The organism is Parafrankia irregularis (assembly GCF_001536285.1).
Taxonomy (GTDB): Bacteria; Actinomycetota; Actinomycetes; order Frankiales; family Frankiaceae; genus Parafrankia; species Parafrankia irregularis.
Map to the genome: position 1 here is coordinate 1 of NZ_FAOZ01000044.1, position 52,997 is coordinate 52,997.

Sequence of the window (52,997 nt, forward strand, 5' to 3'; positions counted from 1 at the left end):
AGACCTGGCATCGGAGATCAATCCGGTGACCAGGGGCTGGATCAACTACTTCGGGGCGTTCCGACGGTCCGCATTGTATCCAGTCCTCTACTCCATCGACCGCTACCTGGTCCGATGGCTGCAACGCAAGTACAGACGGTTCAGGGGACGTCCGGGACGGGCCTGGAGGACACTGCTGGCGATCAAACGCCGCAGACCCACCCTCTTCGCCCACTGGACGCTCTCCACGGCCAGCGGATAGCACGAGCCGGATGACGCGAGAGTGTCACGTCCGGATCTGTGGGGGCCGGCGGGTGAAACCCCCGCCGGCTACCCGGCGTCGGAACAACCAAAATCCTTCACTTTTGCGACTCGCCAAACCGTGCTGCCGGGCTCTCGGGCTCTCGGAGGTCCGGCGACGTTCGTGGAGCGCGAACCCCCTACCCATCGGCCAGCGATCTTGACTGGCGCCAGTCTGCGAAGGCTCTGTTTCGATCGAATCTGGTCGTTTCGTTCGGTAAGACGCAGAAGATGGCCGGCGGTTGGGGCGGGTCGAGGGGGCAGGGCGCGCAACGTGGGGTAGGAACGTCCTATGTTGAAGATCCTCTTTGTGGTGACCGGCTCCGACCGGTGGACGCTGGCCGACGGGACGGCGCACCGCACCGGCTTCTGGGCCGAGGAGGCTCTGATCCCCTACGAGGAGTTCAGGTCCGCCGGCCACGAGATCACCGTGGCGACACCTGGCGGCGTGGTCCCGCCCGTCGATCCCGCCAGTCTCACGCCGGATGCCGCCGGTGGCCCGGAGACGGCGGCGAAGCTGGAGAAGGCGCTGGGTGAGGCCGCCGAGTTCCGCGCCCCGGTGGCGCTCGCCGATGTGCGTCTCGACGAGTACGACGCCGTGTACGTCCCCGGTGGCCACGGGCCGATGGAGGACCTGGCGGTCGACGCCGACTCCGGTCGCATCCTGGCCCAGGCACTGCAACGTGGCCTGCCGGTGGGCGTGGTGTGCCATGGCCCGGCCGCGTTGCTGGCTGCGGTCGGGCCAGATGGTGCCAACGCGTACGCCGGCTATCGCATCACCGGGTTCACCAACGCGGAGGAGCGGTTGGCGGGCTTCGCCGAGAAGGCCCGCTGGCTGCTTCAGGACCGCCTGACCGCGGCGGGCCTGAAGGTCGAGGTGGGCGAGCCCTGGGCACCGCATGTCGAGGTCGACCGCAACGTCGTCACCGGCCAGAACCCGGCATCGTCGGCCCCGGTGGCTGCCGAACTGCTCAAACTGCTTGGCTGAGCCCAGCCCAACCGGGAGGAACCCGATGTCAAAGCCGCCGCTGCCGCCCGAGGCCGTCGAGCTGCTGCGCCGACCGAACCCGTGCGTGATGGCGACGCTGCGTGCGGACGGCACGCCGGTCTCCACCCCCACCTGGTACGTGTGGGACGACGGCCGGGTACTGATCAGCCTGGACGAAGGCCGGGTGCGCCTGCAACACCTGCGCCGTGACCCTCGTGTCACCCTTACCGCCCTCGCCACCGACGACTGGTACACGCATGTGACGCTGATCGGCCGCGTCAACGCGATGCAGGATGACGAGGGCCTGGTCGACATCGACCGCATCTCCCGCCACTACACCGGCAAGCCCTATCCGGACCGGGTCCGCGCCCGCGTCAGCGCCTGGATCGAGATCGAGCGCTGGCACGGCTGGGGGGCGATGAGGGACAGCGACCAGGCATCCACCTGAGCCCTGATCCTTGAGCCTGACGGCTGAGGGCAGAGATCCGAGGCCCGCGAGATCCGGGGCCTGCGGTCTGGGGCCGGAGAACCGGCGTCGGCCGGCTCGATGGCCCGCTGGCCGGGCACGGGACGTCCGTCCGGCCAGCGGGCGACCCCCTCGCTCCGGGCGCGGGGCTGGTTCGGCGGGTGGTGGGTCAGGTCCGGCAGGATGCTCCGGCGCAGGTGGCGAGGGCGTCCAGGCGGGCGTCCAGCTGTGCGACGAGGGCCGCGTTCGTGGCCCTGCCCTGCGGTGTGGCCAGCAGGTTCGTGAGCTCGTACGGGTCGGCGTGCAGGTCGTAGAGCTCGCGCTGGTGGACGCCCGGATTGCGGTCGGCGTCGTACCAGCGGACGTACAGGTGGTCCTCGGTCCGGATCGCGCTCCACGGGGGAATGTCGAGGAACACTCCGGTCACGTTCTCGACCGCTTCCTGGGCGACTCCGTCCTGCCCGTCGACACCCGGGCCGGCGTACTGCCCGAGCAGGTCGGTGCGCCAGGAGGTCGGGGTCTGCCCGCGCAGCAGCGGTGCCAGCGACTGGCCGTCGACGTCCGCGGGAATCGGCACGCCGGCCAGGTCGAGGAAGGTGGGCGCCAGGTCGATCTGGGCGACCATGTGGCCGTCGGTGCCTTTCTCGACGCCGGGCCCCGCGGCGACCAGCGGAACCCGCAGTGACTCCTCGTAGGGGGCCATCTTCTGGGTCAGCCGGTGGGAGCCGAGGTTGTAGCCGTTGTCGGAGGTGAAGATCAGGTAGGTGTTGTCCAGCTCGCCGGTGTCCCGCAGGGTCTCGACGATGCCGGCGACCATCTCGTCGAGCGCGTACAGGGAGCCCATTCGGTCCTGGTAGTCCGCGTCGTTGGTCGCGGCCACCCGGGCGGAGCGCAGCTGGGCGCTCTCCTGCAGCCACCATGGCTTGTCGGAGACGTCGGCCTCGTTGAAGTTCGGTGTCCGTGGGGCGGTGTCGTCGGCGTACGGATTGTCCGCGTGCCGCGGGGCGGGGGGCAGCGGCAGGTGCGGAGCGGTCGAGGCCGCATACCAGAAGAACGGGGTGTCGTCGGCGGCCGCGCGACGGATGAAGTCGGTGGATTTCGCGGCGACGACGTCGGTGGAGTAGTTCGCCGGGTCCTCGGTCCCTCCGTACTGCACGAGGGTGCCGTTCTCGTTCAGGGTGTAGTTGTAGCCGGTGTAGAAGTTGTTGTCGACGCTGCCGTACCACTCGGACCAGCCGGGTGGAATGTGGTCGGGGGCGTCCTCGATTCCGTTCATGTACTTGCCGGCGAGGCCCGTGCGGTAGCCGGCGTCGCTGAGGTACTTCGCGAAGGTGTGCTCTTCGTTGCCGTTCGCGGCGAAGGTGGCCCAGCCGCCGCTGTCACCGGCGTTCGTGAGGACTCCGGTGTTGTGGCCGTACTTGCCGGTCAGGATCGTGCCGCGGGCCGGGCAGCAGATCGGGGTCGGGGCGAAACTGTCGGTGAAGGTCAGCCCGGAGTCCCGGATCAGGGCCGCGGTGTGCGGCATCGCGTCCCAGTACGGCGACGTCGTCTGGTCGAGGTCGTCGGCGAGGATGAGGACGAAGTTCGGCCGCTCGGTCGTGCTCGCCGCATTGACCGCGGAGAGCGTGCCGCCCGCGGCCTGCGCGCCGGCCACGGCGTCCGACGAACGAGCTGCTAATCCGGTGGCCGCCGTCACCGTCAGGCCGATCAGGCCGACCAGCCCGGCGGCCCCGAGGCGAGCCCGCCGGCCGAAGCTCCGGTGCCGCGCCATCAGCGGGCTCCCGCCGCTCGGTGGTGCGGCGCTGCGCTCGTCGGCCCGTGATCACTGAGTGGAGTGTGTCTCCGCATGCGATCACGGCACCATTCGTTCGTCTGCGTGAGACGCGAGCAGAATGTGGAAACCCTGAGAACGGGCTCGTCCTGCGCCTGCGATCAGGTGGACCGTTCGGTCAGGCGGACACGAGACGGTCGGTCAGACGGACACGAGACGGACACGAGACGGACCTGAGATGGGCACCGGGCATCCGCGCGGTGTCGAGGCCAGGCAGCTCCGCCTGGTGACGCCTGGCCTCGTTCCGCGGCGTCTGGCCGGTGCTCAGCCGAAGCTGGTTGGCGTCGGCTCGGACCAGGACCGGTCCTTGTTCTGCCAACAGACGAAGGGCTTTTCAGTGGTGCCGCCGAAGATCTGGAACTTTCCGTTCCGTATCTCGACGAACGCGTAGCATTCCTGCCGGTAGCCGTGGGTGGCGGGATCGTCCTGGGTCGGCCATTCATGTTGCCGCGACCAGTCGATGGGGTTGACCAGGCCGCCGGCGTCGTAGTCGGTCATCCTGTTCGTCGCCGCCACGACGGACTTCCGGTCGAAATTCGGCCCGGCGGCGAGCAGCCCCTGGTAGGCGAGGTCGGCGTTGATCCATCCGTTCATGCCGGCCTCGGTGGGCTGGTGTCCGCCCCGGCTGGTCCACCGGAGGTACTCGGCAATTCCACCGCTCCTGGAGGTGGCCTCGAAGGGGCGGAAGAGAACGGTGACGACATCACCCTCGAACAGGTCGCCCGCCGCGGCCACGAAGGCGTGGTCATAGGTGTTCAGGTGGTACATCGGGACGTCGGCCAGACCCTGGCGCTCCATCTCCTGGGCCAGTGTCTTCATGCCGTTGAGGTCGAAGCACCCGATGACCATGTCCACCCCTGCGGCGCGCATCGCCGACACCTCCGGCCCGACCCCGTTGGGCAGGCCGTACGTCATGTTGTCGTTGGAGTAGACGATCTGCTGCCCGGTCTCCCCGGAATAGAGGCTGATGGTGTCCGTGATAGTGCCGACGCATTTCTTCGGCGCACCGGGGACGTTGTAGCCGAGCGCGGCGATCCTGGTCGCCTTCTTCTTCTCCGCGACGTACGCGAAGCTCCTGATCGTGCAGTCCAGGCAGGTCGGCGCGATGTTGCCGAAGATCGAGTCCTTACCGTTCATCGCCTCCGACTGGATGGCCCAGACGTACTGCGGGATCCCGGCCTTGTAGAGATCGTCCCAGCCGGTCGGGAGCTGGGCGGCGCCGAACGTGGCGAACGTGTCGTTCGCGGAGATTATCTGCAGGGCGCCTTCCTTGTTCTTGCCCAGCTGGTCGTCGACCCGGGTGGTGACGACCAGCTTCCGGCCGTGCGCCCCGCCCGCGCTGTTCCGGAACGAGAAGTAGTCCTCGATGCCCTGGGTGAAGCACTCCATGATGCAGGTTCCGATGGGGTTGTTGGAACCGGTGGCGAGAACGGCGAAGCGGATCTCGCTGGAGGTCACTCCGGGAACGGTGCCGGGCGGGGCGGGGGGAGGGCCGGTCTGGCCGTCGGTGTCGCCGCCGGAGTTCGTGCACGCGGCGGCCAGGCAGATCGCGGCCAACGGGACGGCTAATCGGCGGGCAAGTGCGAGGATCGAGTTCATAGCGCCTCCTGAGGTTTTCCCGGCGACCGGGAGTATCTGGATGCGGGGCCACCGTCCGGTACCGGATGGTGACCGGTGAGCGGGGGTTCGTGCGGACTCTTCGAGATGTCTGGCGCGCACAGAAGGAAGGCTGGGTAAATGATGTGCCCTGGGCCGTGGTGGGGTCGGCGAAAAACACCATCGAAGGACGCCGGAGCGCAGCGGAAACGGCGCCCAGGAGTGCCGCCCGGCGAGACTCGGCCTGGTCGCCGGTGTGCTGGTTGGTGAATGATCGGAACGTCAGTGAAAGACAGGATAGCCGATCGGCTATCCAGTGCAAGAAGGGTGTTGCTGTACCGGCCGTAAAGTGCCATCCGAACGCTTTCTTAAGTTGAATCCCTTGCGCGTCGGCCGGTTTTTGGCTAGCGCTGGAAACACGAGGTCAGTGGATTGTCCGCCGTCCGCCGATGTGACGTCCCTGCGATGCCGCCCCCACCTGCCACGGTGGCGGCGCCCGGTTCGGGTGACACTCGATCGCAGCCCGGTATCCTGCGGGTATGTCCACCCCCGGGCCGTCGGAGGGCAGTCGCACTCCGGCTGCGGGCTGGAGCGCCGCCCAGACCCGGGTCCTGACCGCGGCCCTGGAGCTCTTCGCGACCCACGGCGTGAGCGGGACGTCGCTGCAGATGATCGCGGGCGCCATCGGTGTGACCAAGGCGGCCGTGTACCACCAGTTCAGGACGAAGGAGGAGATCGTCCTGGCGGTGGCCGAGCTGGGGCTCGCTGAGCTGGTGGAGGCGGTGGAGGCCGCCGAGGCCGAGTCGCGCCGCGACCGCGCCCGGGACGTCCTGCTCGCCAAGGTTGTCGACACCGCGGTCCGGCGGCGCCGGGAGACCAGCGTGCTCCGCAGTGATCCGGTGATGGTTCGCTTCCTCGGGTCTCATCCGCCGTTCCAGCATCTGATCGAGCGGATCTACCGGTTGTTGATCGGTGAAGCGGCGCCCGAGCGGGAGACACGGGTGCGTGTGGCGATGCTCTCCGCCGCGCTCGGTGGCGGCGTCTCCCATCCGCTTGTGGCGGGCATCGACGACGAGACGCTGACCGCCCTTCTCCTGCAGGTGACCCGCGGCATCCTCGGGGTCGAGGCGGCTGACGCGGCTGACGCGGCTGCTGCCGAGGCGGCTGACGACGTCGACGGTCAGGAGACATCCGCCACGCTCTACTAGTTCGAAGCTCGAACCACTTGCTACGGTCGTGGGGTGGGTTCTGACATTCCCGTCGACAGTGTCCGTACGGTCACCCGGCTGTCGAGGGTCCTTGAACGCTCCCTGGACGGACTGAGCCTCGCCCAGTACCGCGTGCTCGCCCAGATCGCGGCAGGGGACGAGCGGGCGTCCCGCATTGCGCACCGGCTGGCGCTCGGCAAGCCGGCGGTGAGCGCGGCGGTCGAGTCGTTGCGCCAGCGCGGCCTGCTCAGTCGCGGCAGCGTCGACGAGGACCGGCGGGCCGTCGCGCTGGCTCTGACCGACGAGGGCAGGGCCGTGTTCGACGCGGCCGAGCGGGCGATGGCCACGCGTCTGCAGGAGATCATCGCGCGCACCGCCGACCCGGACGGGGCGGTGGCGGTGCTTCGCCAGCTGGGCGCCGCGGTGGAGGAGCTCATGAGCGAACGCGCGGCGGGTAACCGGTCAGAGCGGTCGGGGTGCTCGGAGCGGGCGGTGCGGTCAGAGCGGTCGGGGTGCTCGGAACGGGCAGAGCGGCCCAGGCGGAGCGAGTGACGATGACCCCTGCCAGGGATGTGCCGGGCACTCACCCGCCCGGGGCAGATGCGGCCGCCGCCCCCGGCTGGCTGCGTGGCCTGTGGGGCTTCCTGCTGCTGCATCGCCGCGATCTCGCCCTGGCCTGGGCGGCGGCGCTGCTGGGAAGTGCCTGCCAGGCCGTCGTCCCGCTGATCGCACGGCACATCGTCGACGACGTGATCGTGGCGCGGACGTCCCCGCTGTGGCCTTGGCTGTTGCTTCTGCTCGCCGCGGCGGCGGGCGCGTTCGGCTTCGCCTATGTTCGTCGCTACCGGGGTGGTCGGGTCGCCCTCGGCGTGCAGTTCGACCTGCGCAACGCGATGCACGACCACCTGCAGACCCTGGACCAGGACAATCTCTCCCGGCTCCCCACGGGCCAGCTGGTGGCCCGCGCGAACTCGGACTCGGCACTGGTGCAGGGGCTGCTCAGCCTGCTGCCGATCATGATGGGCAACGTGCTCATGCTGATCGCGACGCTGATCATCATGATCTTCCTCTCGCCGCCGCTCGCGCTCATCAGTCTCGCCGTCGTCCCGACCCTGTTCGCTCTGTCCTACCGGCTGCGCTCCCGCGTGTTCCCCGCCACCTGGGATGCCCAGCAGCGCGAGGGCGGCGTCGCGCAGATCGTCGACGAGGACGTCAACGGGGTCCGGGTGGTCAAGGCGTTCGGCCAGGAGCGCCGCGAGCTGGACCGGATCGTCGACGCGGCCGGTGATCTGTACGGCTCGCGGATGCGCGCGGTGCGGCTGCGGGCCCGTTACCAGCCGCTGCTGGAGGCCGTCCCGGCATTCGCTCAGGTCGCGATCCTCGCGGTCGGCGGCTGGATGGCGCTGAACGGGCACCTGACCATCGGCACCTTCCTGGCGTTCTCGACGTACGTCGGCCAGTTCGCCGCCCCGGCGCGCCAGCTCGCGGGCGTGCTCACCGTCGGCCAGCAGGCCAGGGCCGGCGTCGAGCGGATCTTCCAGCTGCTGCGCCTCACCCCGACCATCGCCGACGCCCCGGACGCGGTCGATCTCGGCCCGCTGCGCGGCGAGATCGCCTTCGAGGGGGTCGAGTTCGCCTACCGGGCGGACGTGCCGATCCTGCGTGGTTTCGATCTCCGGATCGCCGCGGGGGAGCGGGTCGCGATCATCGGGGCCAGCGGCAGCGGCAAGTCGACGGTGGCGGCGCTGCTGAGCCGCTTCCACGACCCCGACGCCGGCCGGGTGACGGTCGACGGCCACGACCTGCGGTCGGTGCGGCTGCGGTCGCTGCGCTCTCAGGTCGGGGTCGCGTTCGAGGAGAGCTTCCTGTTCTCGGCGTCGGTACGGGAGAACATCGCCTTCGGACGTCCCGACGCGAGCGAGGCCGAGGTGGAGGCGGCGGCCCGGGCCGCGGCCGCGCACGACTTCATCGTCGGCCTGCCCCGCGGCTATGACACGGTCGTCGGTGAGCGGGGGCTGTCGTTGTCCGGCGGCCAGCGCCAGCGGATCGCGCTGGCCCGCGCGCTGCTCACCGACCCCCGGGTGCTGGTGCTCGACGACGCGACCAGCGCTGTCGACGCGCACACCGAGGAGCGCATCCACGACGCGTTGCGCGAGTTGCTGCCCGGCCGCACCACGATCCTCATCGCGCACCGTGTCTCGACGTTGCATCTGGCCGACCGGATCGTGGTGATCGACGGTGGCCGGGTGGTCGAGTCGGGCACCCATGACGAGTTGCAGGAACGCAGCGGCACCTACCGTGCTCTGCTGGCCGGGCTCGACGCCGAGCTGGCCGATGAGCTCGGCGACCGCGTCGAGGTCCTCGCCACTCTCCTGGACGAGAACGGGACCGAGAGCGTCGGCGAGTACGGGACCGCGAGCGCCGGTGAGACCGAGACCGAGACCGAGAACGCGAGCGCCGGCGCGGGCGCGGGCGCGGCGCGGGTCGGTGGCCGCCCGCGCCCGCGCCGACCGGCCGCCGCGGGGGTGGCCGTGGGGGCGCCCAGCCTCGGCGCCGGCCTCGGCGGCGGCGGCGGATGGCGGATGAACCTGACGCCGACGCCGGAGCTGCTGGCCCGGGTGGCCGCGCTGCCACCGGTGCGCGACGTCGCCACCGTCGACCTTGCGGTGGAGAGCCAGCCCGACCCGGAGTTCAGCCTGCTCCGGCTGCTGCGCAGGTTCCGCCGCCCGCTGCTGGTCGGCCTGCTGCTGGTGATCGGGGACGCCGCCGCCGGCCTCGCCGGGCCGGTGCTGGTCAAGACCGGTGTCGACAGCGGTGTCGCGGAAGGCTCGTCCGCCGTGCTGTGGGCCGCGTCGGCGGTCTTCCTGCTGGTGACGCTGGCGGACCTGCTGGACCAGATCGCCGAGACGTTCGTCACCGGCCGGGCGGCCGAACGCATCATGCTGTCGCTGCGGATCCGCATCTTCGCCCAGCTGCAGCGGCTCTCCCTCGACTACTACGAGCGTGAGATGTCCGGCCGGGTCATGACGAGGATGACCACGGACGTCGACCAGTTCGAGTCGCTGATCGAGAACGGCCTGCTGGCCGCGCTGGTCTCGGTGGTGACCTTCGGGGGCGTCGGGGCGGCACTGCTGAGCATCGACCTGGAGCTCGGCGGGCTGACGCTGCTCGTCATCGTCCCGCTGGCCGCGGCGACCGTGGTCTTCCGCCGCCGGGCGGCGGCGCTCTACGACGTCGCCCGGGAACGGATCGCGATAGTCAACGCGGATTTCCAGGAGAGCCTCTCCGGTATCCGCGAGGCACAGTCGTTCGTGCACGAGACCGCGACCATCGAGCGTTTCCACGGGCTGGGCCGCGACTACCTGCGGGCTCGGCTGGGAGCGCAGCGGCTGGTCGCGATCTACTTCCCGTTCGTCCAGTTCCTGTCGTCGCTCGCGGATGCGATCGTGCTGGGGGTCGGGTCCGCGCTGATCGCGAACGGGCAGCTCAGCGTCGGCGCGCTGATCGCCTTCATCCTCTACATCGACATGTTCTTCTCGCCGATCCAGCAGCTGTCCCAGGTCTTCGACGCCTGGCAGCAGACCCGGGTGTCGGTGGCGCGCATCGCCGAGCTCATGCGGCTGCGGACACTCACCCCCGAACCGCGCCACCCGGTGGACCCGCCGGGACGTCCGCGCGGCGAGCTGACCCTGGATGGACTGCGCTTCGCCTACCCGGCGCCACCCACGGCGAAGACCGACGCGACGTCGACGGCGCCGAAGATGTCGTCGGCGGCGCTGACGTCGGCAAAGGCGTCAGCGCGGGCGCGAAAGGCCGAGCGGAAGGCCGCGCGGCTGGCGGTGGGCCCCGCCGACCCGCGGTTCGCACGGCTGGAGACCGCCGCACCCACCCGGCCGCCCGAGGCGCTGCGCGGGGTGGACCTGCGGGTCGCCCCCGGTGAGACGGTGGCGTTGGTCGGGGAGACCGGCGCCGGGAAGTCGACCGTCCTCAAGCTGATCGCCCGCTTCTACGACCCCGACGAGGGCGCGGTACGGCTCGACGGGCTCGACCTGCGGGCCCTCGACCTCGGCACGTTCCGCCGCTGGCTCGGGTACGTGCCCCAGGAGGCGTTCCTGTTCAGCGGGTCCATCCGCGACAACATCGCCTACGGACGTCCCGAGGCGAGCGACGCCGAGGTGGAGGCGGCGGCGCGTGCGGTCGGCGCGCACGAGCTCATCGTCACCCTGCCCGGCGGCTACGACCACGAGGTGGCCGAGCGGGGCCGCTCGCTGTCGTCCGGGCAGCGTCAGCTCCTCGCGCTCGCGCGGGCCGAGTTGGTCGACCCGGTGCTGCTCCTGCTGGACGAGGCCACCTCGAACCTGGACCTGGCCACCGAGCACCGGGTCACGACCGCCATGCAGCGCGTCGCGCGCAGCCGCACCACGATCGTCATCGCGCACCGCCTGCAGACAGCCCGCACCGCCGACCGGATCGTCGTGCTCGACCGCGGCGCCGTCGCCGAGATCGGCTCCCACGACGAGCTGCTCGAGGCCGACGGCCGCTACGCCTCGATGTGGCGCGCCTTCGAGCTCGTCGGCTCGGCCGCGCCTTGACCGGGCGACGCGGCACCACCTCGACCAATCGGCGCGGCACGGCCTCGAGCGGGCGGCGTGGCCCGGGACGTGCCGTTCGTGGCCTGCTGGCGGACCTCACCCCGCTGCGGACCTACCCGGCCTTCCGCCGGCTGTGGGTGGGCGAGTCCGTCTCGACGATCGGCACCCAGATCACCGCGACGGCCGTGGCGGTGCAGGTCTACGACCTCACCCGGTCGTCGTTCCTGGTCGGGGTGGTCAGCCTGGTCGCTCTGCTGCCGCTGGTCGGCCTCGGGCTGATCGGCGGTGCCATCGCGGACAGCGTCGACCGGCGCCGCCTCGCCCTGGTGACGTCCACCGGGCTGGCGGCCGTCTCCGGCGGGCTGGTGCTGTTCTCGCTGTTCGAACACGGCGCCGGCGGTGACGGTGGCGCCGGCGGTGGCGGTGGTGTCGCAGCTGGTCTCGGTATGGTCTGGCCGCTGCTCCTGCTGGTCGCGGTCCAGTCCGCGTTCGCGGCGGTGGACGGGCCGGCGCGGCGCGCGATGACGCCGAACCTGGTGGGGCTGGGCGATCTGCCGGCAGCCACCGCGCTGACCCAGATCGGCTTCACGACCGCGATGACCGTCGGTCCACTGATCGCGGGAACCAGCGTCGCGCTCGGCGGCTACCCCCTCGCCTACGCCCTCGACCTGGCCAGCTTCAGTACCGCCCTGTACGGCCTGTTTCGGCTGCCGCCGATGCCCCCCGCGCCGGCGCTTGCCGCGTCCGCCCCGGCAGCTGCCGCCGGTGCACCGGGCGCGGGTGCAGCTTCCGCGGGCCCAGCCGCGTCCGAGGCCGCATCCGCGTCCGAACTGCCGGCGGGAGGCCGGCGGGTGGCCAGTGTCGGTGAGGGACTGCGGTTCCTGCGCGGCCAACCGGTGGTGATGATGACGTTCGTCGTCGACATCATCGCCATGGTCTTCGGGATGCCGCGCGCGCTGTTCCCGGAGCTGGCCAGCACCCAGTTCGGCGGCGGGAGCGCCACCGCGGGCCTGCTGTACTCCTCCGTCGCCGCCGGGTCGCTGCTCGGCGCCGCGCTCTCCGGCCCGCTCGGGCGGGTCCGCCGCCAGGGGCTGGCGGTGGTGGTGGCGATCGTGGTCTGGGGCGGGGCGATCGCCGTGTTCGGGCTCGTCCACAATGTCGTCGCCGCGGTCGGGCTGCTGGCGGTCGCCGGCATGGCCGACCTGGTCAGCGCCGTGTTCCGCAACGCGATCCTCAACGTCGCCACCCCGGACGCAATGCGCGGGCGGCTACAGGGTGTCTTCCTCGTCGTCGTCAGCGGTGGCCCCCGCATCGGCGACCTGGAGGCGGGCACCGCCGCCGCGCTGGTCTCCCCGACGTTCTCCGTCGTCAGCGGGGGCCTGGCCTGCATCGGCGGTGTGCTCCTGGCTACCGCCGCGGTGCCGGCGCTGGCGCGTTACGACGCGACAGCGGCGATCGCCGCCGCCCAGCACGAGGCCGCCGTACCCAGCCCACGGGCACGCGACGACGACGCCCCGGCGGCGGAGACGAACCGCGCCTGACGCGGGAGCGCGTGGACAATCCTCTGGGCTCTGGGAGGCCGATGCCGCTGGGCAAGACCTGAGGATTGTGGTCGCGGGGGAGCCTGCAGGAAAATCCCGAGAAGCGGCGGATCCAGGGCCGCCGACATTGTCCTGCCGGTCCGTGTCCGCACGCCGCAAGGTCGCGCGGCAGGGATCCCGCGCCCGCCACGCAGAGCCGCCAGTTCACAATAAGATCCGCAAAATTCGCGCCGGGTCACTTGGCAATCGGCAAGAATGAAGGATTTTGGTCGTCGGAACGACCAAAATCCTTCATTCTTGGGCCTCGTCAAACCGGGTCATCGCCCGCATGGTCGGCGCCGACCTCGTATGAGCTGTGGCTCTGGGGTGGGTGGGTGGGTTCGGAGGGCGCCCTTGGTGCGGTGCAATATGCGGGAAGCTGATGACGACGCCCGGGAATCGTTGGCATCGCCGGGGGCAGGAGATGCCGGCATCGAGCCCCGGGCGCCGTCCGTTATGGAGCCGGTCCGCTCAAGGTGCGGACTGGCCGAAAACGCCATTGGAATCAGAAATGAATGCCCGAACGGTCGGAAGGCGGCCACGGCGGTGGCACCTACGAGGGCCGCCATCCCGGAACGTCCTGCGTAAACCGCCGCGCGACTCGCTCCTCCTCGTGGCGAGGCCGGTAGCCGTCCAGCCAGGAGTCCGATTGACCCCGGGCAAATTCTGCCGCCTTTGATACGAATTGTCGTTGGTGTGGGGGTACGAAATCGTGCGTGCCGTACTGGACCGCTGCTCCAGCTGAGGAGCTCCGTTGTGGCAGTCTCCGGCCACGACGGAGCTCCGGATCGATCAGGAGGCGGACTTGGCGCCCTCGGTCTCGGCCTCGGACGTGGACGCGAGCACGGACGCGAGCACGGGCTCGGTCTCAGCCGTGGACGTGGCTTCGGCCTCGGGCGAGGGCTCAGACGCGGACGTGACCTCGGACGTGACCTCGACCTCGGGCGTGGCCTCAGCTTCGGGCGTGGCCTCGGCCTCGGGTACAGACGTGGCCTCGACCTCCGACACGGGCTCGACTTCGGACGTGGCCTCGACCTTGGGCGTGGCCTCGGCTTCGGGTGCGGGCTCGACCTCAGCCTCGGGGGTCGCCTCGACCTCGGGTGCGGGCCCAGCCTCGGATGTGGCCTCGGGTTCCGGTTCGGAGGTGGCGGCAGCCGGCGATGCGGCAGCCTCGTCCGTTGCCGCCTTCTGCGTCGGCACGGCGGGCGGCTCGGCAGGGGCCGAGGTGGTGTGAGCCGCGGCGTGGCGCGGCAGGAAGAGCCCGGAGAGCAGGCCGATCACCGTGAGGCCGACGATCCACCAGAACGTCTCGCCGAAAGCGGCGCCGATCTTGTCGGCGATCGCCGGGGGCAGCTCCACCTGCGCGGCGCCCTCGAGCGTGGTGCCGCCCGCCGCCGGGACACGGTTGGCGATGGCGTGCTGCAGCTGGACGGCGACCAGCGCCGTCGCCAGCGAGCCGCCGACCCGCTGCAGGATGTTCAGGGTGGTGGTGGCCCGCGGAACCGCCGCGGGGGCGAGGGTCTGGTAGGCCGCGCTCATCGCCGGCATCATCGAGGCGCCGAAGCCCAGCCCGCGCACGAAGAGGAAGATCATAAGCATGACCTCGTTCGTGTGGGCGTCGACCTGGGTGTAGGCGACTGTGCCGGCGGCGCAGACGGCCATGCCGACGGGGATGACCCAGCCGGGGCCGACTCGGTCGACGACCCGCCCGGCGACCAGCATGCCGACCATCGCGCCCAGCCCCTGCGGGATCATCGACAGGCCTGCATCGAGCGCGCCCTGACCGCGAGCGACCTGGTAGTACAGCGGCAGCAGGAACATGCCGCCGTACAGGGCGGCACCGACCGTGAACGTGGTGACGCTGGCGAGGGTGAACGTGCGGTCGCGGAACAGCCGCAGGTCCAGCAGGGCGTCGCCGCGCCGCAGGGCGTACACGACGAACACGATCAGCAGCACCACGCCGACCACGCTGCTGATCACGACCTGCGCGGAGCCGAAACCGCCGTCGGAGCCGGCCTGGGACAGACCGTAGACGAGGCCCGCGAGACCGGGGGAGATCAACAGCAGCCCGGGTACGTCGAGCCGGTGGTGCGCCTGCCCACGGTCGTCGCGCGGCAGCACCCGCCATGAGGCGATCAGCGCGACCGCGCCGACCGGCAGGTTCACGAAGAAGATCCAGCGCCAGTCGAGATGGTCGACGATGAGGCCACCGAGGACCGGGCCGAGCACCGGGGCGAGCAGGGTCGGGATCCCGATGACGTTCATGATTCGGTTCATCCGCTGCGGCCCGGCGGCCGTGGCCAGCAGGGTCATGCAGATCGGCATGATCATTCCGCCGCCGAGGCCCTGCAGGACGCGGAAGGCGATCAGGCTGCCCGCTGACCAGGCGAAGCCGCACAGGGCGCTACCCAGCAGGAACAGTGTCAGCGAGATGTTCCACATCCGGGTCGCGCCGAAGCGCTCCACCGCCCAGCCGGTCGCCGGGATGACAATGGCCAGCGCCAGCAGGTAGCCGGTGGTGACCCAGGAGATCGTCGACAGGGAGGTGTCGAAGTCCTGTGCGAGGCGGTCGATGGCGACGGCGACGATCGTCGTGTCGAGGATGACCATGATCGCGCCGAGCGTGACCGTGAGTGCGAGACGCCGCAGCGCTGGGTCGATCTCGTTGCCGGCGTCGGCCGCCGGCGCGGTGGTCGACCTGGTCGCAGCCCCGGCGGCCTGGTCGGTTCCATCTGGTTGATCGGGCACACGGGCTCCCTGATCGTGTTCCGTCGCGGCCACCGGTGCCTCCGGCGGCCCTGTCGTCGCCCAGCATCCGCCGATCGTTGAGTAACGTCAAACATTGATTACGGCCAACAAAAATTGTTCGTGATCGGGGTTGGGCGAGGTAGTGTCGAGGTGTGATCCATTCGGCCGGGCAGGAGGCCTGGCTTGCCATCCAGGTGCTGATCATGGCCGGTGAGGGGCAGCGGCAACTGCACCGAGTCTGTCAGGAGGTCGACCTCCCGCCGGGTGCGCTGAAGGTGCTGCTCGTGCTGTGCGGGGGGCCGCGGCCCATGCGGGAGCTGGTCGGCTTCTTCCAGCTGGACCCGTCCTACATCACGAGCATGGTGGACGCACTCGAGCGCCGCGGCGTCGCACGGCGCGAACCGCATCCGACCGACCGGCGCGCCAAGACGGTCGCGATCACCGAGGATGGGCGCAAGGTCGTCGAGCGGGCCAGGGAGCTGATGACGGTTCCACCGCAGTCCTTCGACGTGCTCTCCGCGGCCGAGCAGCAGCAGTTGCTCGCGCTGCTGCTGCGCGTCCTCGACGCCGAGATGGACATCCCGGATGTGATGCGCCCGAGGCCCACGGCCTGAGCCTCCGAACCCGCGGCTAGGTTCCAAGCACGCAGCTAGTTCCAAGCACGCAGTGCAGTGCCGGTTCCAGCTGGTCGAAGGCCCGCTTGCCGATCTCGAGCAGGTCGAGCCGCCCGTCCGAGGTCTCCCAGTGGAGCAGGACGGCGTCGAGGGTGGCGAGCGTCCAGCTGGTGATCAGGCGGGCGGCGAGCGGGTCGTGGTCCGGCCCCAGCCGGGCGATGACCGAGGCGGTCAGCGCGGCGGTTCGCGCCCGCTGTGCGTCGGACAGCCGCGTGCTCAGCTCCGGCCGGCTGGTGACCATGCGCAGGACGGCGAGCGCGGGGGCGGGGCTGTCGGCGCACGACTGCAGCACCGTGAAGGTCGCCGAACGCAGCGTGGCGATGACGGGTTCGTCCGGGGGGCGGGCGTCGACGATGCCGTCGAAGCCGCCGGAGTGGAAGATCTCGCTGACCACGTCCTCCTTCGCCGGGTAGTAGCGAAAGAAGGTGCGTGGTGACACCTCGGCCGCGGCCGCGATGTCCTCGACGGTCGTCGCCTCGTAGCCGCGCTCGGTGAACAGCGCCATCGCGGCCGCCGCGAGTGCCTCGCGCGTCCGTTCCTTCTTCGTCTCCCGAAGACCCATGACCGCCTCCCCGGCCGCGATGGTACCAATCCTGGCATCAGAATGTTAAATGGCACACGGTTGCCACTTCGCTTGCGGGGTGTGAGGCTGGTAGAACCCCCTGACCTGAGCGGAGACCCCGAATGACTTCACCACCGTCCACGACCGCCGCGCACCGGCCCGACGGGGCGAGGAAGAACGCGGGTGCGCAGGCCAGCGGGGGTGGCCGGCTGGAGAGGCTGCGGGCGAACCCGTGGCTGACACTGGTCAGTGTCGCCCTCGGCGTGATCATGGTCGGTCTCGACGGCACCGTGGTGTCGATCGCGAACCCGTTCATCGCCCGCGATCTCGACGCCAGCCTGCAGAGCCTGCAGTGGGTCACGAACGCCTACCTGCTCGCGCTCGCGGTGCTCCTGATCGTCGGCGGCAAGCTCGGTGACCGGTTCGGCCGGAAGAAGGTCTTCCTCGTCGGCATCGCCGGGTTCGCGGTGACGTCGCTGCTCGTCGGCCTGTCCGGCAGCATCGGCGAGGTCATCGTGTGGCGTGCGCTGCAGGGTGTGTTCGGTGCGCTGCTGATGCCGAACACGCTGGCGTTGCTGCGTTCGGTCTTCCCGGCCGAGAAGCTCAACTCCGCCATCGGAATCTGGGGGGCGAGCTCCGCGATCTCGATCGCGGCCGGCCCGATCATCGGCGGGCTTCTCGTCGAGAACGTCTCCTGGGAGTCGGTGTTCTACCTCAACATTCCGGTCGGGGTCGTCGCCCTCGTCGTCGGCCTGGCGGTGGTCAGGGAAAGCCGTAACGAGGAGCCCGGGCAGCGCTTCGACCCACTTGGTCTGCTCCTGCTGTCCGGGGGTCTGTTCGCGCTGGTCTACGGGGTGGTGAAGGCACAGTCCTGGGGCTGGGGGAGCGTGAACACGCTCGGCTTCCTCGGGGGTGCGGTCGTCCTGCTGGTGCTGTTCGTGCTGGCCGAGCTGCGAGTGGCGCAGCCGTTGCTGCCGATGTCGCTCTTCCGGGACAGGTCGGTCACCCTCGGCAGCATCCTGGTGCTGGTGAACTTCTTCGCCATGTTCGGTGTGCTGTTCTTCCTCACTCTCTATCTGCAGAACGTGCACGGATACTCCGCCGTCGACACCGGTCTCAGGCTGCTTCCGCTGACCGCGGTCTTCATGGTCGGCAGCCCGGTGGCGGCCAGCCTGACCACCCGGTTCGGCCCGCGGGTGCCGATCGGCGTCGGGATGTTCGTGCTGTCGCTGGCCCTGTTCTGGATGACGACGCTCGGCACGCACACGTCCTACCTGCGGCTGTGGCCGTCGCTGCTCGCCATCGGGGTGGGCATCGCCTTCGTGTCGGTCGCCTCGGCCGAGGCCATCGTCGGGAACGCCCCGCTGGAGCTGTCCGGGGTCGCGGGTGGTCTGCAGAGCACGGCCATGCAGCTCGGCGGCGCGATCGGGACGTCGGTGCTGGGTTCTGTGCTGGCCGCCCGGGTCGAGGGCGTCCTGTTCGACAGGACGGTGAGCGCCGGTGCGCCGCCCGAGATCGCCGCCCGGGCCGCGCAGGGGACGGAGGAGGTCGTCCAGGGTCTCGTGCCGACGTCGACCGGGGCCTCCGGGCAGGTCGCCGATGCGGTGGCCGCGGGCGCGCACGCCGCCTTCATGTCCGGCCTGCATGTCGCGCTGCTGGTGGGCGCGACCGTCGCGCTGCTCGGTGCGCTGGCCGCCCCACTGATCCGGACGAGTGGTCGGCCGGGCGATGCAGTCCCCGCGTTCGCGGCCTGACGCGGCCGGGCAACGGCAGCGGCGGTTGCCACCCGACGCCTGGCCTCCCCTCGGGATTCGGCACCGTCGCGCCGCATCGGCAATTAACCGCAAGGAAGACAAAAAGGGCGTAGAGTCATTTGGTAATCCGCAAGTGTGGAGGATTTTGGCTGTCGGAACGACCAAAATCCTCCACTCTGGCTCGGTAGCAGCCAAAGTCCAAAGCTCGGGATTCTCCTAAATGCTCTGCCGCCGCTGAAATCCGCACTTCTTGCGGGTTGCCACGTTCAGAGATTCGGGACGGGTGGATGCGCGAGCGGGGCCGCCCCCGGGCGCAGCCCGGCCAGGAGCAGGTCGAGGTAACGCTCGACGGCGCTGAGGCCGGCCGGGGCGGACATGTCCACCACGCCGCGTAGAGACCACATGAGCATCACGATGTCCGTGATGGTGACATCCGGTCGTATCGTGCCGGCCTGCTGGGCCTCGACGAGCAGCTCCGCCAGCGCCTCGCGAAAGGCCATGCGCGGCTCGTCCGGCTGAGCCGCTTCGTAGATCTTCATCATGTATCCGCGCTTGCTCACCTGGACGGCGGCGCAGCGGCGCAGCGTCCGTTCCAGGCCAGCGCCGTCGGTGGCGCCGAGCTCCGCCCGGGCGTCGTCCAGCAGCGCGCGCAGCAGATCCTCGGCGAGCTGCGCGAGCAGGTGCTCCTTGGTGGGGAACCGCCGGTACAGCGTGCCGACCCCGACACCGGCCCGGCGGGCGATCTCCTCGACGTTGGCGTCGATCCCACGCTCGGCGAAGACCTCGCAGGCCGCGGTGATGATCCGGTCCCGGTTGCGGGCGGCGTCCTGGCGCAGGCGGGGCGTTGCCGGCGCTTCCGCGCCCGCGCCCGGGCCTGTGCCTGCGCTCGCCCCTGTGTCGGTTCCCGAGACGGCCGCCGGAGCCGGCCCCGGCGGTGCGGCCAGGCTGGACTCAGATACGGGCGCCGGTGTGGATGGCGGCGCGGGCATCCTGCTCATGACGTCCTCTCCCGGTCGGCGGCTCCCGGGCGAGTCGGCTGGTGGGCGGCGACCGGCGCCGGTCTGGGAGCCGAGCCGGCACCCAGACCGGTCGACGTGGTCAGTCGACCAGTTCAGCCCCGGCGACGAGCGCGGATTCCGCGTGCTCGTGCCGGCCCGAGAGTTCCAACACGACAGTTTCGTTCCTGAAACGTGGAATGAGCAACGCGACCGCCGACGCGACGACGCTCGCGGCGGCCAGGAACAGGAAGCCGTGGCTGTAGCCGCTGGCCTTCGGCCGGCTGCCCGCGGTCGTGCCGCTGGCGACCAGCACGGCGATCACGGCCGAGCCGAGCGAGCCGCCGATGGTCCGGATGTTGGCGTTCATACCGCTCGCCACACCGGTCTGGGTGGGCGGCACGGACTCGACGATGATGTTCGCCAGCGCGGCGAAGACCAGGCCCATGCCCCCGCCGAACATCGTGGACGCGAAGAGGATCTCCCAGACGTAGTCGTTGAGGTAGCCGAACATGAGCATCGGCAGCACGCTGATCAGCGAACCCAGGACCACCGCGGCCCGCGAGCCGATGCTCGCCGCCACCCGGGCGCTGAACATGCTCACCACGAACATCGCCAGAGTCATCGGCAGGCAGTACAGGCCCGACTCGGTCACGCTCGCGCCCAGGCCGTAGCCGGCGCTGGTGGGGGTCTGCAGGAAAGCCGGCAGGAACGACATCGTCCCGTAGAGGCCCATGCCGAACATCAGCGCCACGAGGTTCGCGGTCCAGACCGGGCGCTGGCGCATCATCCGCAGATCGATCAGCGGCTCCTTGGCCCGGCTCTCCGCGACCAGCCACAGCAGCAGCAGCACCGCGGCAGCCCCGAACAGGCCCAGGACGCGCCCCGACGTCCAGCCCCAGGCGCGGCCCTCGCTGACACCGAGCAGCAGTGAGACGAGCCAGCCGGCGAGCAGGACCCCGCCGAGCCAGCTGACTCCCCCGGGCGTGCGGTTGGGCGACTCCGGGATGAACTTCGCCGCCGCGGCGGCCGCGAGCAGCACGACAGCCATCGGTGCCCAGAACAGCCAGTGGTAGCCGAACGCGTCCTCGATCGGGCCGGCGAGGACGAGGCCGGCACCGGCGCCGACCGCGGTCAGGGCGGCTATGACTCCGACCGCCGTACCGACTTTCTCCCGGGGCAGCTCGTCGCGCAGGATCCCGAAGGACAGGGGCAGGATCGCGCCACCGCAGCCCTGGATCGCCCGGCCGATGATCATGATGCCGATGTTGGGCGCCAGCGCCGACACCAGCGCGCCGAGTGCCAGCAGCAGCAGGGCGAGAACGAAGATCTTCTTCTTGCCCGCCATGTCGCCGATGCGGCCGAGGATCGGTGTGGCGATGGAGGCGGCGAGCAGATAGGCGGTCATCACCCAGGTGACCGTGCTCTGGTCGGTGTGCAGCTCGCGCTGGATCGTCGGCAGGACCGGGCCCACCAGGGACTGCAGCAGCGCGAACGCCGCCGTCCCCGCGATGACCACGCCGTAGGTCAGCTGGTAGCTGTTCGCCCTGTCCGCGTTGCCTGACCTGCCTGCCTTGCCTGACCTGTCTGCCTTGCCTGATCCGTCTGCGTTGCCGGACCTGTCCGCGCTGCTCGTGCTGCTCGCCGTGCCCGCCTTCATCCGCGCCCTCTCGACTGCCGCCACGAAGATCGATTGATGTAGCTCCTCGCCGGCTGGCAGCACGGCGCCCAGGCAGAAGTGGAATCGAGATTCCGGTCGCTGTCAAGAACGCTGCTGCTGGGTGGAGGTGGGCCCTCTGCGTGAACTCTGTGAGGTGATGGGTGTGGATCGGCCGGGCTGCGACAGAGTTCAGCCCGCCGCCAACCGTCCGAATTATCCATATTTGACCTGCCGAGGAGTCTGATTTGCGACTACAGCGAAGCTCTCCGTCATCACTCGAACGTGATGTTCATCGCTGCCGGAACCTCGAGCTGACCTATCCCGAACGGGGCGCGACGGCGGGTCCGCTGCCCGACGGTTATCACCATGTGATGCATCGCATACAGATCGGAACGGGGCGGGCGGTTTTCGACCGGGCGTCCGGCGCGCTGCTGGACTGGTCCATGCAGCGCGGCGCCGGCCTGCGGCTCGCCGCCACCCGGCCGCTGGTGGAGACCGGCGTGACGGTGCTGATGTGTGCCGGGCCGGGGCCGGTCGGCATCGCCGCGCCCTGCCGGGTCGTCTGGGTGCTCGACGAGCCGGACCGGCGCGGTTTCGCCTACGGGACGCTGCCCGGCCATCCCGAGAGTGGGGAGGAGGCCTTTGTCGTCGAGTGGGACGCCGGTGCGGTCTGGCTCACCATCACGGCGTTCAGCCGTCCGGACGGGCTGCTGTCCAGGCTGGGCGCGCCGGTCGGCCGCAGGGTCCAGGACGTGGTGACCCGGCGGTACATCCGGGCTGTGCGGCGGCTCGTCGCGGATGTCGACCCGAAGGGGTAGGGGTCGGGGCTCGCGTCCGCGACGGTGTCCGTACCTGCGACGGCGTCCGTACCTGCGACGGTGCCTGTGCCTGTGCCTGTGCCTGTGCCTGTGCCTGCGGCGGCGTCCGCACCCGCGACCGCACCTGGCCGGGTGCCCGGCGGTGCCGGCTCCGCCACTGCTGCGGCCTATCTTGCCTCGGTTCAGATACCATCCAGGGCAAATACTTTACCTGGTAAAGATCAAGATGGTGGCCGGGAGCGTGGCTGACCGCGGGCGGTTGATCGAGATCGGGGCGGGCGAGTCGGATGACGGGGCGAGTCGGATGAGCGGGCTGCGGGAGCGCAAGAAGCGGCGTACCCACGACGCGCTGTCGGAGGCCGCCATCGCCCTGTTCCTGGAACGCGGGTTCGACAACGTTTCCGTCGCCGAGGTGGCGGCCGCGGCGGAGGTCTCCAAGCCGACGCTGTTCGCCTACTTCCCCACCAAGGAGGACCTCGTCCTGCACCGTCTCGTCGATCACGCGGGCGAGGCCGGTCGGGTGGTGCGGGCCCGGCCCGCGGGCGAGTCGCCGTTGCAGGCCCTGGAGAACCACTTCGTCGCCGGTCTGGCGCGGCGCGATCCCGTGACCGGCCTGAACGGTGACCCCGCGGTCCTCGCCTTCCACGGGATGGTCTTCGACACGCCGAGCCTGGCCGGGCGCGTCGCCCAGTACACAGCCCGGGACGAGGAGTCGCTCGCCGCGGCGCTGGCCGAGGCGGTACCGGCGGCCGGTGACCTGGCCGCGCGGCTGGCGGCCAGCCAGGTTCTCGCCGTGTGCCGGGTGCTCGCCCGGGAGAACTGGCGCCAGCTCTGCCTGCCCCGCCCCGCCCCCGCGGTCCATTCCGACGCGCTCGCCGCCGCCCGCCTGGCTTTTCGGGCGCTGCGGAACGGGCTCGTCGAATTCGCGTGAAACCGCCAGCCAGGCCACCGGACGCCAGACAGGGAGTTCTGTTGTACGCGCAGAGGACCGGCCCGACCGAGGACGTCGCGCGAGGCGATGAGCTGTGTGCGGAGCAGGCCTATCTGCGTCGTGCGCTGCTCGCGCTGCGCGGAATGTTCGAACAGGTGCGGAACACTGCCGTCGCCGCCGGCGACCCGGTGGCGGACAAGGTGACGAACGCGTATCTGCGGATCGACCGGGAACGGCGGCTCGCGGCACTCGGCCCGCGCGACGATTCGATACCGCTGTTCTTCGGGCGCCTCGACTACCGGCAGGACCACCCGGGCTCGGCTTCGCCCTCTGGTTCGGCTTTCGACTCGACCGCTGCTCTGGATCCGGCGGCACCGGCACCGGCACCGGCATCCGCACCAGTGCCGGCGTCGGCGGTGGCGCTGGCCGAGGTGCCGGCCGCGCCGGTCTACCTGGGCCGCCGGCTCGTCCGGGAGGAGGCGGGTGATGACCCGCTGGTGGTTGACTGGCGGGCCGACGTCGCGCGCCCCTTCTACCGGGCACACCGCGCCGACCCGATGGGCCTGCGGGTCCGGCGCAGGTTCGGGTTCGTCGACGGCAGGCTGACCGCGTTCGAAGACGAGGCCTTCGGACCCGGTGCCACCACCAGCGACGACGAGACCGCCGCGACGGCTGGGACCGCCGCGGCGAGCCTGCTCGAGCAGGAGATCCAGCGGCCGCGGTCCGGCCCGATGCGGGACATCGTCGCGACGATCCAGCCGGAGCAGGACGAGATCGTCCGCGCCGGGCTCGAGCTCAGTATCTGCGTGCAGGGCGCACCCGGTACGGGGAAGACCGCGGTCGGGCTGCACCGCGCCGCCTATCTGCTCTACACCTACCGGGAGCGGCTGGCGCGTTCCGGGGTGCTGGTCGTCGGCCCGAACCGCGCCTTCCTCGGCTACATCGCCTCGGTGCTGCCGGCATTGGGCGAGTTCACCGTCGAGCAGCGCAGCATCCTCGACCTGCTCGACACGCCGTCCGCACCGGCCGCATCTTCCGCACCGGCCGCATCTTCCGCACCGGCCGCATCAGCCGCGCGCGGCAGCGGTGCCGCCGAGCCGGAGGACGTCGCCGTCCTCAAAGGTGACGCGCGGATGGCCACCGTGATCCGGCGTGCTCTGCACGGTGCCATCCAGGCACCCACCGGGCCGGTCACCATCGTCACGAGGGAGGGCCGCTGGACCGTCGCCGAGCAGGAGGTGACGTTCATGCTCACCGCGCTGCGGTCCGGCTCGTACGGGTACGGCGCAGGCCGGGCGATGCTGGCCCGGCGGATCGGCGCGGCCGCCGCGCGTCGGGCGGAGCTGGCCGGGGCACACATCACCGACGCCGGCATCGAGGCACTGGCCCGCAGCCGACCGGTTCGCGCGGCGGTCGAGGCGATCTGGCCGAAGGCCGACGGGGCGAAGCTGATCCGGCGCCTGTTCACCGACCCGGAGTTCCTCGCCTCGGCGGCCGAGGGGGTGCTGACGGAAGCGGAGCAGGCTCTGCTCGTCGGCCACCGCTCCCGCGGCCGGTCGATCGCGGACGCCTACTGCGTGGACGAGGCGCGACATCTGATCGAGCGGGTGCCCGGCTTCGGCCATGTGATCGTCGACGAGGCGCAGGACCTGTCGGCGATGCAGTGCCGGGCGATCGGGCGCCGGTGCGAGCAGGGATCGCTGACCGTCCTGGGTGACCTGGCGCAGGGAACCAGCGCCTGGGCCGCCGGCAGCTGGCAGGACCTGCTGGCCCACCTGGGCAAACCGGCCACTCATGTCGAGGTGCTGGACCGCAGCCACCGGGTTCCCGCCGAGATCCTCGGCTACGCGAACCGGCTGCTGCCGAGCATCGCGCCGCACGTTCCGCCCGCGACATCGGTCCGCCACGTTCCGGGTGCGTTGACCGTGGTCCGAGCGGCGTCGGACCAGGCGGCCGTGCCGGACCAGGCGGCCGTGCCGGACCGGCTGGCCGCGGAGGTCACGGCGCAGGCGCGCGCCGTGCTGCGCAACGAGGGCTCCACCGCGGTGCTCGTCGCCGACAGCCAGCTGGCTGCCATCGGCCCGGCGCTGCGCGACGCGGGCCTGCCCTTCATCGAGCTGCGGGAGGACACCGCGCCCGGCCGGTTCGCGCTGGTGCCCGCCTCGCTGGCGAAGGGACTGGAGTTCGACCATGTGATCCTCGCCGAGCCGGCCGCCGTCGTCGCCGGTGAACCTGGACGAACGAACGGGCTTCGCCGCCTCTACGTCCTGTTGACCCGCGCGGTGACGTCGCTGACGGTCGTTCACGCCGACGACCTGCCCGCGGAACTCTGACCGAGAACCGGCCGGCGGGCTCGAGGTGGACGGGCGGACGTCCTGGCCACTCTCCAGGGATCCGGCGCCGTCGCGCCGCGCCGGGAATTCACCCCAATACGAACAAAAGGGGTGCAGAGTCGTTTGGCAATCCGCAAGAACTGAGAATTTTGGTTGTCGGAACGACCAAAATCCTCAATTCTTGCTCGGCGGCAGCCGATGTCCGAGGGTCGGGATTCTGCTACATGCTCTGCGGCAATCGAAATCCCGGTTTCTTGCGGATTGTCAATCGGATGCCCGTGGACCGCGGTCGCGGCCGGCCCAGCCTGAGGATTCATGGTGGGGACAGCCCCACCATGAAGAGGCTCCTTACGCCCATCGACCGGTCCGGGCGCGGTTTCTAGCGTCTGAGGTGCACTTTCCAGCCCCGTCGCACCTCCGGAGCGTTCCGTTGACCAGGTACAGCCCCGTTCTCGAAGTACACGACCTCGCCCGAACCTACGGGTCGGGAACCGGGAGCGTCGCCGCGCTTTCCGGTGTCTCCGCCGCGTTCGCGCGCGGCACGTTCACCGCCGTCATGGGCCCGTCCGGCTCGGGCAAGTCCACCTTCCTGGCCTGTGCCGCAGGGCTGGAGCCACCGACGTCCGGCCGGGTGGTGATCGACGGCGCGGACATCACCGACTGGGACGAGGAACGTCGTACCCTGCTGCGCCGCGAGCGGATCGGCTTCGTCTTCCAGGACTTCCATCTGATGCCCTACCTGAGCGCGACGCAGAACGTCGGCCTGCCGCTGCGCCTCGCGGGCTGCCGGCCGGACCGGGCGCACGTCCGGGGCCTGCTGGAGCAGGTCGGGCTCGGCGAGCGGGCCGGCCACCTGCCGTCGGCGCTGTCCGGCGGGCAGCGCCAGCGGGTCGCCGTCGCCCGGGCACTGGTCACCGACCCGGCGGTGGTCCTCGCCGACGAGCCGACCGGCGCGCTCGACTCGGCGTCCGCCGCCTCGCTGCTCGAACTGCTCCGCGGCTGCGTCGACGAGCTGGGCCAGACCGTCGTCATGGTCACCCACGACCCGGTCGCCGCGGCGTACGCCGACGCCGTCATCTTCCTGGTCGACGGGCGGGTCGCGGGCCGCATGGAACACCCCACCGCCACGGCGGTCGCCGGCCAGCTGGCCCGTCTCGACGAGTGGGTGGCCTGATGAGCACGCCGGTGGGGATGTCGGTGAGAACTCCGGCGAGCAGGCCGGTGGGGCTTGCGATGAGCCCGGGGTGGCTGGCGCTGCGCTCGCTGCGGCACCGGCGCGCCGCGTTCGCCGCGACGTTCGTCGCCGTGCTGCTCGGCACGGCGCTGATCGGGTCGTTCGCGACCCTGATCGAGACGGCGGCCGGCCCTGTCCCGGCGCAGGACGCGGAGTCGCTGCGCATCATGGGCACCGTGGTCGGGGGCTGGGGCGCGGTGATCGTGCTGTTCTCGGTCGCGTCGACGGTCGGTATCACGGTCGGCCAGCGCGACGTCGAGATCGGCCTGCTGCGCACGATCGGGGCCACGCCACGTCAGGTCCGCCGGCTGGTCCGGATGGAGACGTCCGTGGTCTGCCTGGCCGCGTCGGTGATCGGGGCCGCCGTCGCCTTCGGCGGCGGATACGCGCTGCTGGCGGCACTGGAGGCGGCCGACGTCGTGACTGATGTGGAGTACCGCGGTGGCGTCCGCTCGCTGTCGGCCACGGTGCTGGGCATCCTGCTCGTCTGCCTCGCCGCGGCGTCGATCGCCGGGCGCCGGGCGACCCGCGGGCCCGCGTCGGTCACCGCCGGCGAGGACCTGGCCGGAGCGGGGGCGGGGGCCGGTGCAGTGGGCGGAGGTGGAGCCGGGTCGGGGCCCGTCCGCTGGTGGCGGGTGCCGCTCGCACTGCTGCTCATCGGGTACGGCGCGGCGATGGGCGTCATCACCGTGACGGTCACCGGCCACTCGGACGACCCGTACGACGCGATGTCGACCGCCGGCTCCAACTCGATCCTGGTCGGGGTGGGTCTCGCCCTGCTCGGCCCGGTGCTGCTGCCGGCCGGCGCGTGGCTCGCCCGGCCGTTCCTGCGCCACCGCGGCGGCGCGGCCTATCTGGCCGTGTACAACCTGTCCCGGCGCGCTCACCTGCTGTCAGGGGTGTTCGGGCCGGTGGTCGTCCTGACGTCGGCCGGCGTCGGCACGCTGATGCTGGTCGGGACGGACGGCCGCACCCTCGTCGGCCCGCAGCCCGAGGGGACCGAGACGATCAATCTGCTGAACAACGTCGTGACGGGAATGCTCAGCCTGTTCGCCGCCATAATGGTGGTCAACTCGTTCGCTGCCGCGATCGCGCACCGGCGCGGTGAACTGCGCCAGCTCTGGCTCGTGGGCGGAACCCGCGCCCAGATCGAGCGTTCGGTGGTCGCGGAGGCGATGCTGGTGGCGGTGGTCGGTGTTGTGCTCGGCCTGGTCGGGTCACTCGCCACGATCATTCCGTTCGGCCTGGCCCGCGACGAGGGCGTGGTTCCGGACGGTCAGCTGTGGCTGCCGCCCGTGTTCGCCATCGGCGTCGGCGCCCTCACTGTGCTGACCGCGCTCGCCGTGGTGCGCCGAGCCACCCGGGCTGCCGGTGCTGCCGGTGCCACCGAGGCCGCCGGCCCGCCGCCGGGTGCTCGCGTCGCGACCCTGCCGGTGCCGTGATGCCGGAAGCGGGCCTGGGCGGCCTTCTCGCGCCGATCGGGAACATCCGGCCCGGTCCCGCCGACACGCCGGCGTTGCGTGAACGGGTCCGGCTGACGGTCGTCGCCCTCGGATACGCCCTGTCGATGGCGCCGGCGCTGGTGCTGGCGATCCTGTCGGTCGTCACCATCGCGTTGGGCCCGCTGACGGTCGGGCTTGTGTTCGCGCTCGCGGTGGTGCCGGCGACCGCCGGCGTCACGGCAGGCCACCGGTGGGTCACCGGTGGCCTGCTCGGCCAGCGCCTCACAGCCACCTACGCCGACACCTCGGAGACGACCTTCCTCGCCCGGCCGCTGCGGTGGCTGCGCGATCCGGCCCGCTGGCGGGACTTCGCCTTCCTGTGGTTCTCCGCCACCGGCGGGTTCGTCCTGGCGGTGATTCCGCCCGGCCTGCTGGCCGCACCGATCACCTACCTGGTGTGGATGATCGTGGACCCGCGCTGGCTGTGGTTCGTGCTGCTGCTCCTGTCCGGTCCGGCGGTTTACGTGTGGTGGCTGGTCACGCCGGCGCTCGTGCGCGCCAGGGCGGTGGCGGAACGGGCGATCCTCGGTGGCTCCCGGGTCGCGGAGCTCCAGCGGCGGGTGGAACGGGTCACCTCGTCCCGCAGCAGCGCGCTGGACCATTCGGCCGCGGAGATCCGCCGCATCGAACGGGACCTGCACGACGGGGCGCAGGCCCGGATCGCCGCCGTCGGGATGAGCGTCGGGCTCGCCGAGAAGCTGGTCGAGCAGGACCCGGCGGCAGCCGTCGAGCTGCTGCGGGAGGCCCGCGCGACGACCGTGTCCGCGCTGGAGGACCTGCGGGCGGTGGTGCGCGGCATCCATCCACCGGTGTTGGCTGATCGTGGGCTCGTCGGTGCGGTCGAGGCGCTGGCCCTGACACTGCCGCTGCCGGTCACGGTGTCACTGGTACTTGACCGGCGGCTGCCCGACCCGGTCGAGTCCGCCGCCTACTTCGCGATCGCCGAATGCCTCGCCAACACGATCAAGCACGCGGACGCGACCTTCGCCCGCGTCTCCGGCAGCCACGACGGTGAGCTGCTGCGGCTCGTCGTCGGCGACGACGGGAAGGGCGGGGCGGACATCGGCGGCGCCGGCCTCACCGGCGTCGCCCGGCGGCTCGCCGCTTTCGACGGCACGCTGGACGTCGTCAGCCCCGCCGGGGGGCCGACCACCGCCACGATGGAGATCCCGTGCCGGACCTGACCTCACCGCCGGGTGCCGAACCCGTCCCGGGCCACGCCGTCCCGGTCCCGGATGGCTCGGACGGTTCGGCCTCGGACGGCCAGCGCCCGCGCCCGCTGCAGGCGGTGGTCGCCGAGGACCAGGCGCTGCTGCGGGTCGGGCTCGTCCGCATCCTGGAGGCGGGTGGGATCACCGTCGTCGCGGCGGTGGCGGACGCCGCCGGCCTCGCCGAGGCGCTGGCCCGCGACGACATCGACATCGCGATCGTCGACGTGCGGCTTCCCCCGACCCACACCACCGAAGGCCTGGAAGCGGCGATCCGCGCCCGCCAGGCGCGCCGGGCGGTTGGTGCAGTTGGGGAGGGCCCGGGCCCTGCGGGGGAGACCGCGTCGGCGGAGCGGTCGTCGGAGCCGGCAGCGCCACCGGTGCCGGCGGTGCTGCCGGTGCTGGTGCTGAGCCAGTGGGTGGAGCCGCTGTACGCCCGCGACCTGCTCGCCTCCGGCGCCGGGGCGGTCGGCTACCTGCTGAAGGACCGGGTCGCCGACGTGGACGAATTCCTCGCCGCGGTGCGCCAGGTGGCATCAGGTGGGACGGTGCTCGATCCCGAGGTGGTCGCCCGGCTCGTCTCCCGCCGCGAACGGCCGCTGGACCGGCTCACCGTACGGGAGCGTGATGTCCTCACCCTGATGGCGCAGGGACGTTCGAACGCCGCCATCGCGGCCCAGCTCGTGATCACGGACAAGGCGGTCGGCAAGCACACCAACAGCATCTTCACCAAGCTCGACCTGCCCCCGGCCGCCGACGACAACCGCCGCGTGCTCGCCGTCCTCACCTGGCTGAACTCGGCCAACCCGTAGCCAAGAACCGGAACGCCAGGCAGCCTCTGACCCCATCCGCCGACCTGCTGTCGCCCCGGTCGGCCAAGGCGTCGGACAACCGGTGATCAGGGGTAGGAACATTGCTGACGGTGGGGCGCAGCGCAGTCACGTGCTGACATACTCGGCCTGTGCTCGACGGGGGTCACGACACCACAGATTCGGCCGATCGCTGGGACTTCTTCGTCTCCTACACTCAGGCCGACCGTGCCTGGGCGGAGTGGATCGCCTGGCAGCTCGAAGCCGACGGATATCGGGTTCTACTCCAGGCGTGGGACATGGTCGCCGGTACCAACTGGGCGCATGCGATGCAGAACGGCATCAAGGATTCGACCCGAACCCTCGCCGTGCTCTCCACCGCCTATCTGGACTCCGCATACGGCACACAGGAATGGCAGGCCGCGGTGGCGGCGGATCCGGACAGCGCTCGCCGCAGACTGATCCCGGTCCGGGTGGCGGACTGTGCCCGCCCAGGTCTGCTCGGCCAGGTAGTGTCCTTCGATCTGTTCGGACTGCCGGAGGGGCGCGCCCGCGGTGAGCTGATGGCGCGAGTCCGGGAGGCGATCGCGGGCCGCGCCAAACCGGTCAGCGAACCCCTTTTCCCCGGTGTATCTGCAGCGGCATCTCGGCTTCGCGTCGTGCCGACGTCCGCGGTCTCGCCAGCTTTTCCGGGGACCGGAACCGGAGCCGGCAACCGCATGCCCGCCGCGCCGGAACGGCCGGCGGAATTCCAAGCGCTGCTCATCGGCATCCCTTCGTACGAGGACGATCGGCTTCCCGGACTGCCGTGGCTGTCGGGGATGCTCGACACGGTGGCGGAGAAGCTGGAGTCCGTCGGTTATCGCACGGAGATCCACGACCGTTCACGGATGGGCGCGGGTGCGGTGAAGGCGGCCGTCCACAGCTTTCTGCGCGGCGCGGCGCCTGGTTCCACGCTTCTTCTTCTGCTCGCCGGGCATGCCGTGCACCGCGCCGGCGATGGCGCGGCCGCCAGCCGGGACTATCTCGTTCCGGCGGATGCGACCGTCGGATACCAGCCCTTCTGGGATCTGTGTGTTCCCGTCGACTGGTCCGGGCCGCTCGCCCGCACCGCCGCCGCACGGGTCCTGGTCCTCGTCGACGGAGACACCGGATTCGACGACGACGTCCACGCTCTGGTCACGGACAGGGGTTGGGGAACTGGTCACCTCGACCCGGCGACGGGCGTCGACGTCGCCTACCTCTACCGCGGGCCGACCGCGGCCGGCGCGGGCGCCCATCACGAGCCCCCGGCGCCCGCCATGCCACCGACGGATCCCGCCGCGCGACGGTCGCTAACCCGGGCGCTGGTGGAAGTTCTCTCCGCCGGACCGCGCCCGGGCACTCTCGGGGAACTGCATGCCGCGCTTGACCGAGCGATGTCCCCTCCTGCCGAACAACCCCCGGCCTGCGCAGCAACCAGGCCGCGAGGCATGCCCGACCAGCCCCGCCTGCCGAGGCAGCGCCCCGCAGGCGGGGCCCGGGAGGAGGGTCCCGGGTACGAGAACGACCACTGCCTGCTGCGCCCGGTGTCGTCCTGTGATCCGCTGCGGTTCCGCCCCTTCCCGACAGCACCCGGCGGCGACGGGGTCAAGGCTCCTGAGCACCCCTGGGTGGCCGCCGCCGACCAGCACCGGGCCTGGGAGCGGGCACCCGACGACCCGGTCACAACCTCGCTTCGGGCTGCTACCTGCGTTCTGGTCGGCCGCCTCGGCCGGGCTTACGGCGAGGCGGCCGCGGTCCTGGCGGAGGACCCCTGGCACGACCCGGATCTCGCCCGCCGGATGGCCCGTCGGGTCGAGTTCCTCGTCGGCAAGCTCCCCGCCGGGCCGGAGGAACTGTCCGCCGCCGAGGTGGCGCTGCTCGTCGCCGGGCCCTATCTGCACCAGACCGTGTGGACGGCGCTCGTGGCCCAGGCCACTGTCACCCACCCGGGCTCGGCCGATGTTCTGAGTGGTCGGGCCGATCGCGCCGAGTTCGATGCCTTCACCCATACCCACCCCCGACTGACCCGCCGGATCGAGCGGGCGCGGCTGTCCGGTGACCAGACCTCCGCCGCGTCCGTCACCTGGTGGCTGGCCCACAAGTTTTGTGAGTCCACCGTGACGGCCAGGTGGGAGGCCGTGCTGCGCGAGGTGCTGCCAGGCCCGACCGCTGACGGTGCTCAGGAGACGCTCGCCGCCGAGGTGTTCCGCCCCGAGCGGATAGCGGAGATCCTCACCTGCCTGCGCGCTGCTCCCACGTTCCTGAACCAGTCCGGAAGGGCAGGGGCGCTGCGCGACCTGGTGACGGTCGCCCCGGCGACGAGCGAGGAGTCCCCGCTGCGGGAGCGACTCGTCGCCTATCTGCTCGCCGTGGGCCAGAAGATGGCGCTGGAGATCGCCGCGCTGCCGCCCGTGCTTGTGGAGCATCTCGGGGTCGCGGACGCGGTCGACCTGGCTGAGGTCCGCTCGGCCCTGCGCCGCGCCGAATGGCAGGGGCGGGGCCGCTCAACCCGCGCGCTGTCAGTCGAGTGCCGCCATCCGGCCCTGCAGATCGCCCTGGAACGGCACGCCGCGAGCCTCGATGCCCTGCTCGCGGAGGCACACCGGGTGACCGCCGAGATCCCTGCGCTGGCCGGGCTGCCGACCCACGCCACCGCCGACGGGGTCCATGCCGCCGAGATCGACGGGCACCCGGTCTATGCCTCCGCCGGTGCCCAGTTCCGCCTCGCCGAGGACAGGGTGCAGGAACTGCTCATGGGCGAGCAGCTCTACGAGAACCGCGCCCTGGCCGTGCGCGAGCTCTACCAGAACGCGCTGGACGCCTGCCGTTACCGCCGGGCGCGCACCCAGTACCTGGAACGGACCACGGGGCGCCCGTCGGGCTGGACGGGCCGGATCGACTTCCGGCAGGGCTTCGAACCGGACGGGACGCCCTTCATCGAGTGCCGCGACAACGGCATCGGCATGGGCTACCGGGAGATCTCCGACGTCTTCGCCGAGGCCGGCACGCGCACAGTCGACCTCCCCGAGGCCGTTGAGGAAATGGGCCGTTGGGCGGCCTGCGACCCGCCGGTCGAGTTCTACCCGAACAGCCGTTTCGGGGTCGGGGTGCTGAGCTACTTCATGATCGCGGACGAGATTCGGGTCGAGACCTGCCGCCTCGGACCGGACGGGCGGCCCGGCGAGCTGCTGCGGGTCACAATCGCCGGCCCCGGCAACCTGTTCCGCATCGAGCCGCTGGGCCCGGGGCGGGACAGCGGCACCAGCGTGCGGCTGTATCTGAGCCGTGATCCGGAGCGGCCGCCGATCTCCTGCGTGGACATCCTGCGCCGCATCCTGTGGGTCGCCGAGTTCGAAACCCACGCCGCCGAGGGCGCCGCACTGGAGCACTGGCCCGCCGGCCAGCTCGCCCCGTCCGCGCCGGTCGGGCGGACAGACCCGCCGTACGATGAGCTTCGCCGACTGACGACACAGATCGTGAGCGCTGGTCGTGGTGTGTGGTGGTGCAACGGCGTCGGCGCGATACTCGCCGACGGGCTGTGGGTGGGCGAGGCGGTGTTCGGCGTCGTGCTCGACCTGACCGGCGCACTCGTACCTGAGCTGTCAGTCGACCGCAACAAGATCAGAAAGCTGCTCGACGAGCCGGCGGTGGACGCGCTGCTGACCGCTGCGATACCGGCCCTGCGCACGTCCGTCGTCCTGGAGGTGACGGTCGACTGGCTCATCGCCTTCGGGTACTCGTTCCCCCTGGCCGCTGACGCGGTGCTCGAAGCCATGGCAGCCGATGGTGAATCCTGGGATGGGGTGGGCGGCGTCCGGGTGCCGGTCGCGCGCACCGGCCTGATCGCCATCGACAGCGGGCTGGGACCGGTTGCGGGAAGGACCGATCGCCCTGCAGCCCGATCAGGAACCTCCTTCCTTCAGAGCGCTCACATGCCCGACGCCTCGTTCTTCGTACGGATGGCGGACTGGGCAAGCGCCGAGGATCATTTCCCGGCCGCCCGATCAGGCCTCGATGATTCCAGCCGGGTGGTTCCCAGTGACTTCGAGATCCTGACAATGGTTGTTCTCAGCTGGCGCTGGATGGTCCCGGTGCGTTTCCGCGCATTTGTGGGCTTCACGGCTGGCAGGTTGCGTTGTCCGCCGAGAGTGGTCGGACGGCGGATGCGCCGTCTTGGTTACCAGGTGCCCAGTCTCAATGGTGTCGAAGTGGCCGAGATCACCGAACTTGATCGGGCGCTTCTGAGTACACGGCTCGATGGAGGGACGGCCCTCCAGATGTGGGACTCCAGAAATGATGTGATAGCCCCCGGCCATGTCATCGCCGCTGCCGGTCGGCTGTTGATGTCCTGGGGTCAGATCGTCGACCGTTTGCGCACGCTTGGTCTCGTGGTGTGGCCGCAGCCCGTCGATCTGGCGGGCGTGGCTCCGATGGACCTGGTCCAACTGAGCGAAGGGCTTGACGGCCGATATCCCTGGCTCTCGGCGGGCCGGGTCAGCCTGGCCCACATCTTCCGCTCGGCGTTGCACACCGAGTCAGGTTTCGCGGAGGTCTGCGCTCGGTTGCGCCGATTTGGCTACCGGACGCCCAGGATTGATGTGGGAAGCCAGCGCGGATCGGGTAAGCAGGACGCCTTCATTGTCAGCCGAGATTCGGCCGGCGCGCTCGGCACCGTTCCGATTCCCACCAGCTACCTGACCGGACTGCGCTCGGAGAACCCGGGTGGTCGCGACGCCGCTGTCGCGCGTCTGCGTGAGCTCGGTTTTCCTGTGGCACGCTCGCTGCGTCTGCCGAACGACTCGCGAGCCGGCATCGTCGACCGCATCCAGGGCATCAACGAGCTTCACCCACTGTGGACGACGGGCGCGCCTGTGGACCGAGCTCATCTGCTCCTCGTCGCGAATGCCACCAAGATGTCCTTCCCGGCACTCGTGGCACTGCTGGGGATGGAAGGCTACACGACGGCGCATGTACCCGAGCCGAGAGCATCGCGCGTCGCGCGAATTTCCGAGATCAATTCCCTTCTGCTGGCCGATATCTCTCGGGTCGGCCGCTGCGAGATTCGCCATCTCCTGAATATGGCGGGCGCGACCGGTCTTCCCGTTGGAGCGTCGCTCGCTCTCCTCGCGGAGGTAGGTGTCGCAACGCCGGATATCGGAGACCTGGAAATCACGAATGACGACGGAATCATCCTCAGTCGTTCCCTTGACGGTGCTGCGGACCTCGCGAGAGAAGACGATTTTGTTCCGGCCGCACAAGTCCGGGCGGCTGCGACCCGCCTGCGCCGTGAACCCGAGGACGTCGCACGGCGGCTGCGCCAGCTTGGCCTGGCAACCGCCGATCCGGCGGGATGGGCGGCGTCACCCGTTCGTCCGGAAGACATCGCCCAGCTAGCCCGGGACTTTGACGACCACCTGGCATTTCTCCCCGACGGGAGTGTCGCCGCGGCGCATGTCATGCGCGTCGCAGCCCGCACAGGCGAGGCGCCGCGGACCATCGCCAGCCGGCTTCACGAGCTTGGTTTCGACGTCGACTTCGTGGCGGAGCGTGAACTGACTGCGGACGAGGAATGCGCGGTTGTCGACCTGCTTGACGTGACCGATGAACCCGGCTTCGGCCACGGATGGGCTGGCCTGAGCCGTGCGAGCATTCTTGCCACCTCCTACCGTGATTCCATCCGGCGCCGTTCGAGCGGCCCGACTGCCTCACGTGCATGCCAGCCGGAGCAGATGGCCGCCTGGGTCGGCACGCTCGGTGAAGGTCTCGACGGATATGTCGGCGCACGCTTCCCCGAGGACCTGGGCTTCGACGACGTCGATCTACTGAGCTGGGCGCTGGATGGGGAGCCGCCATGGCTGGCGGACGACGCGATCAGCCTCGGCCATGTTCTGGCCGCCGCCGGCATCACCGGCCGGTCGCCGCACGAGATCGCAGGCCGGTTGAGGCACCTGGGCTTCACCCTGGCTGATCTCCCGGGCCGGACGCCGGACGATGTGGACTCCGTCGACGTCATACTGCTCAGCAGGTTCCTGGACGGCGACGCGCCTCGGCTGACGGACCATCAGGTACCGCTTGCCCACATCTACCACGCCGCCTGTGTTCTCTCGTGCGATGTGGCAGAGATCCGGGAGCGGCTCGACCGGTTGGGCCTGGAGGCACCCGGTGATGCGGCGGAGCTCTCCCCGCAGACCCGCGCCCTGGCAACCGTCGCTTTTCACCGCACGGACACCGCCGCGTTGGGAGTCAACCGACTGTCACCAGCGCAGACCCTGGGCGTTGCTCAGTTCATCGGGCGTGATCCGCGAAGCGTCTGTGAGTCGTTCGCCGGGCTTGGCCTGTCTGCTCCTGAGGCGGACGAGATGCCGGCCCTCCCGGTGACCGCGCTCACTGCCCAGGACGCCATTCTGCTGAGCGCATGCCTCGACGGGCGGGGCCCCTGGTTGGGCCGACGTCCCGCGTCGCTCGCCCATGTCATCGCTGCGGCCGGGTATCTGCGCTGGTCGCCACGGCGTGTCGTGGACCGGCTGGCAGAGCTTGGCTGTGCCGGGCCGATGCTGGTGGACACCGCACTCGACGCCTTCGTAGACGGCATGGACCGGCAGCTAGCGCTCCTCCTCACCAACACGTCCGGTGCGTACGTGGATCGGCCGGTCTCGCGTGCCGAGGTGCTCGCAGCATCCTTCCGGTTCCGTTGGTCCCCGGCACGGATCGCCGAGCGCATGATCGAGTTGGGATTCGATGTCCCCTGCGCTGCGTCCCTGATCAGCGGGTAGACGCTGTTGCATGCGCCGCGGCGCCGAGCAGGACGGGGTCGGTGACGCCGCCGGGGGAGGCGTAGCGGTCGATGTCCCAGCCGGCGAGGACGGCTCCGGCCTGGTAGGCGTCGCCGAGGAACTGCAGGACGGCGCCGCACCGCTGGGCGTCCGAACCCGGGGCCAGGGCCGACAGCGGAAGGACCGCGAGGTGGCTGCCGCCGCGCTCGAGCCAGCGCGCGCCCGTCGGATGCAGGCGGGTCTCGGCGAGGCCGGGCGGCTCCGGGCTGGTGTAGGAGTAGAAGGCGGGCTCCGGCAGGGACTTGTCGCCGAACCAGAAACCCGAGCTGATGACCTCCCGGGAGTAGGCCTCCCTGGTCACCGGGTCGGTGCTCGGCCCCTGCTCGACGGCACGGTCGCGGAAGCGGGTGTGCGCGACGTCGAACGTGTGCCAGAAGTGGTGCACCGGGCTGACCTTGCCGCTGAACCCGGCGGCGAACTCCTCCAGGATCAGGACGGCCTGGCTGACGGTCTGCCAGTAACGCAGGGCCATCGCGGGATCGTAGGCGGCGTGCTCGGTGTCCTCGGCGAAGGGGCGCCCGGCGTCGGTCAGGTCGAACGGGTGCGGGTGCTCGAGCCGCACGGTCACCCCGATGTCGCGCAGGGCCTCCATCAGCTCGGTGTAGAAGGACGCGACGGACCTGCCGGCGAGCGGGAGGGTGATCCGCTCCCCGTCGAGGCTGTGCACGGCCAGCTCGTGCGAAACGAAGTCGAAGTCGATGGTGAAGATCGGGTTGCCGTCGACCTGCCCCATCGGCCGTGATGTCACGCCGCGGCCGGTGAGGTGGAAGGGCACGTTCCACCAGTGGTTGCGGCGCTGACTGGCGGCCAGCCGGATCTTCCCGACCACCTGGAGGTAACGGTGCAGTGTTTGCTGGGTGCCAGCCCAGGCTGACAGCGGGATGGACGGCAGCATCTCGACCATGCGGACTCCCCGGATCGATTACCCGATGTAATCAGGTTGAGACAGTCGGGTCACCTTGGCAACCGGGCGACGTTCCGGGCGACCTTGCGAGCGACGTTCCGGGAGACCTTCCGCAGGACCTTTCGTGGGCCCCTGACCTGGGCGTTTATGGTTCCGTGCCGACTACATCCTGGTGCCGACGGCCATCAGGCCGAGCATGCCGAGGGCGACGATGATCACGGCGATGGTCATCGTCGTCGCCACCCGGACGGAGCGCTGCTCGGCGAGGTCGGCGCGGGCGGCGGCGGTCTCGTACTCGTACGGGCAGCGGGTGGAGTAGTGGTTGTCGTTCCGGCTGTTCGTGACCCGGCCCGGCAGCGGGGTGGACGGCACGACCACGCCGTTCGGGCCCTGCGAGCCGTGCACGGAGGACGGGCGGCTGCCCGCGGGGCGCTGGCCCGGCTCGCAGATCGTGTGCCAGCGTCGCAGGTCCGGCCGGATCGACGTGACGAACGAACGCGGCAGGTCGGACGAGTCGAGGTCGGCGAGGTCGGCTAGGTCGGCGAGTTCGGGGATGTCGGGCAGGCTCGTCGTACCGGGGAGCCTCGGCATCCCCGGCATGCCGGGTACCGAGACGCCGGGCGCGAAGTCGGCGATGCCCTGGCTGGCCGCTTCGGTCGCTTCGGCCGCGGCGGGTGCCGGCGCCGGCGCCGGTAGGGGAGTCGGTGCCGGTAGGGGGGTTGGTGCGGGTGCGGGAGTGGCTACGGGCGACGGAACGGGTGCGCGGCCTGGGGCTGCGGCCGGGGTGAGGCCTGGGAGCGGGGTCGGCCCGACGGGGGTCGCGGATCGGATACCGCGCAGGCCGGACCCACCGGAGCGGATGCGGCTGGCGCGCGGGCCGCGGCGCTCCGAGCTGATGATGTCCTCGCCCGGCCCGAGGCGTTCGAGCCCGAGGCGTTCGAGTCCCAGGCGTTCGAGTCCCAGGCGTTCGGGGGCGCGGTGCACCGGCCCGAGCCCGCTGGGACGTCCGCGTCGCGGCCCGCGCCGGAAGGCATCGGGGTCGATCACATCGCGGGGGCGGGGAATCCGCACAGTGCGGTCGATCGGTGCGTCGGACGAGATCGGGCTGGCCGGGTGGGCCGGGCCGGCGAGTCCGGTCGCGTCGGCGGAATCGGCTGGATCGGCCGGGCCGAACTGGTCCCGATGCGCCTGGAAGGGCATCGGCTGGAAGGGCACCGGCCGCGTGGCGGGGCCGATTGGTAGCTCGCCGGTTCCGCTTTCTCCGCCCATCGGTGACCGCTCCGTTCTGTAGGTGGCCCGGTACCCGCCGGCAGCTGCTTCACTGGCTGACGCACCTGGCCGGATGTCGACCGGTGCGCCGCCGGGAGCTCGCCGCCACCGTCGCCCGCCAACCCCCCGTTGGGGGTAGTGCGAACGTAGATGTTCACCTGTGATCGGGTAAGCCTTGTGCCAGGTGGGCATGGAAGAAGCGGATTCAGCCGTCAGAACGGCGCAACCTTTTTCATTTCGCCCAATTGCGTCCACACATCGCGGACGGCCTATCGCGCGAGCATTAGTTCGCCCTTTGTGACAGTGCTCACCAAAATTCTTTTCAGGTGGCGGCGGCGATGTCGGAGTCGCCGGGGCCGGCGGGGGCGCTGCCGCCGGTTGCCGCGCGTCGCCGCCCAGATCGGGAGGACCGCCGGGATCGGTATGCTCTGCGGGCCATGCCCGAAGGACACACTGTGCGCAGACTGGCCGACACCCACCAGCGGATGTTCGGCGGGCGGCCGGTGCGCGTCGAGAGCCCGCAGGGCCGCTTCGCCGGTGGGGCGGGCCTGCTCGACGGCCGGGTGCTGGCGCAGGCCGAGGCGTACGGCAAGCATCTGCTGCTCCGCTTCGACGACGAGCGCGTCCTGCACGTCCACCTCGGGATCTACGGCAAGTACCAGCTGGGCCCGGCTCCGGCACCGGAGCCGACGGGTGCCGTCCGGCTGCGGCTGACGTCCGACACCGGTTACGCGGACCTGCGCGGGCCGAACGCCTGTGAGCTGCTGGAGCCCGGCGAGGTGAAGGCGCTGCTCGACCGGCTGGGGCCGGACCCGCTGCGCCCGGGCGCAGACCCGGAGCCGGCGTGGCGGCGCATCGGCCGCAGCCGCACATCGGTCGCCCAGCTGCTGATGGACCAGGCGGTGGTCGCCGGGCCCGGCAACATCTACCGGGCCGAGGTGCTGTTCCGGGCAGGCGTCGACCCGTACCTGCCCGGCCGCGACCTCACCCGGGCGCAGTGGGAGCTGATCTGGTCCGATCTCGTCGAGCTGATGGCGGACGGGGTGCGGGCCGGGCGGATCGACACCGTGCGCCCGGAGCACACCCCGGAGGCGATGGGACGTCCGCCGCGGGTCGACGAACATGGCGGCGAGGTGTACGTGTATCGCCGGGCCGGGCAGCTGTGCCTGGTCTGCGAGGCGGAGGTGCGGACGGCCCGGCTGGCGGCGCGCAATCTGTTCTGGTGCCCCCGGTGCCAGCCCCGGCGGGACGGGTCAGGTCCGCGGCGCCCGTAGGAACGGCGCGGCGCGTAGGAACGCGGCGCGTAGGAAGAGGGTCAGGGGCGTAGCGCGCGTAGGAACAGCCGTACCAGCTCCCGGGTGTGGCGTTCCTGTTCCTCGGGTGGGCGCACGATGCCGAACGAGGCGAGCCGGGCGGGAGCGCCGGAGACCATGCCGAGGAAGTGCTCGGCGAGGGCGTCCGGATCGTCGGCGGCGATCGTGCCGGTGGCGTGGTGCCGGCGCAGCAGGTCGGCGACGAGCTGCTGGCGGGGCCAGACCGCCACGGTCTGGCTGCGGCGGGCCAGCTCGGGGAACCGGGAGACGTGGCTGATGGCGATCCGGCTGAATTTGATCATGGTCGGGTCGACGGCGCGCCGGACCGCCGCGTCGGCGATCGCGGTCAGGGCGCCCTCCAGATCGTCGAGGTCGGGCGGCGGCGGCTCGGGCACGGGCCAGTCCCGGCGCATGATCGCCCATTCGAACACCGCGCTGAAGACGGCCTCCTTGCTGGGGTACCGGGCGTAGAGGGAGGCCTTGGTGGTGCCGGCGGCGCGGGCGATCGCGTCCATGGACGTGCCCTCGTAGCCGAGGTCCAGGAACAGCCGCAGGGCATGTTCGCGGACGACCTCGTTGAGCCGTTCGGTCTCCTCCCGGCTGGGTCGACCTCCCCGGCGAGGCCGTGCCTGCGGAGGGGGCGACGACATCACGCCCTGCAGTGTGGCAGACGGTGCCCGGGGCGCCGAGACCTCGCGTCCAGCGCATATCACCTGACGGGATCTAAAAATCGCTCTATGTGATATCCGGGTTGATGTTTAGGGCTGGTTGACGTTTTGGTTCACCCTCAGTGGGTGAACCAGATACTACGGGTATCCGTCCCGTCGCAGGTGAACGTTCGTTTTGAATCGGGCGGGGGAGGCAATGAGACGTTTTGTCGCCGAAGGGCTCGGCACCTTCGCATTGGTGCTGGCCGGCGTCGGCACGGCTGTGCTTGGTGGTATGGGTGTGGGAGTTCTCGAGATCTCGCTGGCGTTCGGGCTGGCACTCGTGGCGCTGATCTACACGATCGGGCCGATCTCCGGGTGCCATGTCAATCCGGCGGTCACGGTGGGCCTGCTCGCCGCCCGCCGCATCGGGCCCCGGGTCGCGGCCGGCTACATCGTCGCGCAGTGCATCGGCGCGATCATCGCCGCCGGGGTCGTGTGGTTCATAGCCGATACCAACGCCGTCGGCTATTCCGCGTCCGCGCAGGGGCTGGGTGCCAACGGCTTCGGGGCGCACTCACCAGGCGGGTTCGGCTGGGCCGGAGCGTTCGTCATCGAGATCCTGGTGACCGGGCTGCTGGTGCTGGCGGTGCTCGTCGCCACCGACCTGTGGGCGCCGCTCGGCGTCGCCGGGCTGGCCATCGGCGTCACGCTGGCCGCCGCCAACCTGATCGCGATTCCGGTCGACGGCGCGTCAGTCAACCCGGCCCGCAGCCTCGGGCCGGCGGTGTTCGTCGGCGGCTGGGCGCTGAGCCAGCTCTGGTTGTTCATCGTCGCTCCGGTGATCGGAGCGTTGCTGGCTGTGGCCGTGCACTCCGTGCTGCGGCCCCCGTGGCAGGTGCGTCCGAAGCTCGCCACCCCGTTGCCCGACGAGTCGCTGCACGAGATCGCGCGGGAGACGGCGCGTCTCATCGGCAACGGCCACGGCGAGGGAGACGGCCATAGCCATGGCGATGGCGTGCGTGTCGGTGCGAGTGTCAGCAGCGACAGTGACGGTACGCGCGCCAGTGGCGACGGTGCCCGGACCCGAGCGGGAGCGGGAGCGGGCGACTTTGACGGGGCGCCACTGAGCTCCACCGGGCGTCTGGGCTCCACCGGGCGTTCCGAGGTCGATCGCGGACCGCGTTGATGACGAAGGGCCGGGCCGGGAAGGCCCGGCCCTTCCCTGCGCGGCGACTGCCAAGGGCGTTCGTTCCGGAACGTGTAGCAGAATCCCGAGCGGCGCTGCCGGCGCTGAAGCTGCTGCCGAGCAAGACCTGAGGATTCTGGCCGTTGGGACGACGAAGATCCCTTGATCTTCGGGCTGTGGCTTCCTGACTGCGGCTGCTGTCGGGCAAGATCTGAGGATCGTGGTCGCCAGAACGACCAGAATCCTCAGATCTTCGGCTGGCTCGGTGGTGCCCGGTCTCGTTCAGGCCCGGGTGCGGGCTACGGCTCGCCCTCTGGCTACGGCTCGCCCTCTGGCTCGCGCTCGCGCTCCGGCTCGGCGGCGGTCGGCAGCGAGAGCACCATGGTCAGGCCGCCGCCGGGTGTCTCGTCCGGGGTCAGGGTGCCGCCCATGGCCTCGGTGAGCCCGCGCGACAGTGCCAGGCCCAGCCACCGCCGGCCCCCCGGGGGCCGGCGGCGGCGCGGGCCGGCTAGCCCGTGGTTCCGTTGGCGCAGACCCGCTGGCTGTCGAGCTGGAAGGCGGTGCCGTCCGGGCTGACCCGGACGAACGCGTTGCACTGCAGCGGCTGGTTCGCGATGTTGGCGAGGTTCACCGGTTCGACCAGGCCGCCGCCGTCGTAGTCGGCCACCTTGCGCAGCCCGTCGATGAAGCCCTCGCGGGTCGGGCAGTCGCCGGCGGCCTGCAGCCCGCGGATGAACAGGTCGGCATAGAGATAGCCGTACATCGCGAACTGCTGTTCGGGATCCACCACCGCCGGAGAGAAACGCGCCATCGCCGCCCGGTACTGCTCGATGGGAGCACCACCGGCCTCGAAGGGGCGGAAGTTCACCGCCATCGCGACATTGGCCAGGGCAGGGCCGTAGGCGCGCAGCACGCTGTGGTCGTAGCCCGTGAGTGAGACGACGCTGACGAGCGGAACATTTCTGGCCTGGGCCGCCTGCATTATCTCGGCGAGATCCCTGGGGTCGGTGAACGCAACTATGGAATCGGCCCCGGAGCTTTCCAGTAGCTGAGCGACCCGGACCGGGCTGTCAACGCCTGATGTATAGGAGATGATATCGGGGTTGGTGGAGAGACCGGCACCCTGGAACGAGGCCTGATATTTCGCGATTATCTGTCGGGTGAAATCCTCCGACCCGGACATCAGAAAGGCCACCCTGTCGCCCTGGTGGCCCTGGATGTAGCGGGCGGTAATCTCCGGTGAGACGTCGTATATGAAGGAGAAGAGGTTGCTGTAGCTTCCCCAGCCCGACTGGACGAGCCCCGTGACGGGAATCTGTTGCTTCGCCAGGCCGTCCAGTGCGCTGGCAAGGGAGCTGGACGTCGAGATGAGGCCGAAGACATTCTCCTTCTGCACCAGCTCGGTCGCACCCCGCCGGGCGCCTTCGTCGGAGGATTCGTCATCCCGCCAGGTGTAGACGATGCGCCGGCCGTTGACGCCGCCCTGCTCGTTGATCAGGCCGAGCCTGGCGTCGATCCCGGCGCGTGCCGAGGCCAGCGAGCTGCTGCCGGTGCCCGAGTCCGTGTAGACGAGCCCGATCCGCACCTGGTCCGCCGTGACCCCGGGCGCGGCGCAGGCCGCGCTGGCCCCGTGCTGGCTGCCCTCCGAGCCCGCTCCCGAGCCCGAGCATCCGGCGATGACGGCGGTCAACGCGGCGACAATTCCCACCGCGGGATGCCTTGTCAGTCGGCCTAAGTACATCAATTTCCCCCAGTAGGCAGATGGCGATGGCGACGGGAAGGCCGGCTGCGGAGGCAAGGGCATGGCAGAGCGGGCCAGGCAGTGCTTGGGCGCGGGTCGGTGACGCCATCGAAACGTTCATTAATGGTGAATGGTCGGCCGATGGTAGCAGGTCGCCTCTGCCAGCTCCCAGGCTCGTTTGCCCTCGGTCGGGTTCGCCTCCGGATGGGCGTGGTTCCGCGCGGGCGTCGGAACCGGTTACCCGCCCCGGTCGGGGAAGTTGATCCGGGGACCGTCCTGGATCGAACCCGTATAAGCGATCTTCTGCCTGGTGTGAGGCGCCACGGTGGTACCGGGCTGGTAGGAGATGGGTGAGTATCCGGAAACTCTCTGGTGTTACCGGTTGAAATCTTTCCCTGGGGCGGGGAAATGTATCGGATTCTGATCGAGGTCATTGCGTGGTCGCCGGCAGGAGAAATAGGTGGCCCTGGTGAGGCTGGGTCCGACAGAACTCGGGCGGGTGGCATCGAAAATCACGGAAGGTGGTGAGGGCCGGCCGGGCGGGGATCATCCTGGCTGGCGCGAACCCCGGTGCGCGCGGCTGGTGGCGGGCGGGAACCGCGACGAGGGCCTGCTGGCCACCGCCCGGCGGAACGACTCCCGGTATGTGGAGGAAATGCGTCCGGTACTTGTGGTGTTGGGAGCGGCGGGCCGGCCGACCAACCGGCCGGCCGGCCGGTATTCGACAGGCTGCCGGCCGGGAGGAGGTTTCCGGCGGATCCGGCTGATACCCGAGCGTGCGCGCGACCGCGGCATCGTCACCGTCGGACGCGAAACGGCGGTGCGTTCTTCGCTCGGGGGAATTTCACTTCCAGATTCACGGTGGAGATAGATACAGCACAGAGAATATCGATCTCTCAGAAGAGAACCATCCTCGACACGAAGAGTTGACGATGTTCGGTCTCCGGGAGCGTGCGGAAAAAGCCCCGATCTTCGGGCCGCCGCTGCTGCCGCTGCTGCCGAGTAGGACCTGAGGATCCTGGCCGCCGGAACGACCGAAATCGTCGGATCTTTGCGCTGCGGCTTCGGGCGGCCGCCGCTGGCGGATCCGGGCCACCGAGCTCTTCGGCCTGGCTGCCCGGATTCACCCGTCGGCGGGACGGAACCGGGGTGTTTGGTTACAACCCGTCCGATCTTTCGGATCTTTCCGATGTGTCTAATTTGTCCGATCTGTTCAGCAGGGCGCGGGCACGCCTGAGCCCTACTGGTCGACCGGGTCGGTGTCGCATATGTCCAAGGTCGTGAATGATGTCCGGTGTGGCGGTGAAGACGGTTCGTGTCGGGTCCGTGCCGTTGAGCGTGGCGGCCCCCGCCGCCGGCGTGACGCCGCATGGTGGGGTCATCGTGGTGGGGGACGCCCGGGGCGTCACCGGCTATGTGCTCTCGGTCTGCGAGCAGCTCCGTGACCTGGGCTGGCTCGCGCTCGCTCCGCACATCTATCACCGCGACGGTGTCACGGAGGTGCCGCTGGCCGAGGGCGCGGCGCGGATGCGCACGCTGACGGCGCGCGGTCTCGACGAGGACATCGAGGCCGGCCTGACCTGGTCGGCCGAGGCCGGGATCGCGCGGGCGGCGACAGCGGTCATCGGGTTCTGCATGGGCGGCACGGCCGCCTTCCTGGCTGCGGCGCGGCACCGCCTCGCGGCCGCGGTGTCGTTTTACGGCGGAGCTGTCAGCGAGCCCTACTGGGCCGACGCGCCGCCGCTGCTTGCGGTCGCGGGCGAGCTGCGCACCCCCTGGCTCGGCCTGTACGGGGAGAACGACACCTGGGTCACCCTCGGCGAGATCGGTTCCCTGCGGGCGGCGACGCGGAAGGCTCACGTCCCCACCGAGCTGGTGAGCTATCCGGGCGCGCAGCACGCGTTCCACACCCCGGAGCGCCCGGCGACCCACGACCCGGCCGCGGCGCGTGATGCCTGGGAGCGGATGCTCCGCTGGCTGCACACCCATTCCGGGGCGGAGTCGGACTCCGCCCCGGCGGCGTCGGAGGCCACCGGCTGATCCGGTGGCCGCCCGGCCCACGCAGGACCGTGCGGGCCAGACAGACCGTGCGGGCCAGGCCGTGCGGGCCAGACAGACCGTGCGGGCCAGGCCGCGCGGGCTAGGAGGGCAGGGACGGCGGGGTGTCGTCGGGGAACTCGAGCGCCACCAGGTCGTCGTAGGTCTCGCGCCGCCGCACCAGTTTCACGTCCGCGCCCTGGATGAGGACCTCGGCCGGCCGGAGCTGGCTGTTGTAGTTGCTCGTCATCGTCATTCCGTAGGCGCCGGCCGTGAAGATCGCGACGAGATCGCCGGCGACCATTGCCGGCAGCGCCCGGCCTTTCGCCAGATAATCGCTCGACTCGCAGATCGGGCCGACCACGTCATACGCGACGAGATCGTCGACTGATTCCTGGTCGCGAGAGCTGGGAATCGCCCCGTTTACCGGGCTGACCGGCCACATGAAGTGATAGCTGTCATACATTGCGGCCCGGGCGATGTGCGTCATACCCGCGTCGATCACGACGAGTTCCCGTTCGCCGGCCTGCTTGCGGTAACGCACGGCGGCGAGCAGGACGCCCGCGTTGGCCGCGATGGTGCGGCCCGGCTCGAAGATGATCTGGCCGCCGCGGTGGACGAAGCCCTCCAGCCGGGGGCAGATGGCGTCGGCGAACTCATCCCAGCCCGGAGCGCTGCCCTCGGTGTACTCGGCGGGGAAGCCGCCACCGAGGTTGATCGTGGTGACCGGGTTCCCGGCGGCCTCGATGTCGGCGACCAGGGCGAGCACCCGCTCGATCGCCATCGCGTAGACCTGCGGGTCGAAGATGGGGCTGCCGATGTGGACATGGATGCCCTCGGGCCGCAGGAAACCGTCGCCGGCCGCGCGGCTGAACAGGGCCGCGGCCCGCTCGATGTCCACCCCGAACTTGACGCCCCGGACCGCGGTGGTCGTCCGGGCCGGTGTGCGCAGGTCAGGGGCGATGTCGGGGTTGACCCGGATGGCCAGGCGGGGACGTCCGCCCTCCTCCCGCGCGATGCGGGCCAGGAGCGCGACCTCCTCCTCGGACTCCACGTTGATGCAGCGGATGTCACGCCGCACCGCCTCGCGCAGCTCGTCGGCCGACTTGCCCACGCCGGCCAGGACGATGCGCTCAGGGTCGACGCCGGCGAGCAGGGCCCGGTGCAGCTCGCCGCCGCTGACCGTGTCAATCCCGGCGCCCTGGTCGCCGAGGAGGCGGAGCAGGTGCACATTGCTCAGCGCCTTGGCGGAGAAACAGATGAGGGGATCGATCGACTCGAAGGCCTTGGCGAACCGGACGTAGTGGTCGACGAGCGTCGAGGCCGAGTAGACATACGTAGGAGTACCGAATTTCTCGGCAACCTCACGCAACGGCGTCTGTTCGCACCACAAGGTGCCGTCGCGAAAAGAAAATTCGTCCATCTCATCCTCACCGTGATGGCCGGTGCCGGCCTACCCGGAACTATCACCGGGCTCGGTGGCAAAGGCTGACTAGAGGCTACGGCAAGGATCGTTGGTGCCCCGTGCACGGATGACCGTTCTGTGCGGCGGAGATCGGTCGTGGCGGATGACGCCGACGGGGAGCTGTCGTCTCGCGGCGACCTGAGGCGGTCGACCTGTGGCCGGCGGTGACCGTCACTTCGCGTGATCGGTGGCTGCGCGGCTGGACGTGCGGGTGATGGCGCCGTCGGCCACCGGCTGGCTGATCTCCCCGACGTCCCGAGGTTGTCGACGTGGCCAACAGCGCGAGGCGGCGCAGTGAACGGCGACCCTCCACCCACCACCATCCCGTCGAATCGGGTGACTCAGTTGAGAAGTGTGGCCATACTCTCGAACGTCGCAGGTGGAGGGGCATGCACGGGCTCGCCCGAGCCGGCGCATGCCCGGCGGGGACGACGGGGTCACGTTCGCGTTGACATCGCTCGCGACTTCTGCCGTTCGCGACGACTGACGTTCGCGGTTACCGAAGGGGAACACAGTGCTGGGTGCTGGTCGGTGGGGTGGGGACTCGGGATCAACCCGCGGGCGCCGGCAGGCGACGGCGGTGTTGCTCGCGGCGCTGGTCGCCGGTGCCGGTGCCGCCGGCTGCGGAGGCGATGAGAAAGCCGATGGCTCGCCGGTGACGACCAGTGCGAGCCCGACCGGCCCCGCGCCCATCGACATCCTGGTGACCAACGACGACGGGGTCGGCGCGGCCGGGATCGACGCGGTCGTCAACGGCCTGAAGGCGCTGCCCGCCGTGACGGTGACCGTCGTCGCGCCCGCGGCGAACCAGTCCGGTAGCGGTGGCAAGACGACCCAGCCGACGCCCCCGCACCACGATGCCGCCACCGCCAGCGGAGTTGCCGCGACGGCCGTTGACGGATTCCCGGCCGACTCCGTTCTGGTGGCGTTGGACGTTCTCGGGCTCAAGCCGGACGTCGTCGTCTCCGGTATCAACCAGGGCCAGAACCTTGGGCCGGTGGTCGACCTCTCCGGGACTGTCGGTGCCGCCCGCGCCGCGGCGTCCCGCGGCATTCCGGCGATCGCGACGAGCCTGGGCCTGGCGGACAGCTATGACTACAGCGCAGGCGTCACGCTCGTCGTCGACTGGGTCACCAAGCACCGGGCCGAGTTCGCCGACACCGCGACGTCCGCGCGCACGCAGGAGAGCCTCGCGAACCTCAACATTCCGAACTGCGCCGCGGGCGGGAAGCTCCGCGGCCTCAAGCAACTGCCCACCCAGACGGCTCCTGACCTGAACAGCGCGATCGCGGCGGGTGCGATCAGCAAGCAGGACTGCTCCTCGACCGCGGAGCCGGCCGAGGAGGTGCCGGTGTTCAACGCGGGCTATGCGACCCTGACCGACATCCCGGTGGCCCCGTCCCCGTCCCCGTCCTCTTCGGCTTCGGCGGCCCCGGCAGCGGTGCCCTCGCCGACCGCCTCCTGATCCACCGCGCCGCGAATCGCTCACAGCGGAGGGCCGCGGCCGGTACCCCGCGAGGAGGCGCTCCGGCCCTCCTCGCGGACCCCCTCATGCCCGTAGACGATCACCGAGCCGGCTCCGGGCCGCACCGGCACCGCTGTCTCGCCGCCTGGGCCGGCGGCGAGCTCGGCGCTGATGTCGGACGCCCGCGGCGCGTTGCGCAGGGCGAGCCAGAGCGCGCCGAGCAGGGCCAGCAGCAGGGTGGTGACGAGTCCGATCGCGAGCGGGTGGACCGGGATCGTCGTCAGGGCGTACACGGCGGCCGCGCAGCCGGCCGAGAACGGGATCGTGACGATCCAGGCGATGGCGAGCCGGCCGAACACCGACCAGTTCACCGGCGCGCCCCCGTTCGCGCTGCCGACCCCGGTGATGGCGCCGGCGACGGTGTGGGTGGTCGAGACCGGGGCACCGACCGCGGTCGAGGCGAAGATGGCCGCCGCCGCGGACGTCTCCGCCGCGAACCCGCTGACGGGGCGCAGCTCGGTGATGCTCATGCCCATCGTGCGGACCAGCCGCCAGCCGCCTGACAGGGTGCCGGCGGCGATCGCCGCATGCGCCGCGAGCACCACCCACATCGGGATGTCGAGATGGTCGCCGCCCTCGAGGTGACCGGTCGCGACGAGCGTCGCGGCGATCACGCCCATCGTCTTCTGCGCGTCGTTGCCGCCGTGCCCGAGCGAGATCGCCGCCGACGACGCCAGCTGCGCGACCCGGAATCCGCGTTCGGTGCGGGCGACGTCGCGCCGGGCGAGGACCAGGCGCATCAGGGCCATCAACAGGTATCCGACCACCAGCCCCGCGATCGGTGAGATGACCACGAACAGCGCGGTCTTCTGCAGGCTGGAGGCCCGGATCGCGTCGGTGCCGGCGGCGGCCAGCCCGGCTCCCACCAGGCCGCCGACGAGCGCGTGTGACGACGACGTCGGGACGCCGACGTACCAGGAGAGGTAGTTCCAGGTGATCGCCCCCAGCAGCGCCGCGAAGATCACGGCGAGGCTGACGTACGGCTCCTTCACGGTTGCCGCGACGGTGTTCGCGACCAGGGTGCCGAAGATCGTGAACGCGATCAGGTTGAACATCGCGGCCCAGGCGACCGCCCAGCGTGGCGGCAGCACCCGCGTCGCGACCACGGTCGAGATCGCGTTCGCCGCGTCGTGGAAGCCATTGGTGTAGTCGAACAACAGTGCGAGCGCGATCAGTCCCGCCAGTGAGACCGTCGTGAGGTCCACGCCGTCGCGTTACCCGGCCGAGGGTGAGTCGAAAGGCGGCCGGAGGGTGAGCCCGGGTGCGAGCTGTCCGGCCGCCCGGCCGCCCGCTGGTCGGTGGTCGGTGGCCGGTGGCCGTCCGGCGGCTGTCGGGCCGCTGGGTTGTCGGTGGGTGGTGTGGTGGCGGTTACCCGTGTTGCCGGCACATCTCGTGATGGATCATGGGAATCCGCCTGAAGCGGCAGCATGCCACGTAGTTGGCCGTCCGAGGCCCGTCGCGGGCTGGTATCTGGCCGTAACACGGCGGCTACCTTTCATGCCCGACTGTCAGACGTCACACCCGAAAACGGGGAAAGCTCTACGTTTCCACTACCCCGAACGGGGGTTGGTGGTGACGGTGTTGGTGTTCCCGGCACCTTCCGGATGCCACCGGCTCCCCGTTCGGGGGAGGGGGGCGGCCAGAGCGTCGCGGGTCAGCGGGTATGGGCCCCGGCACAACAGGGAGGTAGGCGGCCTTGATGGATGGGCAGGGTGCTGGCGGGGATGCCAGGGTTGGCGTGGTGGCTGTCTCGCCGTGTCATGCAGTCAGGATCAACACATCAACAGACAGGCAACTGTTGTGGTGGGTGAGGGGCGGGTTCTCCGGATCCCGTGCTCCGCGGCCGCGGCATGAGCTGGGTGCCGCATGAGCGGCCGGCACAGCGCGCGGCGGCGGGCGGCCGGGCCTGTCCGCAGCCGGCAGGTCGACCGGGCCTACCGGGCGTTTCGCGCCCAGGTCGCGGACCGGGCCTGCGGCCCGGCGCGTCCTGTGCTCCGAGACGCCGCCGACCGCAGGTCCGCGCTGCTCGCCACCACGGCCAGCCTGATGACGATCGCGCTCGCCTTCGGGATGCTCGGTCTGATGGCCTTCGGATCCGCGGCATGAGCGGGTCGGGGTCCAGCCCGGTCGGGCGATGCGCCGGCAGGCCGCTGTCCCTGCGCGGCGGCCGACCAGGCGTCCAGGCAGGCGCCCAGGCGGGTGGCCAGGCAGGCGGCCAGGCGGGCCGGGTGATCCGTCCGTCCGCGAAGGCCCGGACGCCCGTCTTCCTGACGCGAACCTGCCTGGTCCTGTCGCGGCATCCCGTTCCCGCCCCGCCCTACCCGCGCGGGGACAGCGGGGCCCGCGAGGCCTGACTCCGCCCCTTTCCGGCTCGGCGTGGTCTGACCTGTTACGGCTTGTTGGAGTCCACCGCGGACGGCATCGCCCGACACGAGTTGATGTCGGACGATGCCGTCCGCGGTGGCGTCCGCCGTGAGCCAGGGGTTGGGGCGGGGCTCAGTCGGCCTGGGCGAGGTGGTCGGCCTGAGCGAGGTGGTCGGCCGGCGCCACGTGCTTGGCTGGCGGCAGTTGCCGGAATCCGGCGATAAGCACGGCGATGTCCGCGGAGACGACCTCGGTGAACGAGCTGCCGGCGTAGGCGCCGGCGGCCCAGTGGCGAGCACCCTCGCTGATCAGGGACTGCGCCAGCCGCGCCAGCCGTGCCGCGTCGACGTGTGGGGGCAGCTCTCCGGCGGCCACCGCGCGCTCGAAGAGCTCGCCGAGGATCAGCGTCGATCGGGAGGGCACCTCGCCGGAGGAGGTGAGGGCCCGGTACTCGTAGCGGAGGCCTTCGAGGACCATCTCCATGATCAGTTCGGGTGGGTTCCGGCGCATCGACCGCTCGAGTGAGCTCAGCGTCGCGGTGACGACCGCGGAGATCTCGTACGGGCCGTGGGACAGCTCCCGCGCCGTGTCCCTGGCCGCGTCGGTGGACTGCATGCTGATCTCGAAAAGCAGGTCCTCCTTGCGCGGGAAGTAGAAGTAGAACAGCCCCTTGGAAACCCCGGCCGCCCGGCAGATGTCGGCGACCGTGGTCTCTGCGTACCCGTTGGCACGCCACAGCGCGAGCGCCGCCTGGACCAGCACGCGCTTGGTCTCGCGTGATCGAGCCTGCTGGTAGGACGCGCGCCGCTGACCACGGTCAGCACCTGTGCTGGCTCCTCCGGCGGTCATCGCGCGATTCTAACGCCGTTCGAGAATGTTGACTCGATTTCAATTGCCGGATTAGCGTTGACCGGCGGCCGGCCGGACGCCCGGACAAGCGCACCGACGTCCGCCGGGTCGCACCTGGAGCCCCTCGCACCCTGGGAGCGTCGCCGTGCCGGTCGCTGGCCTGCCTACCTCGATCAATCCGAACGTCCTGCCCGGAGTGGTCCGTCAGAACGGGTACGTCGTGCGCGATCTCGACGCCACGATCGCCGCCTGGCTGAGCCTGGGGATCGGCCCGTGGTACGTGCTGCGCGAGCGTCCCCAGACCGGGCTTTACCGCGGCCAGGAATGCGAGGTGACGGTGTCGGTGGCGTTCGCGAACAGTGGCGACCTGCAGCTTGAGCTTATTGCGCAGCACGGTGACGAGCCCAGCATCTACACCGAGTTCCTCGAGTCCGGGCAGGAGGGCTACCACCAGCTCGCCTTCTGGGCGCCGGACTTCGACGCGACCATGAGCGCGGTGACGGCGGCCGGCCTGCCAGTCGTGTGGTCGGGCGGCGGCGACGGGGGAACCCGCTTCGCCTACGTCGAACCGCCGGCGGGTCCGGCGACCATCATCGAGATCATGGAGCTCAATCCCGCGACCGAGGGCCTGGCCGGTCTCGTCCGTGCGGCGGCCGAGAACTGGGACGGCAGCGACCCGGTCCGCTCGATCGGCTGAGGCCCCGTCCAAAGGGCTGAGGCCCCCGTCCGAAGTGCGGAGGCTCCGAGCCCCGGCCTGCCGCCTCCGCCGCTGCTCGCGAGCAAGGGTCGCCAGGCCGCTGCGCTGGCCTCCACGGATGCAGGGAAAAATAGGGCCGGGTCGCCTGGTAAGCCGGTGATTCTGTGATGCCGGTGAGCTCGTGAAGCAAGGCTGGCGATGGAGGCCGGTTCCGGGACTACGGTTTGTGCCATGGCAGCCGCCCCTGGCGGCTGCCGGGAGCACGTGTGTCAGATTCGCCCGTTCCCTGGTCTCTCCAGGCGACCCGATGTCCACCGATGGTCATCGGGTCGAAGGGGGCGGCGTTGGGCCGGCAGGACGTCAAGGACGAGG

Annotated in this window: 37 protein-coding genes; 24 read left to right on the plus strand and 13 right to left on the minus strand. The window is 70.6% G+C overall.

What is annotated here, in order from left to right:
* The 3 genes from AWX74_RS35575 to AWX74_RS35585 form a co-directional block, all read left to right on the plus strand.
* A partial coding sequence (locus AWX74_RS35575; protein ID WP_278184684.1) for a group II intron maturase-specific domain-containing protein occupies positions 1 to 241 on the plus strand: 241 nt, incomplete at its 5' end.
* A 330-nt stretch (positions 242 to 571) separates the two neighbouring features.
* Complete coding sequence (locus tag AWX74_RS35580) at positions 572 to 1,267, plus strand: type 1 glutamine amidotransferase domain-containing protein (protein ID WP_091285835.1); 696 nt, start codon at positions 572 to 574, stop codon at positions 1,265 to 1,267.
* A gap of 25 nt (positions 1,268 to 1,292) precedes the next feature.
* Positions 1,293 to 1,715: a PPOX class F420-dependent oxidoreductase gene (locus tag AWX74_RS35585; protein WP_091285839.1), complete on the plus strand. Its 423-nt coding sequence runs from the start codon at positions 1,293 to 1,295 to the stop codon at positions 1,713 to 1,715.
* Between the two features lie 187 nt (positions 1,716 to 1,902).
* Here the strand turns inward: AWX74_RS35585 and AWX74_RS35590 are convergent, their stop codons facing one another.
* Together AWX74_RS35590 and AWX74_RS35595 are read right to left on the minus strand one after the other, a co-directional pair.
* Entirely contained in the window at positions 1,903 to 3,504 is a 1,602-nt protein-coding gene (locus tag AWX74_RS35590; RefSeq protein WP_091285843.1) for a sulfatase family protein, read from the minus strand.
* 324 nt (positions 3,505 to 3,828) lie between these two features.
* On the minus strand, positions 3,829 to 5,163 hold the full coding sequence (locus AWX74_RS35595) for an ABC transporter substrate-binding protein (protein WP_091285846.1): 1,335 nt from the start codon (positions 5,161 to 5,163) through the stop codon (positions 3,829 to 3,831).
* A 536-nt stretch (positions 5,164 to 5,699) separates the two neighbouring features.
* On the opposite strand from AWX74_RS35595, the gene AWX74_RS35600 reads away from it, so the two are divergent.
* From AWX74_RS35600 to AWX74_RS35615, 4 genes are read left to right on the plus strand one after another with little or no spacing between them, the layout of a single operon-like run.
* Positions 5,700 to 6,368, plus strand: coding sequence for a TetR/AcrR family transcriptional regulator (locus AWX74_RS35600; protein ID WP_226931218.1), 669 nt, complete (start codon positions 5,700 to 5,702; stop codon positions 6,366 to 6,368).
* Positions 6,369 to 6,401: 33 nt separating this feature from the next.
* A complete protein-coding gene (locus tag AWX74_RS35605; protein ID WP_091285850.1) occupies positions 6,402 to 6,920 on the plus strand; it encodes a MarR family winged helix-turn-helix transcriptional regulator in 519 nt (172 codons plus the stop codon).
* Positions 6,921 to 6,922: 2 nt separating this feature from the next.
* Positions 6,923 to 10,960 (plus strand): ABC transporter ATP-binding protein, encoded by a 4,038-nt coding sequence (locus AWX74_RS35610; protein WP_091285854.1) that lies wholly within the window; start codon positions 6,923 to 6,925, stop codon positions 10,958 to 10,960.
* Entirely contained in the window at positions 10,957 to 12,501 is a 1,545-nt protein-coding gene (locus AWX74_RS35615; RefSeq protein WP_091285928.1) for an MFS transporter, read from the plus strand. The genes AWX74_RS35610 and AWX74_RS35615 overlap by 4 nt, the downstream gene beginning before the upstream one ends.
* Before the next feature lie 831 nt (positions 12,502 to 13,332).
* Here AWX74_RS35615 and AWX74_RS35620 read toward each other — a convergent pair.
* Positions 13,333 to 15,288: a DHA2 family efflux MFS transporter permease subunit gene (locus AWX74_RS35620; RefSeq protein WP_091285932.1), complete on the minus strand. Its 1,956-nt coding sequence runs from the start codon at positions 15,286 to 15,288 to the stop codon at positions 13,333 to 13,335.
* A gap of 152 nt (positions 15,289 to 15,440) precedes the next feature.
* On the opposite strand from AWX74_RS35620, the gene AWX74_RS35625 reads away from it, so the two are divergent.
* Positions 15,441 to 15,902 carry a MarR family winged helix-turn-helix transcriptional regulator gene (locus AWX74_RS35625; protein ID WP_091285857.1) on the plus strand — a complete coding sequence of 154 codons (462 nt, stop codon included), beginning with the start codon at positions 15,441 to 15,443 and terminating at the stop codon, positions 15,900 to 15,902.
* 16 nt (positions 15,903 to 15,918) lie between these two features.
* On the opposite strand, the gene AWX74_RS35630 is transcribed toward AWX74_RS35625, so the two are convergent.
* The gene (locus AWX74_RS35630; protein ID WP_091285860.1) at positions 15,919 to 16,524 is read right to left on the minus strand and encodes a TetR family transcriptional regulator; all 606 of its coding nucleotides are present in this window, start codon (positions 16,522 to 16,524) and stop codon (positions 15,919 to 15,921) included.
* Between the two features lie 122 nt (positions 16,525 to 16,646).
* Here AWX74_RS35630 and AWX74_RS35635 point away from each other — a divergent pair, with 122 nt between their 5' ends.
* Positions 16,647 to 18,278 carry an MFS transporter gene (locus AWX74_RS35635; RefSeq protein ID WP_165615927.1) on the plus strand — a complete coding sequence of 544 codons (1,632 nt, stop codon included), beginning with the start codon at positions 16,647 to 16,649 and terminating at the stop codon, positions 18,276 to 18,278.
* A gap of 266 nt (positions 18,279 to 18,544) precedes the next feature.
* On the opposite strand, the gene AWX74_RS35640 is transcribed toward AWX74_RS35635, so the two are convergent.
* Complete coding sequence (locus AWX74_RS35640; protein ID WP_091285863.1) at positions 18,545 to 19,276, minus strand: TetR/AcrR family transcriptional regulator; 732 nt, start codon at positions 19,274 to 19,276, stop codon at positions 18,545 to 18,547.
* A gap of 100 nt (positions 19,277 to 19,376) precedes the next feature.
* Positions 19,377 to 20,957, minus strand: a complete 1,581-nt coding sequence (locus AWX74_RS35645) for an MFS transporter (RefSeq protein ID WP_242666576.1) — start codon at positions 20,955 to 20,957, stop codon at positions 19,377 to 19,379.
* Between the two features lie 221 nt (positions 20,958 to 21,178).
* Here AWX74_RS35645 and AWX74_RS35650 point away from each other — a divergent pair, with 221 nt between their 5' ends.
* From AWX74_RS35650 to AWX74_RS35685, 8 genes are all read left to right on the plus strand, one after another.
* Positions 21,179 to 21,751, plus strand: coding sequence for a DUF1990 family protein (locus AWX74_RS35650; RefSeq protein WP_165615928.1), 573 nt, complete (start codon positions 21,179 to 21,181; stop codon positions 21,749 to 21,751).
* Between the two features lie 304 nt (positions 21,752 to 22,055).
* Complete coding sequence (locus AWX74_RS35655) at positions 22,056 to 22,682, plus strand: TetR/AcrR family transcriptional regulator (RefSeq protein WP_091285945.1); 627 nt, start codon at positions 22,056 to 22,058, stop codon at positions 22,680 to 22,682.
* Positions 22,683 to 22,723: 41 nt separating this feature from the next.
* Positions 22,724 to 25,015, plus strand: a complete 2,292-nt coding sequence (locus tag AWX74_RS35660; RefSeq protein ID WP_091285866.1) for a HelD family protein — start codon at positions 22,724 to 22,726, stop codon at positions 25,013 to 25,015.
* 430 nt (positions 25,016 to 25,445) lie between these two features.
* The gene (locus tag AWX74_RS35665; RefSeq protein WP_091285869.1) at positions 25,446 to 26,189 is read left to right on the plus strand and encodes an ABC transporter ATP-binding protein; all 744 of its coding nucleotides are present in this window, start codon (positions 25,446 to 25,448) and stop codon (positions 26,187 to 26,189) included.
* Complete coding sequence (locus AWX74_RS35670; RefSeq protein ID WP_226931219.1) at positions 26,189 to 27,691, plus strand: ABC transporter permease; 1,503 nt, start codon at positions 26,189 to 26,191, stop codon at positions 27,689 to 27,691. Before AWX74_RS35665 ends, AWX74_RS35670 begins: the two co-directional genes overlap by 1 nt.
* Entirely contained in the window at positions 27,691 to 28,935 is a 1,245-nt protein-coding gene (locus AWX74_RS35675) for a sensor histidine kinase (RefSeq protein ID WP_091285881.1), read from the plus strand. Before AWX74_RS35670 ends, AWX74_RS35675 begins: the two co-directional genes overlap by 1 nt.
* A 95-nt stretch (positions 28,936 to 29,030) precedes the next feature.
* Positions 29,031 to 29,771, plus strand: a complete 741-nt coding sequence (locus tag AWX74_RS35680) for a response regulator transcription factor (RefSeq protein ID WP_091285948.1) — start codon at positions 29,031 to 29,033, stop codon at positions 29,769 to 29,771.
* A 149-nt stretch (positions 29,772 to 29,920) separates the two neighbouring features.
* Complete coding sequence (locus AWX74_RS35685; RefSeq protein WP_091285885.1) at positions 29,921 to 36,565, plus strand: wHTH domain-containing protein; 6,645 nt, start codon at positions 29,921 to 29,923, stop codon at positions 36,563 to 36,565.
* On the opposite strand, the gene AWX74_RS35690 is transcribed toward AWX74_RS35685, so the two are convergent.
* Both AWX74_RS35690 and AWX74_RS35695 read right to left on the minus strand, forming a co-directional pair.
* Positions 36,555 to 37,529 (minus strand): DUF5996 family protein, encoded by a 975-nt coding sequence (locus tag AWX74_RS35690; RefSeq protein WP_091285888.1) that lies wholly within the window; start codon positions 37,527 to 37,529, stop codon positions 36,555 to 36,557. The two genes, AWX74_RS35685 and AWX74_RS35690, sit on opposite strands and share 11 nt — an antisense overlap.
* A gap of 162 nt (positions 37,530 to 37,691) precedes the next feature.
* Complete coding sequence (locus AWX74_RS35695; RefSeq protein WP_091285891.1) at positions 37,692 to 38,798, minus strand: hypothetical protein; 1,107 nt, start codon at positions 38,796 to 38,798, stop codon at positions 37,692 to 37,694.
* Between the two features lie 437 nt (positions 38,799 to 39,235).
* Between AWX74_RS35695 and AWX74_RS35700 the strand changes: the two genes are divergently transcribed.
* Positions 39,236 to 40,072 carry an Fpg/Nei family DNA glycosylase gene (locus AWX74_RS35700; protein WP_091285894.1) on the plus strand — a complete coding sequence of 279 codons (837 nt, stop codon included), beginning with the start codon at positions 39,236 to 39,238 and terminating at the stop codon, positions 40,070 to 40,072.
* Between the two features lie 41 nt (positions 40,073 to 40,113).
* Here the strand turns inward: AWX74_RS35700 and AWX74_RS35705 are convergent, their stop codons facing one another.
* The gene (locus AWX74_RS35705; RefSeq protein WP_091285897.1) at positions 40,114 to 40,761 is read right to left on the minus strand and encodes a TetR/AcrR family transcriptional regulator; all 648 of its coding nucleotides are present in this window, start codon (positions 40,759 to 40,761) and stop codon (positions 40,114 to 40,116) included.
* A 214-nt stretch (positions 40,762 to 40,975) separates the two neighbouring features.
* Here AWX74_RS35705 and AWX74_RS35710 point away from each other — a divergent pair, with 214 nt between their 5' ends.
* The gene (locus tag AWX74_RS35710) at positions 40,976 to 41,947 is read left to right on the plus strand and encodes an aquaporin (RefSeq protein WP_091285900.1); all 972 of its coding nucleotides are present in this window, start codon (positions 40,976 to 40,978) and stop codon (positions 41,945 to 41,947) included.
* Between the two features lie 508 nt (positions 41,948 to 42,455).
* Here the strand turns inward: AWX74_RS35710 and AWX74_RS35720 are convergent.
* Positions 42,456 to 43,655 carry an ABC transporter substrate-binding protein gene (locus AWX74_RS35720; protein WP_311984575.1) on the minus strand — a complete coding sequence of 400 codons (1,200 nt, stop codon included), beginning with the start codon at positions 43,653 to 43,655 and terminating at the stop codon, positions 42,456 to 42,458.
* A gap of 1,317 nt (positions 43,656 to 44,972) precedes the next feature.
* On the opposite strand from AWX74_RS35720, the gene AWX74_RS35725 reads away from it, so the two are divergent.
* On the plus strand, positions 44,973 to 45,728 hold the full coding sequence (locus AWX74_RS35725) for a dienelactone hydrolase family protein (RefSeq protein WP_091285909.1): 756 nt from the start codon (positions 44,973 to 44,975) through the stop codon (positions 45,726 to 45,728).
* Between the two features lie 100 nt (positions 45,729 to 45,828).
* Here AWX74_RS35725 and lysA read toward each other — a convergent pair whose 3' ends face one another.
* Positions 45,829 to 47,148: a diaminopimelate decarboxylase gene (lysA, locus tag AWX74_RS35730; RefSeq protein ID WP_091285913.1), complete on the minus strand. Its 1,320-nt coding sequence runs from the start codon at positions 47,146 to 47,148 to the stop codon at positions 45,829 to 45,831.
* A gap of 622 nt (positions 47,149 to 47,770) precedes the next feature.
* On the opposite strand from lysA, the gene AWX74_RS35735 reads away from it, so the two are divergent.
* Positions 47,771 to 48,655, plus strand: coding sequence for a 5'/3'-nucleotidase SurE (locus AWX74_RS35735; protein ID WP_091285916.1), 885 nt, complete (start codon positions 47,771 to 47,773; stop codon positions 48,653 to 48,655).
* 20 nt (positions 48,656 to 48,675) lie between these two features.
* On the opposite strand, the gene AWX74_RS35740 is transcribed toward AWX74_RS35735, so the two are convergent.
* Positions 48,676 to 49,920 (minus strand): inorganic phosphate transporter, encoded by a 1,245-nt coding sequence (locus AWX74_RS35740; RefSeq protein WP_091285919.1) that lies wholly within the window; start codon positions 49,918 to 49,920, stop codon positions 48,676 to 48,678.
* A 661-nt stretch (positions 49,921 to 50,581) separates the two neighbouring features.
* On the opposite strand from AWX74_RS35740, the gene AWX74_RS35745 reads away from it, so the two are divergent.
* Both AWX74_RS35745 and AWX74_RS39705 read left to right on the plus strand, forming a co-directional pair.
* The gene (locus AWX74_RS35745) at positions 50,582 to 50,821 is read left to right on the plus strand and encodes a hypothetical protein (protein WP_091285923.1); all 240 of its coding nucleotides are present in this window, start codon (positions 50,582 to 50,584) and stop codon (positions 50,819 to 50,821) included.
* Positions 50,818 to 51,069, plus strand: a complete 252-nt coding sequence (locus AWX74_RS39705; RefSeq protein WP_131799623.1) for a hypothetical protein — start codon at positions 50,818 to 50,820, stop codon at positions 51,067 to 51,069. Before AWX74_RS35745 ends, AWX74_RS39705 begins: the two co-directional genes overlap by 4 nt.
* Before the next feature lie 142 nt (positions 51,070 to 51,211).
* Here the strand turns inward: AWX74_RS39705 and AWX74_RS35750 are convergent, their stop codons facing one another.
* Positions 51,212 to 51,928 (minus strand): TetR/AcrR family transcriptional regulator, encoded by a 717-nt coding sequence (locus tag AWX74_RS35750; protein ID WP_226931220.1) that lies wholly within the window; start codon positions 51,926 to 51,928, stop codon positions 51,212 to 51,214.
* Between the two features lie 145 nt (positions 51,929 to 52,073).
* Here AWX74_RS35750 and AWX74_RS35755 point away from each other — a divergent pair, with 145 nt between their 5' ends.
* A complete protein-coding gene (locus tag AWX74_RS35755) occupies positions 52,074 to 52,625 on the plus strand; it encodes a VOC family protein (RefSeq protein WP_091285926.1) in 552 nt (183 codons plus the stop codon).
* Positions 52,626 to 52,997 lie beyond the last annotated feature (372 nt).

Bases quoted from the DNA above. Each gene is read 5' to 3' on its own strand.
- AWX74_RS35580 (WP_091285835.1), top strand. From the start codon at position 572: ATGTTGAAGATCCTCTTTGTGGTGACCGGCTCCGACCGGTGGACGCTG.
- AWX74_RS35585 (WP_091285839.1), top strand. From the start codon at position 1,293: ATGTCAAAGCCGCCGCTGCCGCCCGAGGCCGTCGAGCTGCTGCGCCGA.
- AWX74_RS35590 (WP_091285843.1), bottom strand. From the start codon at position 3,504: ATGGCGCGGCACCGGAGCTTCGGCCGGCGGGCTCGCCTCGGGGCCGCC.
- AWX74_RS35595 (WP_091285846.1), bottom strand. From the start codon at position 5,163: ATGAACTCGATCCTCGCACTTGCCCGCCGATTAGCCGTCCCGTTGGCC.
- AWX74_RS35600 (WP_226931218.1), top strand. From the start codon at position 5,700: ATGTCCACCCCCGGGCCGTCGGAGGGCAGTCGCACTCCGGCTGCGGGC.
- AWX74_RS35610 (WP_091285854.1), top strand. From the start codon at position 6,923: ATGACCCCTGCCAGGGATGTGCCGGGCACTCACCCGCCCGGGGCAGAT.
- AWX74_RS35630 (WP_091285860.1), bottom strand. From the start codon at position 16,524: ATGGGTCTTCGGGAGACGAAGAAGGAACGGACGCGCGAGGCACTCGCG.
- AWX74_RS35635 (WP_165615927.1), top strand. From the start codon at position 16,647: ATGACTTCACCACCGTCCACGACCGCCGCGCACCGGCCCGACGGGGCG.
- AWX74_RS35640 (WP_091285863.1), bottom strand. From the start codon at position 19,276: ATGAGCAGGATGCCCGCGCCGCCATCCACACCGGCGCCCGTATCTGAG.
- AWX74_RS35655 (WP_091285945.1), top strand. From the start codon at position 22,056: ATGAGCGGGCTGCGGGAGCGCAAGAAGCGGCGTACCCACGACGCGCTG.
- AWX74_RS35670 (WP_226931219.1), top strand. From the start codon at position 26,189: ATGAGCACGCCGGTGGGGATGTCGGTGAGAACTCCGGCGAGCAGGCCG.
- AWX74_RS35675 (WP_091285881.1), top strand. From the start codon at position 27,691: ATGCCGGAAGCGGGCCTGGGCGGCCTTCTCGCGCCGATCGGGAACATC.
- AWX74_RS35690 (WP_091285888.1), bottom strand. From the start codon at position 37,529: ATGGTCGAGATGCTGCCGTCCATCCCGCTGTCAGCCTGGGCTGGCACC.
- AWX74_RS35695 (WP_091285891.1), bottom strand. From the start codon at position 38,798: ATGGGCGGAGAAAGCGGAACCGGCGAGCTACCAATCGGCCCCGCCACG.
- AWX74_RS35700 (WP_091285894.1), top strand. From the start codon at position 39,236: ATGCCCGAAGGACACACTGTGCGCAGACTGGCCGACACCCACCAGCGG.
- AWX74_RS35705 (WP_091285897.1), bottom strand. From the start codon at position 40,761: ATGTCGTCGCCCCCTCCGCAGGCACGGCCTCGCCGGGGAGGTCGACCC.
- AWX74_RS35710 (WP_091285900.1), top strand. From the start codon at position 40,976: ATGAGACGTTTTGTCGCCGAAGGGCTCGGCACCTTCGCATTGGTGCTG.
- AWX74_RS35725 (WP_091285909.1), top strand. From the start codon at position 44,973: ATGATGTCCGGTGTGGCGGTGAAGACGGTTCGTGTCGGGTCCGTGCCG.
- lysA (WP_091285913.1), bottom strand. From the start codon at position 47,148: ATGGACGAATTTTCTTTTCGCGACGGCACCTTGTGGTGCGAACAGACG.
- AWX74_RS35745 (WP_091285923.1), top strand. From the start codon at position 50,582: ATGAGCGGCCGGCACAGCGCGCGGCGGCGGGCGGCCGGGCCTGTCCGC.
- AWX74_RS39705 (WP_131799623.1), top strand. From the start codon at position 50,818: ATGAGCGGGTCGGGGTCCAGCCCGGTCGGGCGATGCGCCGGCAGGCCG.
- AWX74_RS35750 (WP_226931220.1), bottom strand. From the start codon at position 51,928: ATGACCGCCGGAGGAGCCAGCACAGGTGCTGACCGTGGTCAGCGGCGC.